This window comes from Marinactinospora endophytica, from assembly GCF_054780875.1.
Window position 1 is genome coordinate 343,487 of record NZ_BAAGVM010000003.1, and the last position, 57,671, is coordinate 401,157.

44 protein-coding genes and 1 riboswitch (1 of these 45 cut by a window edge) are annotated in these 57,671 nt (G+C 71.4%); of the genes, 26 read left to right on the top strand and 18 right to left on the bottom strand.

All coding sequences use genetic code 11. The annotated features are described in order from the left end of the window. Positions 1–340 precede the first annotated feature (340 nt). Entirely contained in the window at positions 341–3,844 is a 3,504-nt protein-coding gene (locus ACYVHU_RS08200; protein ID WP_498948020.1) for a transglycosylase domain-containing protein, read from the top strand. Between the two features lie 83 nt (positions 3,845–3,927). Here the strand turns inward: ACYVHU_RS08200 and ACYVHU_RS08205 are convergent, their stop codons facing one another. The 4 genes from ACYVHU_RS08205 to ACYVHU_RS08220 all read right to left on the bottom strand — a co-directional run bounded on the left by ACYVHU_RS08205 (position 3,928) and on the right by ACYVHU_RS08220 (position 8,292). Beyond that, a complete protein-coding gene (locus ACYVHU_RS08205; protein ID WP_432938791.1) occupies positions 3,928–5,007 on the bottom strand; it encodes a prenyltransferase in 1,080 nt (359 codons plus the stop codon). Next, a complete protein-coding gene (locus ACYVHU_RS08210; RefSeq protein ID WP_498948022.1) occupies positions 5,004–5,687 on the bottom strand; it encodes a class I SAM-dependent methyltransferase in 684 nt (227 codons plus the stop codon). The genes ACYVHU_RS08205 and ACYVHU_RS08210 overlap by 4 nt, the downstream gene beginning before the upstream one ends. A gap of 77 nt (positions 5,688–5,764) precedes the next feature. Continuing rightward, positions 5,765–7,048: a glycosyltransferase family 4 protein gene (locus ACYVHU_RS08215; RefSeq protein WP_078762684.1), complete on the bottom strand. Its 1,284-nt coding sequence runs from the start codon at positions 7,046–7,048 to the stop codon at positions 5,765–5,767. A gap of 230 nt (positions 7,049–7,278) precedes the next feature. Continuing rightward, the gene (locus ACYVHU_RS08220) at positions 7,279–8,292 is read right to left on the bottom strand and encodes an MBL fold metallo-hydrolase (protein ID WP_432938797.1); all 1,014 of its coding nucleotides are present in this window, start codon (positions 8,290–8,292) and stop codon (positions 7,279–7,281) included. A gap of 225 nt (positions 8,293–8,517) precedes the next feature. Here ACYVHU_RS08220 and ACYVHU_RS08225 point away from each other — a divergent pair, with 225 nt between their 5' ends. Further along, positions 8,518–9,120: a TetR family transcriptional regulator gene (locus tag ACYVHU_RS08225; RefSeq protein ID WP_498948024.1), complete on the top strand. Its 603-nt coding sequence runs from the start codon at positions 8,518–8,520 to the stop codon at positions 9,118–9,120. A 22-nt stretch (positions 9,121–9,142) separates the two neighbouring features. On the opposite strand, the gene ACYVHU_RS08230 is transcribed toward ACYVHU_RS08225, so the two are convergent. Continuing rightward, on the bottom strand, positions 9,143–10,567 hold the full coding sequence (locus tag ACYVHU_RS08230; protein WP_432938800.1) for an RNA polymerase sigma factor: 1,425 nt from the start codon (positions 10,565–10,567) through the stop codon (positions 9,143–9,145). Between the two features lie 234 nt (positions 10,568–10,801). After that, positions 10,802–11,800, bottom strand: a complete 999-nt coding sequence (gene nadA / locus ACYVHU_RS08235) for a quinolinate synthase NadA (protein ID WP_235001053.1) — start codon at positions 11,798–11,800, stop codon at positions 10,802–10,804. Positions 11,801–11,970: 170 nt separating this feature from the next. On the opposite strand from nadA, the gene ACYVHU_RS08240 reads away from it, so the two are divergent. The 6 genes from ACYVHU_RS08240 (at position 11,971) to ACYVHU_RS08265 (ending at position 17,012) form a co-directional block, all read left to right on the top strand. Then, positions 11,971–12,687: an NUDIX hydrolase gene (locus ACYVHU_RS08240; protein ID WP_078762690.1), complete on the top strand. Its 717-nt coding sequence runs from the start codon at positions 11,971–11,973 to the stop codon at positions 12,685–12,687. Positions 12,688–12,744: 57 nt separating this feature from the next. After that, positions 12,745–13,401 carry an HAD family hydrolase gene (locus ACYVHU_RS08245; protein WP_200813683.1) on the top strand — a complete coding sequence of 219 codons (657 nt, stop codon included), beginning with the start codon at positions 12,745–12,747 and terminating at the stop codon, positions 13,399–13,401. 128 nt (positions 13,402–13,529) lie between these two features. Then, complete coding sequence (locus tag ACYVHU_RS08250; protein WP_078762691.1) at positions 13,530–14,678, top strand: ABC transporter ATP-binding protein; 1,149 nt, start codon at positions 13,530–13,532, stop codon at positions 14,676–14,678. After that, positions 14,675–15,388, top strand: coding sequence for an ABC transporter permease (locus ACYVHU_RS08255; protein WP_078762692.1), 714 nt, complete (start codon positions 14,675–14,677; stop codon positions 15,386–15,388). The genes ACYVHU_RS08250 and ACYVHU_RS08255 overlap by 4 nt, the downstream gene beginning before the upstream one ends. Then, positions 15,385–16,059 carry an ABC transporter permease gene (locus ACYVHU_RS08260; RefSeq protein WP_078762693.1) on the top strand — a complete coding sequence of 225 codons (675 nt, stop codon included), beginning with the start codon at positions 15,385–15,387 and terminating at the stop codon, positions 16,057–16,059. Before ACYVHU_RS08255 ends, ACYVHU_RS08260 begins: the two co-directional genes overlap by 4 nt. Positions 16,060–16,097: 38 nt before the next feature. Next, a complete protein-coding gene (locus ACYVHU_RS08265) occupies positions 16,098–17,012 on the top strand; it encodes an ABC transporter substrate-binding protein (protein ID WP_078762694.1) in 915 nt (304 codons plus the stop codon). A gap of 30 nt (positions 17,013–17,042) precedes the next feature. Here the strand turns inward: ACYVHU_RS08265 and ACYVHU_RS08270 are convergent, their stop codons facing one another. The 4 genes from ACYVHU_RS08270 to ACYVHU_RS08285 form a co-directional block, all read right to left on the bottom strand. Then, a complete protein-coding gene (locus ACYVHU_RS08270; RefSeq protein WP_078762695.1) occupies positions 17,043–18,536 on the bottom strand; it encodes a serine/threonine-protein kinase in 1,494 nt (497 codons plus the stop codon). Positions 18,537–18,894: 358 nt separating this feature from the next. Further along, complete coding sequence (locus tag ACYVHU_RS08275) at positions 18,895–19,356, bottom strand: flavin reductase family protein (protein WP_078762834.1); 462 nt, start codon at positions 19,354–19,356, stop codon at positions 18,895–18,897. 59 nt (positions 19,357–19,415) lie between these two features. Beyond that, complete coding sequence (gene sppA / locus ACYVHU_RS08280; protein WP_078762696.1) at positions 19,416–21,143, bottom strand: signal peptide peptidase SppA; 1,728 nt, start codon at positions 21,141–21,143, stop codon at positions 19,416–19,418. Between the two features lie 77 nt (positions 21,144–21,220). Beyond that, a complete protein-coding gene (locus tag ACYVHU_RS08285) occupies positions 21,221–22,420 on the bottom strand; it encodes a glycoside hydrolase family 18 protein (protein WP_078762697.1) in 1,200 nt (399 codons plus the stop codon). A gap of 96 nt (positions 22,421–22,516) precedes the next feature. Here ACYVHU_RS08285 and ACYVHU_RS08290 point away from each other — a divergent pair, with 96 nt between their 5' ends. After that, positions 22,517–23,209, top strand: coding sequence for a hypothetical protein (locus tag ACYVHU_RS08290; RefSeq protein ID WP_078762698.1), 693 nt, complete (start codon positions 22,517–22,519; stop codon positions 23,207–23,209). A gap of 55 nt (positions 23,210–23,264) precedes the next feature. Here the strand turns inward: ACYVHU_RS08290 and ACYVHU_RS08295 are convergent, their stop codons facing one another. The 6 genes from ACYVHU_RS08295 to ACYVHU_RS08320 form a co-directional block, all read right to left on the bottom strand. Continuing rightward, positions 23,265–23,528: a DUF397 domain-containing protein gene (locus ACYVHU_RS08295; protein WP_078762699.1), complete on the bottom strand. Its 264-nt coding sequence runs from the start codon at positions 23,526–23,528 to the stop codon at positions 23,265–23,267. A 14-nt stretch (positions 23,529–23,542) separates the two neighbouring features. After that, the gene (locus ACYVHU_RS08300) at positions 23,543–24,397 is read right to left on the bottom strand and encodes a helix-turn-helix domain-containing protein (protein ID WP_144390177.1); all 855 of its coding nucleotides are present in this window, start codon (positions 24,395–24,397) and stop codon (positions 23,543–23,545) included. Positions 24,398–24,788: 391 nt separating this feature from the next. Then, the gene (glgB, locus tag ACYVHU_RS08305; protein ID WP_078762701.1) at positions 24,789–26,972 is read right to left on the bottom strand and encodes a 1,4-alpha-glucan branching protein GlgB; all 2,184 of its coding nucleotides are present in this window, start codon (positions 26,970–26,972) and stop codon (positions 24,789–24,791) included. Positions 26,973–27,042: 70 nt separating this feature from the next. Continuing rightward, positions 27,043–28,440, bottom strand: a complete 1,398-nt coding sequence (locus tag ACYVHU_RS08310; RefSeq protein WP_078762702.1) for a maltokinase N-terminal cap-like domain-containing protein — start codon at positions 28,438–28,440, stop codon at positions 27,043–27,045. A gap of 24 nt (positions 28,441–28,464) precedes the next feature. Beyond that, positions 28,465–30,303 carry a maltose alpha-D-glucosyltransferase gene (gene treS, locus ACYVHU_RS08315; RefSeq protein ID WP_078762835.1) on the bottom strand — a complete coding sequence of 613 codons (1,839 nt, stop codon included), beginning with the start codon at positions 30,301–30,303 and terminating at the stop codon, positions 28,465–28,467. A 97-nt stretch (positions 30,304–30,400) separates the two neighbouring features. Next, on the bottom strand, positions 30,401–32,422 hold the full coding sequence (locus tag ACYVHU_RS08320; protein WP_078762703.1) for an alpha-1,4-glucan--maltose-1-phosphate maltosyltransferase: 2,022 nt from the start codon (positions 32,420–32,422) through the stop codon (positions 30,401–30,403). Between the two features lie 516 nt (positions 32,423–32,938). Here ACYVHU_RS08320 and glgP point away from each other — a divergent pair. From glgP to ACYVHU_RS08370, 10 genes are all read left to right on the top strand, one after another. Further along, positions 32,939–35,563: an alpha-glucan family phosphorylase gene (gene glgP / locus ACYVHU_RS08325; RefSeq protein WP_078762704.1), complete on the top strand. Its 2,625-nt coding sequence runs from the start codon at positions 32,939–32,941 to the stop codon at positions 35,561–35,563. A 106-nt stretch (positions 35,564–35,669) separates the two neighbouring features. Further along, positions 35,670–35,776, top strand: a riboswitch (TPP riboswitch). Positions 35,777–35,885: 109 nt separating this feature from the next. Further along, positions 35,886–36,491, top strand: a complete 606-nt coding sequence (locus ACYVHU_RS08330; protein WP_078762705.1) for an ECF transporter S component — start codon at positions 35,886–35,888, stop codon at positions 36,489–36,491. 4 nt (positions 36,492–36,495) lie between these two features. Beyond that, positions 36,496–38,031: an ABC transporter ATP-binding protein gene (locus ACYVHU_RS08335; RefSeq protein ID WP_432938819.1), complete on the top strand. Its 1,536-nt coding sequence runs from the start codon at positions 36,496–36,498 to the stop codon at positions 38,029–38,031. Continuing rightward, positions 38,028–38,807: an energy-coupling factor transporter transmembrane component T family protein gene (locus ACYVHU_RS08340; RefSeq protein WP_078762707.1), complete on the top strand. Its 780-nt coding sequence runs from the start codon at positions 38,028–38,030 to the stop codon at positions 38,805–38,807. The genes ACYVHU_RS08335 and ACYVHU_RS08340 overlap by 4 nt, the downstream gene beginning before the upstream one ends. Before the next feature lie 329 nt (positions 38,808–39,136). Beyond that, positions 39,137–39,925 carry an enoyl-CoA hydratase/isomerase family protein gene (locus ACYVHU_RS08345; protein WP_078762836.1) on the top strand — a complete coding sequence of 263 codons (789 nt, stop codon included), beginning with the start codon at positions 39,137–39,139 and terminating at the stop codon, positions 39,923–39,925. A gap of 2 nt (positions 39,926–39,927) precedes the next feature. Next, positions 39,928–40,497: a YbaK/EbsC family protein gene (locus tag ACYVHU_RS08350; RefSeq protein ID WP_078762708.1), complete on the top strand. Its 570-nt coding sequence runs from the start codon at positions 39,928–39,930 to the stop codon at positions 40,495–40,497. A gap of 358 nt (positions 40,498–40,855) precedes the next feature. Next, positions 40,856–42,709 (top strand): serine/threonine-protein kinase, encoded by a 1,854-nt coding sequence (locus ACYVHU_RS08355; RefSeq protein ID WP_235001054.1) that lies wholly within the window; start codon positions 40,856–40,858, stop codon positions 42,707–42,709. 233 nt (positions 42,710–42,942) lie between these two features. Further along, positions 42,943–43,722 carry an electron transfer flavoprotein subunit beta/FixA family protein gene (locus ACYVHU_RS08360; RefSeq protein WP_200813684.1) on the top strand — a complete coding sequence of 260 codons (780 nt, stop codon included), beginning with the start codon at positions 42,943–42,945 and terminating at the stop codon, positions 43,720–43,722. A gap of 33 nt (positions 43,723–43,755) precedes the next feature. Next, positions 43,756–44,700 carry an electron transfer flavoprotein subunit alpha/FixB family protein gene (locus tag ACYVHU_RS08365; RefSeq protein ID WP_078762711.1) on the top strand — a complete coding sequence of 315 codons (945 nt, stop codon included), beginning with the start codon at positions 43,756–43,758 and terminating at the stop codon, positions 44,698–44,700. 175 nt (positions 44,701–44,875) lie between these two features. Then, positions 44,876–46,045 (top strand): cysteine desulfurase family protein, encoded by a 1,170-nt coding sequence (locus ACYVHU_RS08370; protein WP_432938829.1) that lies wholly within the window; start codon positions 44,876–44,878, stop codon positions 46,043–46,045. Positions 46,046–46,178: 133 nt separating this feature from the next. Here ACYVHU_RS08370 and ACYVHU_RS08375 read toward each other — a convergent pair whose 3' ends face one another. Continuing rightward, positions 46,179–47,333 carry a DUF695 domain-containing protein gene (locus ACYVHU_RS08375; RefSeq protein WP_078762713.1) on the bottom strand — a complete coding sequence of 385 codons (1,155 nt, stop codon included), beginning with the start codon at positions 47,331–47,333 and terminating at the stop codon, positions 46,179–46,181. 95 nt (positions 47,334–47,428) lie between these two features. Here ACYVHU_RS08375 and mnmA point away from each other — a divergent pair, with 95 nt between their 5' ends. The 7 genes from mnmA (at position 47,429) to gatA (ending at position 56,637) form a co-directional block, all read left to right on the top strand. Then, positions 47,429–48,517 (top strand): tRNA 2-thiouridine(34) synthase MnmA, encoded by a 1,089-nt coding sequence (mnmA, locus tag ACYVHU_RS08380; RefSeq protein WP_200813685.1) that lies wholly within the window; start codon positions 47,429–47,431, stop codon positions 48,515–48,517. An 86-nt stretch (positions 48,518–48,603) separates the two neighbouring features. Then, positions 48,604–49,119 (top strand): DedA family protein, encoded by a 516-nt coding sequence (locus tag ACYVHU_RS08385; protein ID WP_078762715.1) that lies wholly within the window; start codon positions 48,604–48,606, stop codon positions 49,117–49,119. A gap of 50 nt (positions 49,120–49,169) precedes the next feature. Next, positions 49,170–50,192 carry a methionine synthase gene (locus ACYVHU_RS08390; RefSeq protein ID WP_498948032.1) on the top strand — a complete coding sequence of 341 codons (1,023 nt, stop codon included), beginning with the start codon at positions 49,170–49,172 and terminating at the stop codon, positions 50,190–50,192. A 22-nt stretch (positions 50,193–50,214) separates the two neighbouring features. After that, complete coding sequence (ligA, locus tag ACYVHU_RS08395; RefSeq protein WP_078762717.1) at positions 50,215–52,410, top strand: NAD-dependent DNA ligase LigA; 2,196 nt, start codon at positions 50,215–50,217, stop codon at positions 52,408–52,410. A 295-nt stretch (positions 52,411–52,705) separates the two neighbouring features. Beyond that, positions 52,706–54,763, top strand: coding sequence for a putative bifunctional diguanylate cyclase/phosphodiesterase (locus ACYVHU_RS08400; RefSeq protein WP_078762718.1), 2,058 nt, complete (start codon positions 52,706–52,708; stop codon positions 54,761–54,763). A gap of 78 nt (positions 54,764–54,841) precedes the next feature. Next, positions 54,842–55,141 (top strand): Asp-tRNA(Asn)/Glu-tRNA(Gln) amidotransferase subunit GatC, encoded by a 300-nt coding sequence (gatC, locus tag ACYVHU_RS08405; protein ID WP_078762719.1) that lies wholly within the window; start codon positions 54,842–54,844, stop codon positions 55,139–55,141. Then, positions 55,138–56,637, top strand: coding sequence for an Asp-tRNA(Asn)/Glu-tRNA(Gln) amidotransferase subunit GatA (gene gatA, locus ACYVHU_RS08410; RefSeq protein ID WP_078762720.1), 1,500 nt, complete (start codon positions 55,138–55,140; stop codon positions 56,635–56,637). The genes gatC and gatA overlap by 4 nt, the downstream gene beginning before the upstream one ends. A 106-nt stretch (positions 56,638–56,743) precedes the next feature. Here the strand turns inward: gatA and ACYVHU_RS08415 are convergent, their stop codons facing one another. Next, positions 56,744–57,671, bottom strand: partial view of a thioester domain-containing protein gene (locus tag ACYVHU_RS08415; protein ID WP_078762721.1) — the 3' portion only. Its footprint extends 317 nt past the window's final position; the window shows 928 of its 1,245 coding nt (coding positions 318–1,245); the start codon falls outside the window, past its right edge; it ends in the stop codon at positions 56,744–56,746.

Here is a 57,671-nt window from a genome sequence, read left to right on the forward strand (position 1 = left end):
GAAGGAGGAGGTGAAAGGGGCTGTCCCGGTGCCGGGAGATCCCGGTGGAACGTGTTCCCATCCTGTGGCCGCAGGCCGTGAAGCGGCCACGGCCGGGTATCGTGTTTCGGAGGGTTTCGGCGAATCCCCCGCTGCGCCGAACCGACTCCCATTCTTTCTGTGAACCAGACCGGCCCGCGTTCGCGTCATACGCCTGTAAACGCTTATAGCGCCGCGCAGTGGGCGATTGAGGACACCAGGGGGCGAAGAACTGAGCGAAAGCACCTACGGCGACGGGGAAACCGAACCTCGCCCCGAATCTGATACGCCCGAAACCGGCAACTCTCCTGCGACGAGCGACGTGGATTCCAACAAGCCTGACCCCAGCGAACGCCCTGACGGCGACGGTCCGGACAGCCGTCCGGACAGCCCCGACACCTCCGTGACCCCCGAGTCCGACGAGGCTCCCTCGCGTCCGGAGGGCACCGACCCGAAGGACACCGAGGCAGAGCCCGAAGCCGAGTCCGCGGACCCGAAGGAGACCGACGGGACCGAGCGCGACGAGCCGACCGCGGACGACGCGGCCGACCGGGCCGAGGAGAAGACCGCGGCGGACGACGCCCAGCGCTCCTCCGACGACGCCGCGGCCGATGCCGGCGGCTTCGACTGGTTCACCGGGGGCAAGGAGGACGACGCGCGCGCCCGGGACACGGAGTCCGAGGACGCCGACGGCGATGACGCGGCCTCCTCCGTCTACTCGGGCGAGAGCGCCTTCAAGGACAGCGGCAGCTTCTTCCGCGACGGGGTGGCGCGCAACCTCGCCGAACAGTACGGCCTGGAGTTCGCCGGCGGCTCGACCGCCGACGGCCCCGAAGCCGACGAGGCCCCCGCCGAACCCCGGGACCTCGCGGGGTCCGCCGACTCCGTCGAGTCCGCCGCGAAGGCGGACTCCGACACGGAGCAGGAGTCCTCCGCCGATCGGGACGACACCGTGGGCGAGCGCGCCGACGAGCCCAACTGGGATCCCGAGGGGACCGCGGAGTTCCGTCCGGTCTTCGATGACGATGACGAGGACGAGGACGTTCCCGCGGGTGGCGTGGGTGCGTCGGGTCGTGCCGGTGGTGCTTCGGAGGCGGACGGGGAGGACGCGGAGGCGTCCACCCGGATGTGGGATCCCGAGGGGACCGCGGAGTTCCGTCCGGTCTTCGATGACGATGACGAGGACGAGGACGTTCCCGCGGGTGGCGTGGGTGCGTCGGGTCGTGCCGGTGGTGCTTCGGAGGCGGACGGGGAGGACGCGGAGGCGTCCACCCGGGCGTGGGATCCCGAGGGGACCGCGGCCTTCACCCCGGTCTTCGACGACGACGAGGACGACGAGAAGACCACCGAGAGCCCGGCCCACGGCGCAGCGTCCTCCCCCCACGACGACACGGAGCGCGACACCCCCGCCCCGGCCGACCCCGGTACCGAGGCGCTGGGCACCGCGGCCGTCGCGGCCGCCGGGGCCGTGGCGGGAGCCGGTGTCGTGGGCGGCGCGATCGGGGCCCAGCAGGGCGCCGGCACGGGCGGTTCCGGGACGCCGTCGGGAGAGACCTCCCACTCCGCGGCCTCCGGCGGCGCAGACCCGCAGGGGCCGGCACCGACGGGCGACGCGAAGGGCAAGGCCAAGAAGGCCAAGAAGAAGGCGCAGAAGAAGCAGCGGCCGCTGTGGTGGCGGATCACCCGTGGCGGGCTCATCGCCGCGGGCATCCTCCTCGTCCTTGGCGTCGCCGGCTTCGGCGTCGCCTACGCGACCATCCCGGTTCCCGACGCCACCCAGGAGAGCGCCACCAACCAGGGCTCGACGTTCTACTACTCCGACGGCGAGACGGTGTTCGCCGAGCGGGGCGTCGACCGTGACCCGGTGCCGTTGGAGGAAGTGCCCGAAGAGGTCCAGAACGCGATCCTCGCAGCAGAGGACCGCGGCTTTTGGACCGAGCCCGGCGTCTCGCTCACCGGAACGCTGCGCGCCGCCTGGTCGACCTTCACCGGTCAGCAGGTCCAGGGCGGTTCGACCATCACCCAGCAGATGGTCCGCAACTACTACGAGGGACTGAGCCAGGAGCAGACCTACTCCCGCAAGTTCAAGGAGATCATCATCTCCCTGAAGGTGGACCGCTCCCAGAGCAAGGAGTGGATCCTCGAGCAGTACCTCAACACCATCTACTTCGGCCGTAACGCCTACGGCATCCAGGCCGCCGCGCAGGCCTACTACCACAAGGACGTCGGGGAGCTGACCCCCGACGAGGCGGCCCTGCTCGCCGCGGCCATCCAGCAGCCCACCAAGTTCGGCCTGTCCGACAGCGAGACCACGCCGGAGATGGAGGAGCGCTGGCGCTACGTCGTCGACGGTCTGGTCCAGATGGAGAGCATCACCCCGGCCCAGGCCGATCAGTACCGTTTCCCCAAGCCCGAGAAGACGGTCCCCCAGGAGGGGGTCGACCTCAGCGGCTACAAGGGATACATGCTCCAGCAGGCGATGAAGGAACTGGAGCAGCTCGGCTACACCGAGGACAACATCAACCGCGGTGGCTACAAGATCACCACGACGTTCGACAAGGACCTCATGGAGGCCGCCCAGGAGGCGGTCGAGGAGAACGTCGACGTCGAGCAGATGGCCGACGACGTCCGCATCGGCCTGAGCGCGGTCGACCCCGCCACCGGTGAGGTGGTCGCGTTCTACGGCGGCGCCGACTACATGCAGAACCAGTACGACAGCGCCTTCCTGGGCACCGCCCAGGTCGGGTCGTCCTTCAAGCCCTACGTCCTCGCGGCGGCGCTCAAGAACGACATGGGGCTCAACACCGTCGTGGACGGCAGCGGTCCGCAGACCATCGCCGGCAGCCGGGTCCAAAACGCGGGTAACGCGCCCGGCGGCCCGATGAACCTCATCGAGGCCACCCGGGTCTCCAACAACCTCGGCTACATCGACCTCGCCCAGCGCGTCGGCCTGGAGGAGGTCGCCCAGACCGCTTACGAGATGGGGATCCCCGAGGGGAGCCTGGACGACCACCTGGTCCCGGTCATGCCGCTGGGCGTCAACGACACCACGCCCACCGTCCAGGCCGGCGCCTACGCCACCTTCGCCAACGGCGGCGAGCACGTCGAGACCCACGTGATCCGCTCCATCCTCAACGTCGACGGCGAGGAGGAGCGTCCCGAGGTCGAGCGCAACCGGGTCCTCAGCGAGGAACAGGCCGCCGACGCCACCTACGCCATGCAGAACGTGGTCAACGCCGGCACCGGCCGCAACGCCGCGATCTCGCGGCCCGCGGCGGGCAAGACCGGGACGACGGACAACAACGTGGCGGCCTGGTTCGTGGGCTACACCCCGAAGCTCGCCACGGCGGCCACCGCCTACAACACCAACAAGCAGACGACCATCGTCCCCGGCTGGGGTGTGGCCACCAGTGACGGCGTGCCGTCGGCGATCTGGCGTTCCTTCATGGAGAAGGCCGCCGACACCGCCTACGGCGAGTACGCGGAGTTCCCCTCCCCGGCCTTCGGCGGAAGCTCCCAGAACTACGCGCCCCAGGTGCCGTCCGAGCCGCAGTCCGAGGAGACGGGCGGCTACGAGGAGGCTCCTCCGGTCGAGGAGGACCTGCCCCAGAACCCGGCCCCCGACACCGGTGTCGAAATCCCCGACGGCGGGGCCACGGGCGCCCCGGTCGACCCGGGCACGGATCCGGGCGGCGACCCGGGAGGCGTGGATCCGGGCGGCGACCCGGGGGGCACGGACCCGGGTGGTGATCCGGGGGGCACGGATCCGGGCGGCGACCCCGGCACGGGCTTCCCGGGCGGTGGCGGCATGGCCCCCACCGGGTGAGAGGAAGCCACAGACGGCCGAGGGGCCGGGGAGCACACGCTCCCCGGCCCCTCGGCCGTTTCCGGAACGGGCCGGCCGCGGGGTCAGCCCCCGGTCGTCGGACAGCCGCAGGAGGCCGGGTCCACCGCCGCGGAGCCCTCCCCGGCCGTGTCGGTGAACACCCTGGCGCCGGGGGTCGCCTCGCACAGCGCGTCGGTGGCCAGGATGACCGCCGCGGCCGTCCAGGTGCTGCGCTCCACCGGCCAGTTGACCTGTTCGGCGAACTGGTACCCGGTCCAGTAGGCGCCGTCGTCGGGGTCGCGCAGGTGCTGGATGTCGGCCAGCAGCGCGGCGCCCCGGTCGGTCTCGCCCATCGCGGCCAGCGCCAGGACCAGCTCCGAGGTCTCGGCGCCGGTGACCCAGGGCTGATCGCTCACGCAACGGATGCCCAGCCCTGGCACGACGAAGGTGTCCCAGCGCTGGGCCAGGCGCTCCTTCGCCGCCGCGTCGCGCACCGCCCCGCCCAGGATCGGGTAGTACCAGTCCATCGAGTAGCGGCCGCGGTCGGCGAAGAACGGCTCGTGTTCGGCGATGAGATGGGCCAGGCGGGCGGCGGCGTGGTCCCATTCGGGCCGCGGCCGTCCCAGGCGCACGGCAAGGCGGGACGCGCAGCGCAGCGCCTGGTGGATGCTGGCGCACGCGGTGAGCAGCGCGTGGTCGCCGGGGCTGCCGTCGGGGTCGCGCGCCCACAGGATCTCGCCGCGCCCGCCGCGCAGGCCCAGCACGAACCCGATGGCGTCGCGTACCACCGGCCACATCCGCTCGGCGAACGCCTCATCCTCGCTGATCAGGAGGTGGTGCCAGACACCGACCGCCAGGTAGGCGGCGTGGTTGGCCTCGCGGAGGGGGTTGACGACCCGCCCCCCGCCGTACTTGGCCGGCCACGACCCGTCGGCGTCCTGCACGGAGGCCAGCCAGTCGTAGGCGCGCTCCGCGGCCTCCAGGTGCCCGGTGGCCGACAGCGCCATCGCGCACTCCACGTGGTCCCAGGGGTCCAGGTGGCCACCGGGAAACCAGGGGATCGCCCCGGACCGCTCCTGGGTGGTGAGCAGGTAGCGCGCCGTGCGGGCGATGTCGTCGGCGCTGAGGACGCCGGGCAGCTCTGGCAGCTCGCGTGAGGTCATTCGGCGTTTCCGGCGCCGGTCGGCTTGCGGAGGTAGACGACCACGCTCTTGCCGATGAGAGGGTTGAGGAGCCGCTCGGTGACGCGGGTCGCCTTCGGCGCCTTGAGGATGTCCCAGACGAGGAGACGGTGGTAGGCCCGGACCAACGGGTGATCGTCGTCGCCGGTGCCCACGGCGCACTTGATCCACCAGTAGGGCGAGTGGAGGGCGTGCGCGTGGTGGTGCGGACCGATCTCGAAGCCGGTGGCCTTGAGCTTGGCCTCCAGCTCGGTGCGCGTGTAGATCCGGATGTGGCCGCCCTCGTTGGTGTGGTACTCCTCCGACAGCGCCCAGCAGATGCGTTCGGGCAGCCAGCTGGGGACGGTGACGGCGGCGATCCCGCCCGGCTTGAGCACCCGGTACAGCTCGGCCATCGCGGCGGTGTCGTGCGGGATGTGCTCGAAGATCTCGGCGGCGATGACCCGGTCGAAGGAGGCGTCCTCGAACGGCATGTCCAGCGCGTCGCCCTTGACGGTCTCGGCCGAGGCGTCGTGGGGGGCCTCGCCCTCGGCGCGCATGGCCGCGAACATCGTCGCGACGTCGGCGAGGTCGTTCTCGTTCTGGTCGAACGCCACCACGTCGCTGCCGCGGCGGTAGACCTCGAAGGCGTGCCGTCCGCCACCGCAGCCCAGGTCCAGCACGCGGTGGCCGGGACCGACGGGGAAGAGGGAGAAGTCGACGGTGATCAGTGGGGGCTCCTTCGAATCGTCTGCGTGGTCTACAGCCGGGGGCCGAGGCCGCTCGGTCGGGCCTGGGCGGCCTCGACGGCCGCGGCGTAACGGCGCGCGGTGGCCTCGGCGACCGCGCGCCAGGTGAAGCGTTCCTGCACCCGCTGCCAGGCGGCCTCGCCCATGCGGGCGCGTTCGGCGTCGTCGTCGAGGAGGGCGCCGACCGCCGCCGCGAGCTCCTCGGGGTCGCCGGGGGTGATGAGCCGGCCGGCGCGGCCGTCCTCGCCGACGACCTCGGGCAACGCCCCCGCCCGGCTGGCGACGAGCGGGGTGGCACAGGCCATGGCCTCCACCGCGGGCAGGGAGAAGCCCTCGTAGAGCGAGGGGATGACGGCGACCTGGGCGGCGGCGATCAGCCGGGCCAGTTCGGTGTCGTCGAGCCCGCTGACGAAGGTGACCCGGTCGCGCAGCGACAGTTCGTCGACGAGCCGGTCGGTGTCCCCGCCGGGCCGGGGACGGCTGACGATGGTCAGGGAGACGTCGCGTTCGGTGGCGAGCTTGGCCGCCGCGCGCAGCAGGGTCGAGACGCCCTTGAGGGGGCTGTCGGCGCTGGCCACGCAGACGATCCTGCCGGGGACCCGGGGCACCTCCGGCCGCGGGTGGAAGAAGCGGGTGTCCACGCCGAGGGGGACGACCTCGATGTCGGCGCGGCGCACGCCGAACTCGCGGGCGACGTCGTCGGCCGAGGAGCGCGAGGGCACGAGGATCGGCCGGAGCCGGCGGGCCACCCGCGCCTGCATGCCCACGAAGCCGTACCAGCGGCGTTTGGACAGCCGGGTCCAGCCCTCCGCCTGTTCCAGCTCGATGCGCCGGTCGATCGAGATGGGGTGGTGGATCGTGGTGACCAGGGGGAAGCCCGCCGACCGCAGGCCGAGCAGGCCGTAGCCGAGGGTCTGGTTGTCGTGGACGACGTCGAACTCGCCGCGGCGGCGGCGTAGCTCGCGCAGCGCCCGGAGCGAGAAGGTGAGGGGTTCGGGGAAGCCCGCGGTCCACATCGTGGTGACTTCCAGGGCGTCGATCCAGTCGCGCCACTCCCGCATCGGAGGCGCCTGGAAGGGGGTGGCGTCGTTGTACAGGTCGAGGCTGGGGACCTTCTCCAGCTTCACGCCGTCGTCGAGTTCGGGGTAGGGCTGTCCGGAGAACACGTGGACGTGGTGTCCGAGGGCCGCCAGCTCGCGGGAGAGGTGGCGAACGTAGACTCCCTGCCCGCCGCAGTGCTGCTTGCTGCGGTAGGACAACAGGGCGATGCGCAGGGGACGGTCGTGTTGCGGCATGGCACTAACCCATCGGGGGCGCGGAGGGGCGGGGCGGGGGCGGAGTGGTGGACACCGTCGCGTCCAGTCGGGTCAACGGATCACCTCGTTCGTCACACGCCCCGGACATTACCGGTCAGTTTAATACCTGACTTTTCCGGGCGAATTTACGGTGACGCCCTTTGCGGGATGAGAGGTGACGATCGACCGCAAAACTCATTTCCGTCAGCGGTTTTCCGCGGCCGGTCCGATCACCGCACCGGGTCGCGGGCCCGCCATCCCAGCACCCCGTCGGCGCTGCGGGTCACCACGACCGCGCCTCGCCGCTCCAGCACGCGCAGGTGGGCGGAGGTCTCGGCGGCCGCCATCCGGCGGGAGGCCGGGGGCATCAGCGCCCAGTCCCGGCTCCATCCCAGCGCGGCGGCCAGTTCCCACAGGGTCGCCGGCTCGCCGTCGAGCAGGCCCAGCAGGCGGTCCAGGCGCTCCTCGTGATGGGCGGCGATCTCGGCGGCCCGCGTCGCGACGCCCCCGAAGCGCCGTTCGTGCGCGGGCAGGGCCTGGTGGGCGTCGAGTCCGCGGAGCCGGTCCAGCGAGTCGAGGAAGGAGCCGAGGGGGTCGGCGTCGGGGTCGTCGAAGGGGTACAGCCCGATGTGCGGGGTGATCCGGGGCAGCGCGTGGTCCCCGGTGAACAGCCGGCCCGATTCCTCCAGGTGCAGGCAGACGTGGCCCGGGGAGTGGCCGGGCGTCCACACCGTGCGCAACGTCCGCTTCGGCAGGTCGACCAGGTCGCCGTCGGAGAGCTCCCGGTCGGGTTGCGCGGGCGGGTCGACGCGCAGTGCCGGATCGGTGGCGGCGCGCGCCTCGTCCTCGCTCGCGCCCGCGCGACGGAGCCGGGCGCGTTCCTCCTCCCACCGTTGCGCCTCGTGCCGGGTCCGCAGACGGCGGATCACCGCGGCGTCGGCGTGGTGCATCGCGATCCAGGCTCCCGAGGCCTCCCGTACCCGCCCGGCCAGACCGGCGTGGTCGGGGTGGAAGTGGGTGACCACCACCCCGCGCACCTCGGCCACGGAGGTCCCGGCGCGCTCCAGACCCGTGGTGAGCGCCCGCCAGGACTCCTCGTGGTGCCAGCCGGCGTCCACGAGGACCGGTCCGCCCGGCGCCTCCAAGAGGTAGACCAGGGTGTAGCCGAGGGGGTTGCCGGGGATGGGGACGGGGATGCTCCACACGCCGTCGCCGAGGTCCTCGACCGGAGGGATCTCCCGCATGGCCGCCCTTTCCAGAAGGAAACCGAGTCAAATTCTAGAACAGGTTCCGATTCTTCGGTCGACCGGACCTGGACGCCCCTCCGACCTGCGCGGACTCCTCGCAGGCGGGGGCGGGGATTACAATTTCCAGACAGGACGGACCGTTGTGGAGCACCCCCGATCGGACGGTCCGGGACGGCCGGTGCCGCCGTGGACGCGGCCGGACAACGAGGGGGACGGGACACCGTGGTGGTCCAGGCGCCGGCTGGACGGCGCGCGCGCAACCAGAACCAGCGTCGGCGCAGGATCGTGCGCAGCGCGACGGCCCTCACCCTGCGTGGCGGAGTCGAGGCCATGCAGATGCGGACGGTCGCCGAACGCTCCGGGGTCGCCCTGGGCACCCTCTACCGTTACTTCCCGTCGAAGATGGATCTCGTCGTCGCGGTCGTCACCGAGGAGCTCCAGCTCCTGGAGAAGGGGATCGCCCGCAGGCCGCCGACCGCGGAGGACGCCGCGGGCCGGGCGGTGGACGTGCTCATGCGGGCCACGTGCGGTCTCATGCGCGAGCCCGAGCTCGCCGACGCGCTCGTCCGGTCCCTGATCATGGCCGAGGTGAGGACCGACGTGGGGCCGCAGATCACCGACCTGCTGTGGCGGGTGGCCACCCGGGCCGGAGCGGGGGACGGGGGACAGGAGCCCGACCGCGACAGCGACGGCTACGTCCGGGTCGGGGCGTTGGCGAGCGTCTGGGTCTTCGAGCTGCTGGAGATCCTCAAGGGGCATCGCGACATCGACCGGGTGCAGCGCCATCTCGAGGTGGCCGCGGGGCCGTTGCTCGCCGATCTATAGACCATGGCGCCCGGCCCCGGCGTCAACCGCGGGGGCCGAGCAGACCGAGCAGGTCCTCCAGCCAGCGTGACACGAGGTCGTCGGAGCCGTCCTGCCCCTCCTCCGGTCGCCCCGGGGCGTCGGAGGGGGGTTCCGAGGGCTGGGGAGCCCGGGGGAGCGCCTCCCCGGCGGTCCCTCCTCCGCTCGGTGCCGGCTCGGTGCCCCCGCCCGTTGCGGGGAGGGAGGATTCCGGGGCGGGAGAGGTGCCCATGGGGGCGGGGGAGGCGGCCGGGGACACCGGTGGGGGCGCGACCGTGGCGGCGCCGACCGTCACCTCGTCCGCGCCCGCGCCGTTGTTTCCGGGAGCGGGGAGCCGGTCGGGCACCGCGGAGTTCGAGACGCCCGCCGACGATCCGGTGGAGATCCCCGGAGCCGAGGGGGGTGTTCCGGTGACCGTGGTCGGGCCCTCCCCGAGGAGGGTCCCGGCCATCCACAGCGCGAGCGCGATGACGACCGTGCTCAAACCGGCGAAGATCGGGGTGAGCCAGCGCGTTCCGGGTCCCCGCTCCGCCGAGGGGCGTGGCGCGGCGTCGGGGGCGAGCTCGGCGACGGGTTCGGCGGCGTGCCGGCCGGTGACGTCGAAGGTGGTGATGCGGTCCGCGGCGACGGAGGTGGTCTCGTCGGGGCGTTGGGGGGACTCCTCGGGAACGGGCGCGCTCCCGCCGGCCAGGGCGCGGTCACGGTGCAACGGGAATCCGTCGGGGCCGAGGGGGCGCATGAGGGCCGCCGCGCCCCTGCGCTCCTCGGCGCGTCCCACGGCCGTGCAGGCGGCGATGACCCGTTCGCGCAGCCCTTCGGGAGGGCCCGGCGGGACCAGCAGCCTCATCAGGTCGGCGACGTCGACCAGGGCCCACGGTCCGGCGCCGGGCCGCGCGGGGCGGGGGGCGTGCTCGGACAGGACCTCGATGGCCCTGCGGGCGGCGGCCCGGCACAGCTCGCCCGCCGTCTCGGCGTCGAGTCCGAGGATGAGGGCGATCTGCGAGGGGGACAGGCCGTGGCGGAGGTACAGCTCCAGCAGTTCACGGTGGCTGGGCGGGATCCGCAGCATCGTCTCGACCAGTGGGCGCTCGGCTTCGACGGTCGCGAGCCCGGCGTAGGGGGAGACCGGGGCGAAGCCACGCCGCTGACAGGAGGTCCGGGCCAGGGCGAACAGCCAGGGACGCAGCTGGGCGCGGTCGCGCAGCAGCGGCAGCAGTTCCACCGAGGCGACGAGGGCCTCGCGCGTGGCCTCGCCCGGGGCGTCGGGCAGGGCGGTGGAGGAGGGGCCGAGCAGCGACCAGCAGTACCGGTACAGCGGGGGAGCGAACCGGGCGTAGTACTCCCGGTGGCCGCGTCCCTCACGCAGCATGACGGCGAACGGCACGTCGTCCTCGGCGCCGTGCCGGACCGGTCCTCGTCGCGCGGTCACGGTTCCTCCCCCAACCCGTTCACGGCACGCGGCTGCCCACGCGGATCCGTGGGGTGAAACGCCGGAGTTGTCCGACGACGCTAGCCGGGGACAGGCGTTCTGTGCTGCGGGTTCGAGAAGATGTGACGGGAAGGGAAGATGGCCCTTACCTTCGCTACCCGTCCGGGCCCCCTCTCCCCGCCCCGCCGATGCGCCGGTGCCGAGCGGAGAACCGGCACCGGCGCGGGAAGGCCCCTACTCGCCACCGCGCGAGGGGGAGCCGATCGCGATCATCCGCTCGACGGAGGAGCGGGCGCGCGCGGCCACGTCCTCCTCGACGGTGATCTCGGTCGTGCCCTCGCGGAGCGCGGTCAGCAGCTTCTCCGCGGTGATCATCTTCATGTAGTGGCACTCGGCGCGCGGGTTGACCGGCTCGAAGACGGTGTGCGGGTTGGCCGCCCGAAGCTGGTGCAACATCCCGGTCTCGGTCGCGATGAGGACCTTGCCGGCGCTGGTGCGCTCGGCCGCCGTCAGCATGCCGCCGGTGGACAGCACCTTCACCCGCTCCTGGGGAACCGCGCCCGAGCCGACCAGGTACAGCGCCGAGGTGGCGCAGCCGCACTCGGGGTGGACGTAGACCTCGGCGTCGGGCTCGGCGGCGACCCGTTCGCGCAGGGTGTGCCCGTCGATGCCGGCGTGCACGTGGCACTCGCCCATCCAGACGTGGATGTTCTCCCGGCCGGTGACCCGCTTGACGTGCGCGCCGAGGAACTGGTCGGGCAGGAACAGGATCTCCCGGTCCTCGGGGATGGAGCGGATGACGTCCGCGGCGTTGGAGGAGGTGCAGCAGATGTCGGTCTCGGCCTTGACCGCCGCGGTGGTGTTGACGTAGGCGACGACGACCGCGTCGGGATATTGCGCGCGCCAGGCCCGCACGTCCTCGGCCGTGATCGTGTCGGCCAGCGAGCACCCCGCGCCGGGGTCGGGGAGCAGGACGGTCTTGTCCGGCGAGAGGATCTTGGCGGTCTCGGCCATGAAGTGGACGCCGCAGAAGACGATCGTGCTCGCCTCGACCTGGGCCGCCAGGCGCGACAGGGCGAGGGAGTCGCCGGTGTGGTGGGCCACGTCCTGGATCTCGGGACGTTGGTAGTTGTGCGCGAGGATGACCGCGTCGCGCTCCTCGGCCAGTGCGCGGACCTCCTCGGCCCATTCCCGCAGATTCGGTGTGCCCGCCGAAGCGGTGACCGTTGCCATGTCCTTCTTCTTCCGTGAGGTGGAACGCCCGCCGCCGGCGATCGGGCGGTGGCGCGGGTGCGTCGATAGCGCCGCACCTGGTTTTCGTCTTCCAGGCGAAAACTCGACGCAGCTTAACATGGTGAGTCATGAGAGGAACAGGGGTGGCCCAGGGGGAAACGGAAGGACCCGTGGGCGGATCCGCGGTCGTGTCGAGCGCCGCGACCGGTAAGGACGGGGGCGCCGCCCACGAGGTTTTGGCGGTGGTCTTCCAGATCCGCCAGAACCGGCTCTCGGTCCTGCTGTGGTGCCGCGCGCTCCCACCGTTCGAGGGCTGCTGGGCGCTGCCCGGCGGACGACTCGGCGCGACCGAGGGACTGGGCGAATCCGTCCGCCGCCAGCTCGCCCAGAAGGTCGACGTACGCGACCTCAGCCATCTCGAACAGCTCGAGACCAGGGGCGAACCCGGGCGCCACCCCGGTGGCCGCACCCTCGCCACCGCCTACCTCGGCCTGGTGCCGGCCGGCATCGACCCCGTGGTGCCCCACGACACGGCCTGGCACCCCGCCGCGGAACTGCCCTGCATGGCCTTCGACCACGCCGCGATCGTCGGTTCGGCACGGCGCAGGCTGCGCGCGAAGCTGTCCTACACCAACATCGGGTTCGCGCTGGCCCCCCCGGAGTTCACGATGTCGGAGCTGTCGCGCTACTACCGGGCCGCGCTGGGGCACGACGTCGCCGCCACGAACCTGCGCCGCGTGCTGTTGCGGCGCGGCCAGATCGAGGAGACCGGTCGCTCGGTGCCCTCCGGCCGCTCCGGTGGACGCCCCGCCGCGCTCTTCCGCTTCCGGACGCGCAGCCTGGAGATCACCGACGCCTTCGCGGTGCTGCGACCCCCGCAGGGGTGAGGCCCGAAGGCCGGGGCCGCCGGCCCGTCCCCGGCCCCTGTGTTAGCGTCCTTGCCCGTGAACATCCGCAGCGTAGTCCTTGACGTCGGCGAGACCCTGATCGATGAGACCCGGCTGTTCGGGCGGTGGGCCGACAGGCTCGGCGTGCCGCACCTGACCTTCTTCGGCGCCCTGGGGGCCATGGCCGCGGCGGGCCGTCCACTGATCGACGCCTTCCGGCTCGTGCGCCCGGGGTTCGACCTGGAGGCCGAGATCGCGGCCTGGCGCGAGGAGGAGCCCGGCTCGCTGCGCGAGAACTTCGACTCCGAGGACCTGTACCCCGACGTCCGACCCGCGCTGACCGCGCTGCGCGAGGCGGGACTCCAGGTCCTCATCGCCGGCAACCAGCCGGTGCAGGCGGGGCCGGCCCTGGAGGCCATGGGGCTGCCGGTGGACGCGATCCACATCTCCGACGTGTGGGGGGTGGCCAAGCCCGACCCCGCCTTCTTCGCCCGGGTCGCCCAGGAGGCGGGGAACGCCCCCGAGGAGATCCTCTACGTCGGTGACCGCGTCGACAACGACGTGCTCCCGGCCAAGGAGGCGGGCATGTGCGCGGCGCTGCTGCGCCGTGGCCCGTGGGGTTATCTGCACTCGGAGCTGCCCGAGGCCGCGCGCGCCGACGTCATCGTGGACAGCCTGGCCGAGCTCCCCGGCTGGGTCGCGGCGCGACGGTAGTTCCCTACTAATTCGATAGGATAACGATTCGTCCGAATCGTTTTAATCGGTGCGTATCGGGAACGAGCGTCCTCATGACCGATCGGCGGCAGCACCACCAGCCGGAATAGAGGACACGGCCCACACCCATGATCACCTTCGAGGGCGTCACCAAGCGCTACCCCGATGGCACCGTCGCCGTCGACGAACTCTCCCTGGAACTCCCCACCGGACAGACCACCGTCTTCGTCGGCCCCTCCGGCAGCGGGAAGACCACGTCACTGCGCATGATCAACCGGATGGTCGAACCCACCTCCGGACGCATCGCCATCGACGGACAGGACGTTCGCGACCGGGACCCGGCGGTCCTCCGCCGCTCCATCGGCTATGTCATCCAGCAGGCCGGCCTGTTCCCCCACCGCACGGTCCTCGACAACATCGCCACCGTCCCCCTCCTGCTCGGCTGGACCCGGCGGCGCGCCCGCGACCGGGCCCGCGAACTGATGGAGGTCGTCGGCCTCGCCCCAGAACAGGCCAAGCGCTACCCCCACCAGCTTTCCGGCGGCCAACAGCAGCGCGTCGGCGTGGCCCGCGCGCTCGCCGCCGACCCGCCCGTCCTCCTCATGGACGAGCCCTTCAGCGCCGTGGACCCCGTCGTGCGCACCGGGCTCCAAGACGAACTCCTGCGGCTCCAGCAGGAGCTCCGCAAGACCATCGTGTTCGTCACCCACGACATCGACGAGGCCGTCAGGATCGGCGACGCCGTCGCCGTGTTCCGCGCCGGCGGGACCCTCGCCCAGTTCTCCACCCCCGAACGGCTGCTCGCCGAGCCCGCCGACGAGTTCGTCGAGGAGTTCGTCGGCTACGACCGCGGGGTGCGCAGGCTGTCCTTCTTCCCCGCCAGCGACCTCGCGCTGCGCGGCGACACCGTCCTCGCCGCCGAGACGCCCTCCAGCGAGGCCAGCGCCATCGCCCGCGCCCAAGGGGAGCCGTGGCTCCTCGCGGTCGACGCCGCACACCGGCCCATCGGCTGGGCCCGGGCCCTGGACCTGGACCGCGCCGCCCCCGGCAGCACCCTGGGAGACCTCGCCACCGTCGGCTACGGCCACGTCTTCCGGGTCGGCACCGACTCCCTGCGCGCCGCGCTGGACGCCGCCGTGCTCTCCCCGGCCGGACGCGCGGTGGGGGTCGACGAGGACGGCAAGGTCGTCGGCGTGGTCGCCCAGGCCGAGCTCGGTGACGCCCTGTGGGCCGTCGGCACCGACGAGACGCCACCGGCCGGGGCGGTGCGCCCATGAACGGGGCACCGCTGATCGACTGGGACTGGATCACCCGCAACCTCGACGACCCCATCGGGACCCGGCTCCTGGAACACCTCTACCTGTCCTTCGCGCCGCTCCTGCTCGGGCTGCTGCTCGCCCTGCCCCTGGGCATCGCCTGCGCGCGCTGGCGCCCGCTCTACCCGCCGGTGTTCACCGGGGTCAACGTGCTCTACGCGATCCCCTCCATCGCCCTGTTCTTCCTGCTCCTGCCCTACACCGGGTTCAGCGCCTGGACCGCGATCATCCCGCTGGGGCTCTACACGCTGGCGATCCTGGTCCCCAACGTCGTCAGCGGGCTGGCGCAGGTGCCCGACCACGTCCGCCAGGCCGCCGTCGCCATGGGGTTCGGGCCGCTGCGCAGGCTCATCCAGGTGGAGCTGCCCGTCGCCCTGCCCGTGATCGTCGCGGGGCTGCGGATCGCCGCGGTCGCCACCATCAGCATGGTCAGCGTCGCCTCGCTGGTCGGCATCGGCGGACTGGGGCAGCTCATCCTCACCGAGGGGTTCCGCAGGCAGTTCCCCACCCCCATCGTCGTGGGCATCGTGCTGTCGGTCGCCCTGGCCTTCGTGGTGGACGGCCTGCTCGTCCTGGCCCAGCGCGCCCTCACCCCGTGGACACGCGACCGGGACCCGGTGGCACGCGCCCGGCCCCGGACCGTCGGCGCCGCGAAAGGGGGGAACGCGTGAACGTCCTGCTGTGGGTCACCGACTGGTTGTCCGCCCCCGAACAGTGGAGCGGGACGGCGGGCATCCCCGCGCGCTTCGCCGAACACCTCGGCTACTCCGGGCTCGCCCTGCTGCTCTCCGCGCTGATCGCGGTGCCGATCGGGCTGCTCACCGGCCACACCGGGCGGGGCGGCTTCCTCGCCGCCTCCCTCGCCAACGTCGCCCGCGCGCTGCCCACCATCGGGGTGCTGATGCTGGTCGTCCTGGCCGCCGGCATCGGGCTGGTGCCGGTCATGGCCGCCCTGGTCGCGCTCGCCGTGCCACCGATCCTGGTCAACACCTACGAGGGCGTGCGCGGCGTCGACCCCCAGGTGCGCGACGCCGCCCGTGGCATGGGCATGCGCGGCCGTGAGGTGCTGCTCCGGGTCGAACTGCCCGTGGCGCTTCCGCTGATCCTGGTGGGGTTGCGCACCGCGGCCATCCAGGTGGTGTCGACCGCCACCATCGCCGCCTACGTGGGGATCGGCGGACTCGGCCGTTTCATCGTCGACGGTCAGGCCCGCCGCCAGTTCGAGATGGTCGCCGGTGGCGCGCTGCTCGTCGTGGTGATGGCGTTGCTCGTCGCGGCCCTGTTCTACCTGCTGCGCCGTTTCCTGGTGGCCCCCGGCCTGCGGCGCTCTCCCGGCAGCTGAGTCCGACGTTCCCGTCCTCCCGAAAGAGAAGGTGTCCCATGCGTCCTTTGGCCAGGTCGGCCGTTGCCGGTACCGCGCTGCTGCTGCTCACCGCCTGCGGCGGCGGTAGCGACCCCTACGCCGAGGAGGAGGGCGGCTCCGCCTCCGGCGCGCCCTCCGGCGCGGTGGTCGTCGGTTCCGCGGACTTCCCCGAGAGCACCCTGCTCGGCAACATCTACGCCCAGGCGCTGGAGGCCGAGGGGGTCACCGTGGAGACGCGGTTCAACATCGGCAGCCGCGAGGTCTACTACGACCAGATCGAGGCGGGCAACCTGACCGTGTTCCCCGAGTACAACGGCGCCATCCTGTTCCACCTCGACCCCGACGCCGAGTCCGCCGACACCGAGGCGACCAACACCGCGCTGCGGGAGCGGCTGCCCGAGGGACTGGAGATCCTCGACTCCTCCCCGGCGCAGAACAAGGACTCGCTGACCGTCACCCGCGAGACCGCGGAGCGGGAGAACCTGCGGACCATCAGCGACCTCGACGCTGTCGCGGGGGATCTGGTGCTCGGCGGGCCGCCGGAGTTCGAGACCCGGACCCAGGGGGTGGTCGGCCTGCGAGAGGAGTACGGACTGGAGTTCGCGGACTTCCGCTCGCTGGACGTCTCGCTCGTCCCGCAGGCCCTGAGCGACGGCGACGTCCAGATCGCCAACCTGTTCACCACGGACCCGGCGATCGCCACCAACGACTTCGTCGTCTTGGAGGACGACCGCGACCTGTTCGGATCGCAGAACGTCACCCCGCTGGTCCGCGGCGACGCCCTCGACGACACCGCGCGGGCCGCGCTGAACGCGGTGTCGGCCGAGCTCACCACCGAGACCCTCACCGAACTCAACCGTCGGGTCAGCGTCGACCACGAGGACCCCGACGCGGTCGCCGCCGACTGGCTCGCCAGCGTCGGGCTCGCCTGACGCGCGCCGGCCCACGCCCCGGCCGGCCGGTCAGGAGCCGCTCGAAAACGACTCGGCGATCTCGTGCGCGAGGTCGATCCGGTCGGCCGGTTCGGTATCGGTGAGGTAGAGCACCAGCTCGAACAGCTCTCCCTCGGCGTCGATGTGCGCGGTGACCACGGAACCGCGCACGGAGCCGCCCCGGGGGTCGCGGTAGGTGCTGACCAGCCTGGACCAGTCGCCCTCGAGGTCGCGGTCGTCGAGCCGCTCCAGGCTCACCCGCCGATGCTCCTCGAAATTCCGCCGCTGCCACTCCTCGGTCAGCAGCAGACGGTCGAGCGTGTCGCTTCCGGCCGGGGCGGTGCCGTGGTGGAGCACGTAGAGGTACTCTCCCGCTGTGCCCGCGTAGGCCAGGTCGCCTCCCTGCGCTGGTCCTCCCCGAAGGTCCCGGGTCCAGTCCGCGGGGACGGACAGTTCGTACCGCGTCTCCCCGTCCTCGTGGCCGACCCGCTGGAACCCCTCGGGCCCGCCTCCAGCGAACGCGCCGCTCAGTTCCGCGCGCACCTGCGGTACCAGGAACAGCAGGGCCGACAGGAGCAGCGCCCCGGCCCCCGCGATCACGCCGCGCCGTCCACGGAGCCGGCGCGCCGGGAGCGGAGGCGGGACGGGATCGGGCCCGGTGGCGGACGGCACCGCCGGAAGGGCCGCTGACGCCGGCGTCTCCAGCGCCCGCCGCAGTTCCGTGCGGGTCCGGACGATATCGCTGCGCCGTGCGGGCTCCTTGGTGAGCATTCCGGCCAATACGGGGGCCAGGACTCCGGCGTGGGGCATCGGCGGAAGCGGATCGAACAGCACGGCGGCGATCGTGCCGTGCAACGTGGCGTGCTCGAAGGGGGGATGCCCCTCCACCGCGGCGAACAGGGTGGCGCCCAGCCCCCAGACGTCCGCGGCCGCCGTGGCCGGTTCCCCGCGTATCCGCTCCGGTGACATGTAGGACGGGGACCCCAGCAGGGCGTCCTCCCTGGTGATGGCGGGATCTCCGTCGACCAGGGCGATTCCGAAGTCGGTGAGCACGGCCCGGCCCCCCTCCTCCAGGAGCACGTTGGCGGGTTTGACGTCCCGGTGGAGGACCCCGGCCGCGTGCGCGCGCTCCAACGCCTCGATCAGCGACAGACCGATCCGCGCGGCACGTTCGGGGGCCAGCCGGCCCTCGGCCCGTACCGTCTCCTGGAGCGAGAGCCCCTCGACGAGTTCCATGACGATCCACGGATGTCCGCCGTGGGAGACCACGTCGTGGACGGTCACGATCGAGGGGTGGCGCAGCCGGGCCGCGGCCCGCGCCTCGCGCCGGGTGCGCGCGTGCGCCTCGCGGCGCTCGGCCTCGGACAGACCGTCGGGCAGCAGGATCTCCTTCACCGCGACGGGGCGACCGAGCAGCAGGTCATCGGCCCGCCACACTTGTCCCATCCCGCCGCGGCCGAGGCGCCGCGTGAGCCGGTAGCGTCCGGCGACGATGTCCTGTCCGGCTGCGTCGTGCGTCGACATGGGGCCGCTCGCAGGGGGTCGGTGGGCGCCCGCTCTGGCGTGGAGGGCGCTGATGCCGAAACGATAGGACGGCGCTCCGCCCTTTCCAAGGGCGGGAGGCCACGGTCGACGATCCACGGCCGTGACCGGACAGAACGACGCCACCCACCGGCCCCGGTGGCGGTGGGTGGCGCGGAGGCGCGGCGGCGGTCTCACAGGATCGCGGCGAGCACCAATCCGACGGCGATGATTCCCAAGAAGGTGATGAAACCGTCCATGTCACCATTGGACTGCGAAGGTCACCCCAGCGGCACTAGCCGTGACGACGCAACGACATCACGCAGCTGGGGGGAACAAGGTCCTCTCTAGAGAGTTTCGCTCACCCCAGAGCGCGGTACCTGCCCGCGTAGCGGATCAAAGGGGCCTCCCCCAACGCCCCGGCGACGGGTATGGCGGTCACCGCGGCCAGGTAGACGACGTGGTCCCCGGCCGCCACCCGTTCGGTCACCGCGCACTCCAGGGACACCAGCGCCTCGTCGAGGACGAGTGCCCCGCTGTGCTCCCCACGGTGGTGGGGCTCGTTCGCCAGCAGGAGCCGGGCGCTGGGACGTCCCTCGGCCGCGAAGCGGCCGGCGATCGCCCGGTGCCGCTCCCGCAGCACGTTCACGGCGAACCTGCGCTGGCGGTCGATGACCTCGGTGACGTAGCTGGTGGCGGTCACGCTGACCATGACCAGCGGCGGATCCACCGAGATCGAGGCGAAGGCGCTGATCGTGCTGCCGATGTCGTCACGGCCGTCGGCGACGGTCACCACGGTCACCCCGGTGGCGAACCGGGACATCGCCGAGGTGAACTCCGCCTCGGCGACCGTCCCGGTCCCGGGCGCGGGATCGCCGGAGGTCACCGGATCTCCCAGGTGCCCGGCAGCACCAACGGGCCGGCGGCCGGCAGGCCCAGCAGGGCCGACACACCCGCCAACGGCCCCCACGAGCCCAGCCGGATCCGGGTCACCGCGGCCCCGCGGTCCTCGCTGGACTCGGCCGGCACCAGCCGCTCCAACGGGTTGGGACGAGGGAAGGGGCGCAACGGGGTCGTCGAGGGCAGTCCGGCCCGTTCGCGGGCCAGGCGGGCCGCCGTCTCGATCCCGCCGAGCTCGTCGACGAGCCCGTGGGCCGCGGCGTCCGCGCCGGTCCACACCCGTCCCCGGGCGAGCTCGTGGACCTCTTCCCGTGACTTCCCGCGCGCCTCGGCGACCTTGGCGGTGAAATCGTCGTAGATGTGGTCGAGCATCGCGTTCACCCGCTCCCACTCCGAGGCGCTGAACCTGTGGTCGCTGCCGAACATGCCGGCGTGCGCGCCGTAGTCGACGGAGTCGCTGGCGACCCCGACGCGCCGCAACAGCTCCGAGAGCACGACCTTGCCCATGAACACGCCGATGGAGCCGGTGAGGGTTCCCGGCTGGGCGACGATGGTGCCCGCGCCCACCGCGACGAAGTAGCCGCCGGAGGCCGCGAAATCGCCCATCGACACCACCACCGGCTTGCCGGCCTCCTCGGTCAGGCGCACCTCCCGCCGGATGATGTCGGAGGCGACGTAGGAGCCGCCCGGGCTGTCCACCCGGAACACCACCGCCCGCACGTGCGGGTCGCGCCGGGCGGCGCGCAGGGCGGCGGCCACCGTGTCGGAGCCCATGGTGAGCCCGCCGAGGGGAGAACGCCGGCTGCGGCCGGGCTCGATCTGGCCGATGCCGGTGACCAGGGCGACCTGGTCACCCCGCTGCACCGCCGGAACCCGCCCCGCCAGCGACTGCATCCGCTGGTAGCGGGAGACGAACTGGAGGTGGGCGGGTTCGGACCCGGCCCCCGAGAGGGAACCGCGGAAGCGGCCGAGCAGCTCGGCGTAGATCTCGTCGCGGTAGCCGAGTCGGTCGACGAGACCGGCGTCCAGCGCCTCCGCGGCGAGGAACGGTCCGCGTCCCACAAGGGAGCGCACCTCCTCGACGTCGAGGCCGCGCCCTTCGGCGACGGCCTGGACCACCTGCTCGCTCAGCGACTCGACGATCCGGGAACTGGCCTCGCGGTGGGCCTCGGTGAAGCCCCGCTCGGTGAAGGTGTTGAGGGCGGTCTTGTACTCGTGCCGGGCACTCACCTCGTACTCGACGCCGATCTTGTCGGTGGCCTCGCGCACGAACCTGGTGGTCAGGCTGAGCCCGGTGAGCCCGACGGTGCCGGAGGGCAGGAGCACGATCTCCTCGAACGCGCTGGCCAGGTAGTAGGGGACGGTCCCCGGGCCGAAGTCGCCGAAGGACTCGCTCCAGGCCACGGTGGGTTTGCCCGAACGGCGGAAGCGGGCGATCGCCTCGCGTAGTTCCTGGACCCGTCCGAACCCCAGTGGCCGCGAACCGATCCGGGCGACGAGCGCCTTGACCCGGGGGTCGCGCTCCGCCCGGCGCAGGCCCTCGACGACATCGCTCAGCCGCTGCCGGCGCATGGCCACGAACTGGCCGAGCGGGTCGCCGGGTACCTCCTCGGCGAGCTCCTCGGTCAGGTCGAGTTCGAGGACGAGGGGCGCGGTGCGCCGGTGCCGGATCCTGGACACGGGTTCCAACAGCTTCACGACATCCACCATGTCCACAGGCTAGTGGGTGCCCGCGCGGCACGGTGCGGCGCGCGCGGCGGTTTCCGTTCCCGGCCGCGCCCGGCGTCTCACCCCCGCATGGCCCGTACCAGGGAGCCCCGCGCGTCGTCGTTGTCCAGCGACCACAGGCTCAGCCCGCCCAACCCCAGCTCGCGGACGTAGGCGGCCTTGCGCCGGATCAGCTCGGGGTCGTCGTAGCTCCAGAACTCGTCACCGTCGTAGAGCCACAGTGAGCCGTACTCCGAGTCGCGGAAACGCCGTCCGGGCCGCTTGGCGAGCGTCTTGTAGTCCTCATCACCCGGCTCCCAGCGGCCGGGGGCGATGCCCCGCGCCCGTTGGTACAGCCCGTTGCGGCCCGAGGGGACACCGCGCCACCCGCGGCCGAAGCCGGGGACACCGATGAGGAGCTGATGGGGGGCGACGCCCATCTCCAGGTAGTTGACGACGCCGGTGTCCACGCTGAGGCGGTCGGGGGAGGGGTCGTCGGGAGGGGTGTACAGCTGCGAGGCGTGGTTGGTGGTGAGGTCCCAGTCGCCGTTGAAGTCGTACCCCTGCACGATGCCGAAGTCGAGGTGGTCGAACACCTCGGGTTCGATCCCCGCCTCGATCCGGGCGCGGTCGGCGGGCAGGTAGGCGCTCATCTCCACGGTCCGGCCGGTGCGTTCGGTGAACATGTCGAGTCTGCGACGGGTCTCGGCCAGCAACAGGGTGAAGTTGCGGCGGTCCTCGCTGCGCACCACGTTGTGGTCATGGCCGGCCGAGCCGGGCCACTCCCAATCGAAGTCGAGCGCGTCGAAGATGCCGGCCGCCACGCCCGGGCCACCTTGGGGTTCACCGTCCAGGACGGGCAGGTCACCGTCGAAGTAGGTGGAGATCACCGACTCGGCGAAGGCCGTGCGTGACTCGGGGGTCAGCGCCGCGTTCGAGAGGTAACGCGAGGCGTTCCAGCCACCGAACGAGATCCCGATCCGCAGATGGGGATGGCGTTTGCGGAGTTTGCGAAGTTGGTTGAAATTACCGGCCAGGGGTTGGGTGTAGGTGTCGCCGCGTCCGTCGACGCTCTCCCGCGCCGAGAAGCGGCGTTGATAGTCGGCCCAGGCGTCGCCGGTGGCCTCCTCCGTCATGACGCAGCGTCCGCGTTCGTCCAGCTCACCGAAGGCGTAGATGAGATGGGTCAGTTTGGCGGCCTGCCCGCTGGCGTGGACGTCGCGCGGGAAGTAGTGGCGGTCGTAAATGCCCCATTGAGGGAAGTAACCGACGATTCGCACCGGCGTTGTCCTCTCGCGCTGAGCAGAGTGTGGCACGGAACGCCAGATTCGCCCGCTATCGTCGGTGAGGTCAAGCTTCGGGAAGAAGGGAATCGCATGTCTGGCAGGCCCGGACGATCCCGTTTCGCAGCCGCCACGTCGGGGCCCGGGGCGGTGAGCCTGGCCCTGCTCGCGCTCCTGGCGACCGGCTGTGGAAGCGGAGACGAAGGGGCGACACTCGCCTCGACCGAGGGCGGCCCCACTCCGGAGGAGACCTACGCCGGCGCGGTCCCCGCGGCCCAGGCGCCCGCCCCCGAGGGATACGACCCCGTCGAGATCGAGGGAATCCGGATCAACGCCCCCCGGGGCTGGCAGGTCGACCAGGGCGACGGCCAACTGTGCATGCGCCCCCCGGAGCAGGACTCCTGCGGCTACGGCGCGGTCCAGGTCATCCCGCACGTCTCCCAGCGTGACCCCGCCTCCTGGCCGAAGAAGAACGACGCCTTCAACAAGAAGGACGGCTGGGCCGCCGACCCCTCCGCCTGCCGCAGCCTCGCCACGGCCGAAGCCGGAGACGTCGGGATCAAGGACGCCGAGCACCGGGCCGACTTCACCACCCACGCCGACGGCCTGAAATCGAACTTCTCCACCTGGGAGGTCACCTGCGACAACGGTGACACCTTCGGGGTCAAGCTGTGGTTCCTGCCGGTGAGCGACGTCGCGGTCTACGCCTGGAGCGTGGACGCGCGCTACGAGGACGTCTACCTCGAGATCGCCAAGTCGATGGACATCACCGAGTACAAGAAGTGATCCCGGCCGGGTACGCCGGCGGCGTACCCGGCGGACGGCGCGGCCTCCCCGCGCCCTAGAGACGCTCACGCCTGACCGAGCAGAGAAAGGCCGTCCACTCCGGCGTGCCAAAGTACAACGGCGATTGCCAGGGGTTCTTGGAGTCGCGGATGCCGTGGACCCGGGCGGTGGAGGCGACCTCGACGCAGGCCGTCTGGTTGGTGCTGCGACTGGACTTGCGGAAGACGGTGACGGTGGGGGGAGTGATCGCGCCGGCGCTAGGGGCGGATGGACGTTCGAGCCGGGGGGACGGGCGGGGCGCCGGAAACACAGGGGCCATTCCCCCCACCTCTCCTATATTTCACTGATCACTTCCGTCAGAAGTTTGCGCACCATGTCGCCGCCCATTCCGGCCAGGCGCAGTTTGTTGAAGACGGCCTCGTGATCGGCGATGTCGTCGTCGCCGTCGAGAAAGAGGTTGCTGCCGCGCCCCTCCGTGTACACGGTGGTCAGGCCGTAATCCGCGAGCTTGAGAATCATGAAGCTCGGCATCACCAGTCCGATGTGCGCTCCGGCGCTGTAGGGAATGACCTGAAGCGTCAATTTCGGGTGGTCCATGATGTCGAGCAGGTGGCGGAGCTGTTCGCGCATGACCTCGCGGCCTCCGACGAGCTGGTGGAGGGGCGCCTCGCCGAGGATGATCCACAGGTCCGGCCCTCGTTCGGAGAAGGCCCGTTCCTGTCGTTCCCTGCGGACCTTGACCTGTTCGTGCGTCGACTCCTCGGTCCCGTCGGTGCCGCGGATGATCTCCCAGGCGTAGCGTTCGGTCTGGAGTAGTCCCGTGATCACGGTGCTCGAGTAGGCCTCGATCTCGCGCGCGTCGGCCTCCAACCCGATGAAGGTGCCGTAGCGCCGGTCGAGGTCGTAGGACTGCCACCACCCCCGGCGGCCGGCCTGCCGACGGAGTTCGACCAGCGCGGCGATCTCCTCCTCGCCCAGTCCGTAGTGACGGGCGAGCTGCTTGAGCTCCTTTTCCCGGGGAACCCGTTCCGCGGCCTCCCAGCGGCTCACGGTGGAAATGCGCACTTCGAGGATCCGGGACACATCGGTGATGCTCATCTGGTGCGCGGCACGGAGTTCCTTCATCTCCCGGGCGAGTTGCCACAGGGCGACGGTGGGACTGGAGATCGACATCGGGCTGATCCTCACGGGAAAAACTGTACGACAAACCTCATATGAGACTTGTCAGAAGTTCCGTGCCGGGGCACACTCTAACTATTGCGGTGTTCTAGCCGATACGCAGTGTTTCTGGCTGAATCATGCGTAAGCCGCATAAAGAAGGTGGAATGACCGGTTGAGAGACCGGTATGGGCCAGCACCCCCGGCCCACCACGGACGCCGGCCGTCCGGATCCCCCGTGGGAGGGGAGGTTCTTCCGTCTTGAGGAGGGTCCGGAAGACCTCTGGGCCCGGGCGGCCGGCTTGTGGATCGCGCCCCCGGTGCGGGAGGGGCATCGGGGACGCGATCACCCACCGTCTCTACCACCCCGAACGGGACGGCCCCGACGGGGACACCCCGCCAGGACCGGTCCGCGCCGCCGCTACTCCTCTTCGTCACGTACCAGCCACACCGTGCCCAAGGGCGGGAACGTGACGATCGCCGACGCGGGCTGTCCGTTCCACGGATCGGGCGTGGCCTGGACGAGCGCGCCCGGCTGCGCCACCCCGCTCCCCCCATAGGGCAGGGCATCGGTGTTGAGGACCTCGCGCCAGGGGCCCGCGAACGGCAGGCCGACGCGCCGCCCCGCGTGGGGCGACCCGGAGAAGTTGACCAGGCAGGCCAGCACCGAACCGTCCTCCCCGTGCCGCAGGAACGACAAGGTGTTGCCCGCCGCGTCACCCCCGTCGATCCAGGTGAAACCACCGGGTTCGCAGTCGCGCGACCACAGCGCCGGCGTCGCGCGGTACACCTGGTTGAGGTCGGTGACCAGTCGGCGCAGGCCGGCGTGGTGGGGGTAGTCCAGCAGCCACCACTGCACGCCCGCCTCGTGCGACCACTCGTGCCCCTGGCCGATCTCACCGCCCATGAACAGCAACTGCTTGCCGGGATGGGCCCACATGTAGGCGAAAAGGGCGCGCAGGTTCGCCGAACGCTGCCAGTCGTCACCCGGCATCTTGTTCAGCAGCGACTGCTTACCGTGCACCACCTCGTCGTGGGACAGCGGGAGCACGTAGTTCTCGCTGAACGCGTACATCATCGAGAAGGTGATCTCGTTGTGGTGGTACTGGCGGTGCACCGGGTCGTGGCGCAGGTACTCCAGGGTGTCGTGCATCCAGCCCATGTTCCACTTGAAGCCGAAGCCCAGCCCGCCGGAGTCGGTGGGGCGGGACACCCCGGGCCAGGCCGTGGACTCCTCGGCGATCATGGTGATGCCGGGGTTGCGGCGGTAGGCCGTGGCGTTGAGCTCCTTGAGGAAGTCGATGGCCTCCAGGTTCTCCCGGCCCCCGTACTGGTTGGGCGCCCACTCGCCGGACTCGCGGGAGTAGTCCAGGTAGAGCATCGAGGCGACGGCGTCCACCCGCAGCCCGTCGATGTGGAACTCCTCCAACCAGAACAGCGCGTTGGCGACCAGGAAGTTGCGGACCTCGGTGCGCCCGTAGTTGAAGATCAGCGTCCCCCAGTCGGGGTGCTCGCCCCGGCGCGGGTCGGGATGCTCGTACAGGGCGGTGCCGTCGAACCGGGCCAGCGCCCACTCGTCCTTGGGGAAGTGCGCGGGAACCCAGTCGAGCAGCACCCCGATACCGGCGCGGTGCAGCGCGTCGACCAGTCCGCGGAAGTCGTCGGGGGAACCGAACCGCGAGGTGGGGGCGTAATAGGAGGTCACCTGATAGCCCCAGGACCCCCCGAAGGGATGTTCGGCCACCGGGAGGAACTCGACGTGGGTGAAGCCGGTCTCGCGCACGTAGTCGACCAGCTCGGTGGCGAGCTCGGTGTAGGACAGCCCCGGCCGCCACGAACCGAGGTGCACCTCGTAGACGCTCATGGGACGCCTGGTCAGCTCCTCGGTCTTACGCTGGGCCAGCCACTCGTCGTCGCCCCACTGGTGAGCGGAGGTGAAGACCACCGACGCGGTGTGCGGGGGCACCTGCGCCGCGAACGCCATGGGGTCGGCCTTGTCCCGCCACACCCCGTCGGCGCCGGCCACCTGGTACTTGTACAGCGCGCCGTCGCCGACGCCCGGGACGAACAGCTCCCACACCCCGGAGGAGCCCAACGAGCGCATCGGATGGGCGGTGCCGTCCCAGTGGTTGAAGTCGCCGATGACGCGGACACCGCGCGCGTTGGGCGCCCAGACCGCGAACGAGGTGCCGGTGACCTCGCCCAGGACCGACGGGAAGCGCCGGGTGTGCGCGCCGAGCACCCGCCACAGCTCCTCGTGCCGTCCCTCGCCGATGAGGTGCAGGTCGAACTCGCCCAACGTGGGCAGGTGCCGGTAGGGGTCGTCGGTGAGGATCTCCTCGCCCTCGGGTTCGTAGCGCACGGCCAGCCGGTAGTCACCGACCTCGCCGCCCGGCAGCGTCGCGGCGAACACCCCCGCGTGCAGGTGCGTCAGTTCGATCCGGTCGCCGTCGGGCAGGACGGCGTGGACCGACAGCGCCATGGGGCGCAGGGCGCGGATGACGACACCGTCGGGGCCGGGGTGGGCGCCGAGAACGCTGTGCGGATCGTGATGGTGGCCGGCGACCAGGCGGTCGATCTCGTCGGTGGAGAGGACGTCACTCATGGGTTTCCCGGTGGGTTGTGGGCCGAAGGCGCGGATGGTCGGTGGTGGTCGTCCGGTCCCGCGGGCGTGGTCAGGCCACGAGGGCGGCGATCGAGTCCAGTGGGATGCGCATCCAGGCGGGCCGGTGGCGGGCCTCGTACATGACCTCGTACACGGCCTTGTCGTATTCGAAGGCGCGCAGGACGACCTGGTGCTTCTCCGGGTCGATGCCGCCGCCGAAGGCGTAACCGGCGCAGAACGCCTCGCGGTTGCGTTGGGCCCAGGCCCGCGCGGGCTCGGCGAGCTCGTCCTCCCGCGCGTGCCCGACGAGCTGGTGGCGGGCCGCGTAGTCGAAGGAGCGCAGCATCCCCGCGACGTCGCGCAACGGGCTGGACAGCCGCTGCCGCTCGGTGATCGGGGCGGCGGGCTCGCCTTCGAAGTCCAGCAGCACCCAGCCGCTGTCGGTGCGGACGACCTGGCCGAGGTGGTAGTCGCCGTGGACGCGCTGCACCGGCAGCGGCGTGTCGAGATCGGCGAAGGCGTCGAAGGCGTCGCGCAACGCGGGAGCGTAGGGCTCCAGCGCCGTGATCTGGGAGGCGGCGACGTCCAGGCGGGACACCATGCTCTCGGCGAGCTCGCCCTGGCTCTCCGGCGTCAGCACGTCGGTGGGCAGCGCCCGGGCGAGGTCGCGGTGGACGGCGGCGGTCGCCGCCCCCAGCCGTTCGGCCTCGCCGGAGAAGTCCCCGCCCGCGTCCTCGGGCGCGACCCCCGGTGAGGCGTAGAGGTCGCGCACGCTGGTCGCGGCGAGCACCCACCCGTCGGTCGCGCTGCGCAGGTAGCGCTGGAGCATGGCCAGGGTGGTGGGGACGAGCGTGTCGGCGGCCGAATCGCGCAGGTCGGTCTCGATCCACCCGTAGGGGCGGGCCACGAACGGGGACCCGCTCAGCGCGGCGGTCAGCTCCAGGTCGGGGTTGTGGCCCGGCCACAACCGGCGGAACATCTTCAACACGTACTCCTCGCCGTAGACCAGCGAGGTGTTGGACTGCTCTCCGGTCAACACCAGGCTGCGCAGACCGGTGTGGATCTCGGTGTCGGGCATCCGCCGGAACCGCACACCGTCCTCGGCGTGGCCCCGGGCGATGTGTTCCAGCAGCCGCGCCGTCATCTCGGGGTCGTGCGTGGCGTCGTAGACGGCCTGGACACACGGTCCGCCGGTGCCCTCGGCGCCGCCCGGCAGCTCGCACACGCCGATCGCGGCGTGTGCGAGGTCGGCGCCGATGCTCCCCTCCGGCCGTAGCCCGAGGAGCACCTGGTAGCGGTCGGTCCTGCCGTGCTGGCCGACCTCCACCACCAGCACCCGCAGCCCTGGTGTCCCGGGGACGAGGACGTGCTGTGATTCGACCCGGAGAGCGTCGATCGGCAGCCCTTTCCCCGCGAACCAGCGCTGCCGTGGAATCCAGGTGGCCAGAAGCTCCTCAAGCTGCGTCATGTCAGAGTGGTCCGTTTCCCCTTCTCAGGCTCGTACCGACGGCGCGCCGGGACGGCCGGCACCGTCCGCCTGCGCGTCCGTGGCCGTGCGGTTGGACTGGGACGTCGGCTCGCCCATGGGCCGGGCGGCCTGGACGGCGACCGGCTCGGCGGCCGGGGCCGCGACCGTGGTGTCCTCGCTCTCCGGCGGGAGCTGGAACCAGTAGAAGCCGTGTCCGGGCAGGGTGAGCAGGTAGGGCAGTTCACCGATCGCCGGAAAGCGCACGCCCCCGGTGCACTCGATCGGGGTGACCCCTTCGAAACGACGCAGGTCGAGCTCGACCGGCTGCGGGAACCGCGAGAGGTTGTTGACGCACAGCATCCGGTCGTCGCCGTACTCGCGCACGAACGCCAGCACGCTGGGGTTGCTCGCGTGCAACTCGGTGAAGTCGCCGGTGCCGAACACCGGGTGGCGCTTGCGGATCTGGATCATCTTGCGGGTCCAGTTCAGCAGCGAGCTGGGATTGTCGCGTTGGGCCTCGACGTTGACCGCCTGGTAGCCGTAGATCGGGTCCATGATCAGCGGCAGGTACAGGCGCCCGGGGTCACAGCGGGAGAAGCCGGCGTTGCGGTCCGACGTCCACTGCATCGGGGTGCGCACCGCGTCGCGGTCGCCCAACCAGATGTTGTCGCCCATGCCGATCTCGTCGCCGTAGTAGAGCACCGGCGAACCCGGCAGGGACAGCAGCAGGGCGGTGAACAGCTCGATCTGATTCTGGTCGTTGTCCAGCAACGGCGCGAGCCGCCGACGGATGCCCACGTTGGCGCGCATCCGGGGATCCTTGGCGTACTCGGCGTACATGTAGTCGCGCTCTTCGTCGGTGACCATCTCCAGCGTCAGCTCGTCGTGGTTGCGCAGGAAGATGGCCCACTGGCAGTTGCGGGGGATCTGCGGGGTCTGGGCCAGGATCTCCGAGATCGGGTAGCGCTGCTCGCGGCGCACGGCCATGAACATCCGCGGCATCAGCGGGAAGTGGAAGTTCATGTGGCACTCGTCGCCACCGGCCTCGAAGTCGCCGAAGTAGTCGACCACGTCGGCCGGCCACTGGTTGGCCTCGCTCAGCAGGACCCGGTCGGGGTAGAGCCGGTCGACCTCGGCGCGGATCCGCTTGAGGAACTCGTGCGTCTCCTTGAGGTTCTCGCAGTTGGTTCCTTCGCGTTCGTACAGGTAGGGCACCGCGTCCAGCCGGAAGCCGTCGATGCCGAGGTCCAACCAGAACCGCAGTACTTCGAGGATCGCCTCCTGAACCGCCGGGTTCTCGAAGTTGAGGTCGGGCTGGTGGGAGAAGAACCGGTGCCAGTAGTACTGGCCGCGCACCTCGTCGTAGGTCCAGTTGGACTGCTCGGTGTCGACGAAGATGATCCGGGCGTCGCTGTAGCGCTCGGTGGTGTCGGACCAGACGTAGAAGTCGCCGTAGGGGCCGTCCGGGTCCTCGCGGGAGGCCTTGAACCACGGGTGCTGGTCGCTGGTGTGGTTCATGACCAGGTCCGCGATGACCCGGATACCGCGCTTGTGGGCCTCTTCGACGAGCTCCACGAAGTCGGCGATCTGCCCGAACTCCGGGAGGATCTTCATGTAGTCCGAGATGTCGTAACCGCCGTCGCGCAGCGGGGACTCGTACAGGGGGAGCAACCAGATGCAGTCGATCCCCAACCACTCGAGATAGTCGAGCTTCTCGATGAGTCCGCGCAGGTCACCGGTGCCATCGCCGTTGGAGTCGTAGAAACCCCGGGCGAGCACCTCGTAGAAAACCGCGTGTTTGTACCAGTAGGGGTCACGAGGCTTCTCGTGCGTGAACGTGTCGGGCACGGCCACAAGGGGCATGGGGCTGGTGCCTGGCACCGGCTCGGGTGTGGTCACGATGTACTACTCCACCAGTTGGCTTTCCAGTTCGCTCCCCCGATCGGACTCCGCTGACGGGTCAGGGAGCACCTTCGTGAGAGGTGACTGTGAATATGTGTGCGGACTGGACATGCGGGTCGAGGCGGACGTAATTTGCCTCTCCCCATTGATACGACTCGCCCGACAATTGGTCCGTGACGGTGATCCGGTCGCCGGGAGAGAACCCGAGAGCGGGCATATCGAGCCACACCGTCGCCTCGCGCGTGTGGTGTGGGTCGAGATTGGCGACGACCAGGATGGTGTCCGCGTCGTGATGGGGTGTGCCCGCGCGTGGAATTCCGTCGGTTCCGTGGTCGCCGGTCCGGGCCAGCCGTTTGGAGAAGCAGATCAGCTCCGGCTGGTCGACATGGTGGAACCGCAGGTTACGCAGTTCCTGCAATGCCGGGTGGTTGCGCCGCAGGTAGTTTAGCCTGCGGATCAACGGGGTTATGGTCGTTCCGGCCGCCTCGGCGGCGGCCCAATCCCGGGGTTTGTACTGGTATTTCTCGGAGTCGAGGTATTCCTCGCTCCCGGGACGCACCGCCCTGTTCTCACACAGTTCATACCCCGAATAGATCCCCCACGTCGGCGACATCGTGGCGGCGAGGATCGCGCGGATCTCGAACGCCGGACGCCCACCGTGCTGGAGGTAGGCGTGCAGGATGTCGGGCGTGTTGGGGAAGAGGTTGGGACGCATGTAGGCGGCCGATTCGCCGCTGAGCTCGCCGAGGTAGTCCTCCAGCTCCTCCTTGGTGTTGCGCCAGGTGAAGTAGGTGTAGGACTGGTGGAAGCCGACCTTGGCCAGCGTGTGCATCATCGCCGGACGGGTGAACGCCTCGGCCAGGAAGAGCACGTCGGGGTCGGTCTCGGCGATGTCGGCGAGCAGCCGCTCCCAGAAGGCCACCGGTTTGGTGTGGGGGTTGTCGACCCGGAAGATCCGCACGCCGTGCGCCATCCAGTGCCGCACGATCCGGCGGACCTCCTGGAAGATCCCCTCGGGGTCCCTGTCGAAGTTCAGCGGATAGATGTCCTGGTACTTCTTCGGCGGGTTCTCGGCGTAGGCGATGGACCCGTCGGCGCGCACCGTGAACCACTCGGGGTGTTCGGTGACCCAGGGGTGGTCCGGCGACGCCTGGAGGGCCAGGTCCAGGGCGATCTCCAGGCCGTGTTCGCGGGCCTCGGCGACGAAGGCGTCGAAGTCCTCGATCGTGCCCAGGTCGGGGTGGACGGCGTCGTGGCCTCCCTCGTGCGAACCGATGGCCCAGACCGATCCGGGGTCGCCGGGCTGGGCGACCAGCGAGTTGTTGCGGCCCTTGCGGAAGGAGTGGCCGACGGGGTGGATGGGGGGCAGGTAGACGACGTCGAAGCCCATCTCGGCGATCGCGGGCAGCCGTTTGGCCGCGGTCGCGAACGTGCCGGAACGCTGCTCGCCCTCCTCGCCGTCGAGGACCGTCGCCCCCTCGGAGCGGGGGAAGAACTCGTACCAGGAGCCGACCAGCGCCCGACGGCGGTGGACGACGATCGGATGGCGCCGGGAGCGCGTGACGAGCTCCCGGAGCGGGTTGGCGGCCATCTCGTCCAGCACCTCGGCAGCGGTGGCGGCCGCGAGGCGGTCCACGGCCGGCAGGGTGGGGTCGCGCAGCACGGAGGCGAGCCTGGCCAGCGCCGGGCGTTTGGGCACGCGCTTGGCCGCGCGCTCGAACAGGCGGGCGCCCTCCTCCAGCATGAGGTCGACGTCCTGGCCGAGCGGGATCTTGATCTCGGCGTTGTGCCGCCAGGTCGCGAACGGATCGCTCCACGCCTCGATCCCGAACGTCCAGCGTCCCTCGGAGGAGACGGTCACCTCGGCGCCGTAGCGGTCGGTGCCGGGCGCGAGCTCGCGCATCGGCACGAGGGGGCGCCGGCGACCCTGGGGGTCCCACAGGACCACGCCGGCGCTGAGTGAGTCGTGTCCTTCACGGAAGACGGTCGCGCTCACCGGAAAGGTCTCTCCGGCCACGGCCTTGGCCGGGCCGAGGTCGACCACCGGGGCGATGTCGAGAATGGGGAATCGTCCGATCACAGGTGCACCGTAGATGTCGAGAAATATGGGCGGATCTGGTGATGTGCGCTTTGGAGAAGCCGATTCGGTCTGTTGATGCGCCCGAAAAGCCCGCCGCAGGGGTGTGCGGACCGGGCTGTCCAGTGCGCCTCAATCTCTATCGTCGGCGCCGTTTAGGCACTCTCCGACAGTCCGGGTCGTTCTATTTTTGTGATAGTACTCACAGCGTTGGTCACGTGAGTCAACCTTGCCATTTTTTGACCAGGCGTGATGTCAAGGGCGAATCGGTCGCCGGGAACGTGGGCAACTCCCGTACCGGTCGTTACCGGATGGTTAACGGGGGAGAGGCGCGCCGGATTGTACGTGACGGAAAAGTAAAAAGATCGTTTCGGGCGTCTCAGGGGAATACGCGAGTTTGCCATTCCGGCACTCCTCGCGTTTCGGTACGTCCCTCCGAAAACCCCTATTTCCGACACTTTGCGCCGGCTTGCTCGTTGGGCTCGCATACCGCCCCCACATTGGCTAGCCTCACGCTCCGTGAAGGCGATCCGCAGGTTCACCGTCCGTACCGTCCTACCCGAGGAGCTGTCCCAGTTGGGCAGGCTCGCGGCCAACCTCCGCTGGGCGTGGCACGCACCCACCCGCGAGGTGTTCGCCGCGATCGACCCAGAGGTGTGGGAGGCCGTCGAACACGACCCCCTCCGGCTGCTGGGCGAGGTCACCAGCGAACGGCTCACCGAACTCGCCGCCGATGACGGCTTCCGCGCCCGGCTGGACGAGGTCGCCGCCGACCTCGACGCCTACCTCACCGAACCGCGCTGGTACCAGAACGAGACGGGGGACGGCGCGCCCCCGCCCTCGGCCATCGCCTACTTCTCCGCCGAGTACGGGCTGACCGCGGCCCTGCCCCAGTACTCCGGTGGCCTGGGCATCCTCGCCGGCGACCACCTCAAGAGCGCCAGCGACCTGGGCGTCCCGGTCATCGGCGTGGGACTGCTCTACCGGCACGGGTACTTCTCCCAGAAGCTCTCCCCCGAGGGGTGGCAGCTGGAGGACTACCCCGAGATCGACCCGCGCGGGCTGCCCATGACCCAGCTCCAGGGCGCCGACGGCGAACCCGTGCGCATCTCCGTGGGCCTTCCCGGAGGCCGCGCCCTTGTCGCGCACGTGTGGGTGATCAAGGTCGGCCGTGTCCCGCTGCTGCTCCTCGACGCCTGCCAGGAGATGAACGATCCCGAGCTGCGCAGCGTCACCGACCGTCTCTACGGAGGCGGCACCGAGCACCGACTGCGGCAGGAGCTGCTGCTCGGCGTCGGCGGGGTGCGGGCGGTACGCGCCTACTGCGAGCTGACCGGGCACCCCGTCCCCGAGGTCTTCCACATGAACGAGGGGCACGCCGGTTTCCTCGGACTGGAGCGCGTCCGCGAGTACGTGGCGGCCGACGGACTCACCTTCGAGCAGGCCCTTGAGGCCACCCGCACCGGAACCGTGTTCACCACCCACACCCCGGTTCCCGCCGGCATCGACCGGTTCCCGCGTGATCTGGTCGAACGCCACTTCAGCGGCGACAACGCCATCGACGGGCTGCCGGTGGAGCGGATCATGGCCCTGGGCGCCGAGAGCTACGAGGGCGGCGATCCCGGGGTGTTCAACATGGCCGTCATGGGGATGCGGCTGGCCCAGCGCGTCAACGGGGTCAGCCTGCTGCACGGCGAGGTCAGCAGGCGGATGTTCCAGGGCCTGTGGCCGGGGTTCGACACCGCCGAGGTCCCCATCACCTCCATCACCAACGGCGTGCACGCCCGCACCTGGGTCGCCGAGGAGGCGCAGGAGCTCGCCGCGCGGATCGTCGACGACTCCGACGAGTTCACCCGGGTGGAGGGGTGGCGCAAGGTCGTCGGCGCCTCCGAGCGCGAGCTGTGGGAGATGCGCCGCACCCTGCGCGAGCGCCTCGTCGTCGACGCGCGCCGGCGGCTGCGCCGCTCCTGGCGCCAGCGCGGCGCGAGCGAGGCCGAGCTCGGCTGGATCGACGACGTCCTCGACCCGAACATCCTGACGATCGGCTTCGCCCGGCGGGTGCCCTCCTACAAGAGGCTCACGCTCATGCTGCGCGACCGCGACCGGTTGAAGTCGCTGCTGCTGCACCCACAGCGCCCGCTCCAGATCGTCATCGCGGGCAAGGCCCATCCCGCCGATGACGGCGGCAAGCGGCTGATCCAGGAGATCGTGCGCTTCGCCGACGATCCCGAGGTGCGCCACCGCATCGTCTTCCTGCCCGACTACGACATGGCGCTGGCCCGCTCGCTCGTCCAGGGCAGCGACGTGTGGCTGAACAACCCCCTGCGCCCGTTGGAGGCGTGCGGCACATCGGGCATGAAGGTCGCGCTCAACGGCGGTCTCAACCTGTCCATCCGCGACGGCTGGTGGGACGAGTGGTTCGACGGCTCCAACGGCTGGGCGATCCCCACCGCCGACGGCGTCGCCGAGCCCGACCGCCGGGACGCGATCGAGGCCGCCGCGCTGTACGACCTGTTCGAGGAGCAGGTCGCCCCGTTGTTCTACGACCACGATGAGGACGACCTGCCCAAGCGCTGGATCGAGATGGTCAAGCACACCCTGGTGTCCCTGGGTCCCAAGGTGCTGGCCACCCGGATGGTGTGCGACTACGTGGAGCGGCTGTACCGTCCCGCCGCCGAGTCCTCCCGGCGGGTGGCCGCCGACGGACTGGCCGGGGTGCGCGACCTCGCCGAGTGGAAACAGCGGGTGGTCCGTTCCTGGCCGGGGGTGCACATCGAGCACGTCGAGGTGGCCGGGGTCGAGGACCCGCCCCAGGTGGGAGGCGAGCTGAAGGTCCGGGCCACGGTCGTGCTCGGCGACCTGGAGCCCGCCGACGTGCGCGTCGAGGTCGCGCTGGGGCGGCTGGACGGCGCGGGAGAGCTGGTCGAGCCGTCGTTCGCCCGGCTTTCCGCCGCCGAGGGGAAACCGGCCGACAGCCCGCTCGTGCGCTACTCCGGCTCGATCCCCCTGGACCGTCCCGGGGCCTGCGGCTACACCGTGCGGGTGCTGCCCGACCACCCGTTGCTCGCGCATCCGGCCGAGCTGGGCCTGATCGTCGTGCCCGAACCACCCGAGGGCATGGTCGCGGGGATGCCGTTGCGTTGACGCCGACCGCCCCGGTCCCGCGGTAGCCGGGGCCGGGGCGGTCTCGTCCGCGGGCATCGGTTCGGGCCGTCCTTGACGGGGCAGGGCGAATGGCGCCCATAATGGGAGAAACCGACAGGGGAGCGCTTCGGCGCTGAGAGTGCGGGGCAGCCCGCAGACCCTTACACACCTGATCTGGGTCATGCCAGCGAAGGAAGTCGTGGGAACCGCCGACCGGCCGTCACACCCCACGCGCCGGTCCGCGTAGGACCTGCGCCGCACGGGTGGCCGGCGGCGCTCTTGGCCTGGGCCCTCTCGCTCTTCTCCACGCGAAGGGACACCCGTGAAACCCTCAACCCCCGCCCACAAGGACCCCGGACCGCCCATCCGACGCCGATGGCGCACCGTCGACATCGTGGTCGCCGCCGTCGTCGGCGTCGCGGTCGGCGTCGTCTTCTGGCTGTGGGGCCTGGTCTGGCAGGCCACCGAGGTCCTGTTCGTCTTCTTCCCACCGGCGCAGGCCGTCCTCTACGGGGTGTGGATGCTGCCGGGCGTGCTCGGCGCGCTGATCATCCGCAAGCCGGGAGCGGCGCTGCTCACCTCCATCACGGCGGCGTCCGTCTCGGCGTTCCTGGGCACCACGTGGGGCCTGACCGTCGTCCTTGAGGGAGCCCTCCAGGGGCTGCTGCCCGAGCTGGTCTTCGCGGCCTTCCTGTACCGGCGGTGGAACGTCGGCGTCAGCGTCCTCGCCGCGATGGCGGCCGGACTGTCCCCCGCGGTCCTCGACAACGTCCGCTACTACCCGACCTGGCCGTTGGAGTACCAGCTCGCCTACGGCGGTCTCGTCCTGATCAGCGCGGCCCTCATCGCCGGGGTCGGCGCGCGGCTGTTGACCACGGCGCTGGCCCGGGCCGGCGCGCTGGCGCCGTTCCCGTCGGCGCGGGGCTGAGGGCATGCCGGATCCGAGCCAGGGGGCCCGCGTCGAGCTCGCCGGATGGGGCTGGCGCCACTCCGGCCGGCGGGAATGGGCGCTGCGCGGTGTGGACCTGACCATCGAACCGGGGGAGCGCGTCCTGCTCCTGGGCGCGTCGGGGGCGGGCAAGAGCACCCTGCTGCACGCCATGGCCGGGCTCACCGGCCCCGAGCGGGCGATCGACGGCGAGCAGGAGGGGAGCCTGCTGGTCGACGGCGAGCCGGCCGCCGCCCGCAGGGGCGGGACCGGCCTGGTCGCCCAGGACCCCGAGACGCAGCTCGTCATGGCCCGGGCCGGCGACGACGTCGCTTTTGGGCCGGAGAACCTCGGAGTGGCGCGCGAGGAGATCTGGCGCCGGGTGGACACGGCGCTGCGCGAGGTCGGTTTCCCCTACGGCCCGCAGCGTTCCACCGCCGCGCTGTCGGGAGGCGAGAAGCAGCGGCTCGTCGTCGCCGGCGCGTTGGCCATGCGTCCGCGGCTGCTCCTGCTGGACGAGCCCACCGCCAACCTCGACCCCGAGGGCGCGCGGGTGGTGCGCGGGCTCGTGGCCCGCCTGGCCGAGACGCGCGGAGCCACCCTGGTGCTGGTCGAACACCGGGTGGCGGAGGTGACCGACCTGGTGGACCGGGTGGTCGTGGTCGAACCGGGCGGCGGCGTCGTCGCGGACGGACCACCCCACGAGGTCTTCACCCGGCACGGCGCGGACCTGGCCGCCCGAGGCGTGTGGGTGCCCGGCCACGAACCCCGGGTCGCCCTTCCTGCGGCCCCGGCGGGAGAGACGCTCCTGGAGGCCGTGGCGTGCGTCCTGCGCACGCCCCCCGAACCGGGCCTGGGCGGCGCCGGCCCGCGGACGGTGCTGGAGTCGGTGAACGAGACCGTGCGCTCGGCCGGCGCGACAGCGCTGACCGGACCCAACGGGGCCGGCAAGTCCACGCTGCTGGCGGCCCTGGCCGGGCTGGCCGCGCCCCACTCCGGCGAGGTGCGCCCGCGCGGTCCACTGGCGGCGGAGGACACCCGGCCCCTGCACCGTTGGCCGGCCCGCCGCCTCGCCCGCAGGATCGGCACCGTGTTCCAGCACGCCGAGGACCAGTTCGTCACCACCACCGTCCGCGACGAACTGCGCTTCGCGCCGCTGCGCGCCGGGATGCGGCGGGCCGAGGCCGACGTGTGGGTGACGGAGCTGATGGAACGGCTGCGGCTGGCCCCGCTGGCCGACGAACACCCGTTCACGCTGTCCGGAGGGGAGAAGCGCCGGTTGTCGGTGGCGACCGCGCTCAGCTCCGGTCCCGCCCACGCCCCCGATGTGCTCGTCCTGGACGAGCCGACCTTCGGGCAGGACACCCGGACGTGGCGGGAGCTGGTGGAGCTGCTGGCGGATCTGCGCGCCCAGGGGCGGGCGATCGTCATGGCCACCCACGACGAACTGCTGCTGCGCACCCTCGCCGACGTCGAGCTGCGGGTGGGCGGGGGACGGGTCCACCGCGCCGCCCCCCACGCGCGGGAGGAGGCCCGATGAGCACCGTGGCGCCGCGGGACGACATCGTCGCGGAAAGGGAGCCGTCGGTGGGCGGGGCGCGCACGTGGCTGCGCCGCGTCAACCCGGCGGCCAAGCTGCTGGCCGCGCTGATCATGGCCTTCGGCCTGCTCGTCGTCGTCGACCCGGTCACCGGCGGCGTGGCGCTCGCGGCCGGCCTGGCGCTGGTCCCGTTCAGCGGGGTCGGGCGGCGCACGCTGCTGCTCGTGGGCGTCCCGTTCCTGGTGATGGGCCTGTCCTCCGGGGTGGTCAACCTCCTGTTCGGGGAGGAGGGGGCGCTGGGCGCGCTCGGGGCCGCCATCCGGGTCATGGCCATCGCGTTGCCGGGGGTCCTCGCCGGGGTCACCACCGACCCCACCGACCTCGCCGACGCCCTCGTCCAGCGGTTGCGGGTGCCCGAACGGCCGGCGCTGGGGGCCCTGGCCGCGTTGCGGCTGGTCCCGTTGCTGGCCGGCCAGTGGCGCACGCTCACCCTGGCCCGTCGGGCGCGCGGCCTGGACGCCGGGGGGAACCCGGTGACGGCCGCCGCGATCTTCGCCGGCAAGGTGTTCGCGTTGCTCGTGCGCTCCATCCGGACCGGCACCCTGCTGGCGACCGCGATGGAGGCCCGGGCGTTCGGCACGGGCCCGCGCACCCAGGCCAGGAACAGCCCGTGGGGCAACGGCGACACGGCCGTGGTCGCGGGGGCGGTCCTGGTGGTCGCCGCGGCGCACGGGACCTCCCTGGCCGTGGGCACCTGGACGCCGCTGTTCGGGTGAGCCCGAAGGGGCCCACCCGGCGCGGGGCGCGGATCCCGAGGGTCTCCCGCGCTCCCGCTCGCCGCCGCGCCTGTCCCCTGAACGACCGCCCGTCGCGGGGGAGCGAGACATGGGTGACACAGCGGCGGACGGGAGGGCGGCGCCTGCCGGGGCCGTGCCGTTCCACCGGGCCTCCCGCCGCCGGCCACCGGACCGGTCGACGGCGGTCGAGGATCCGGTGTCGGAGGAAGGGACGGCCGGCCTCTCACGGGTGCCGCCTGGCAGCGGCGCGTCGCCGGGTGATAGGCAGTGCACTGGAAACGATCCGTACGGAGAAGAAGGTGGTGCCCGTGGGCGAGTTCGTTCGCGTCGAGGCGGTGCCGGACCAACCCGCCGTCGCCGTCATCCGGCTGGACCGGCCCAAGATGAACGCGCTCAACGCCCAGGTCCAGGCGGAGATCGCCGAGGCGGCGGCCGAGGTGGGCGCCGACGACACGGTGCGGGGCGTGGTGGTCTACGGCGGCGAACGGGTGTTCGCCGCGGGCGCCGACATCAAGGAGATGGCGGACATGTCCTACGCGCGAATGGCCGCCCACTCCGCGCGTCTGCAGGAGTCCTTCACCGCGGTGGCGCGCATCCCCAAACCGGTCGTCGCCGCGATCACCGGCTACGCGCTCGGAGGCGGCTGCGAGCTCGCGCTGTGCGCGGACTTCAGGGTCGCCGCGGAGGACGCCAAGCTCGGCCAGCCCGAGATCCAGCTCGGCATCATCCCCGGCGCGGGGGGAACCCAGCGACTGCCGCGCCTGGTCGGCCCGGCCAGGGCCAAGGACCTCATCTACACGGGCCGCCACGTCGAGGCCCGTGAGGCGCTGGAGATGGGCCTGGTCGATAGGGTGGTCCCGGCCCAGGAGGTCTATCCGACCGCGGTCGCGATGGCCGCGCGCTACGCCGACGGTCCGGCCGTCGCGTTGCGGGCCGCCAAACAGGCCATCGACAACGGTCTGGAGGTCGACCTGGACACCGGCCTGGAGATCGAGCGCCTCCAGTTCTCCGCGCTGTTCGCCACCGAGGACCAGAAGACGGGGATGCGCAGTTTCGTCGAGCAGGGGCCGGGCAAGGCGCGGTTCACGGGAAGGTGAGCATGACCGACACGAACACCGGGGTCTTCGGCGGCCTGGAGACCCAGCCGGCGGGGGAGCGGCCCGACCTGCTCGCCGAGCCGGTGGCCCGGGCCGTCGCCGACGGGAAGCACGAAGGGGCGGCCGAGGGGCCGCTCGTCGCCCAGATCGATCCGGAGCTGGCCGACACGGCGGCCTTCTGCGCCGCCTATGACATCGGACTGGACGCCTCGGCCAACTGCGTGGTCATCGCGGCCAAGCGGGGTGGCGAAACCCGTTTCGCAGCCTGCGTCGTATTGGCCACGACCCGCGTGGACGTCAACGGGGTCGTCCGTCGCCATCTGGGGGCGCGCAAGGCGCGTTTCGCCGACCAGGCCGACGCGGTCAGCGCGACCGGAATGGAATACGGCGGGATCACGCCGCTGGGGCTGCCCGACGACTGGCCGATCCTGGTCGATCCCGCGGTCACGGCCGCGCCATGGGTGGTCATCGGCAGCGGCCTGCGCAGGTCCAAGCTCGTCGTTGCGGGCGCGGCACTGGCGGGGTTGCCCAACGCCGAGGTGGTCGAAGGACTGGGACGGCCGGTCGGCTGACCGCGCTGCCGCACCCCGGGGGCCGCTTCCCCGAAGCGCTCCCCGGGTTTCCCTGGTTCTTCCCGGACTCTGCCGCCCGGCGCCGGCGCGAGGCATCCCCTCCCGGCCAGCGGCGGGCGGCGCGGCGGTCCGCGATCCCGGCCGCGGGGCGGCGACGCGACGGAACCGGGTCCTCTGTTTTTCCGTCATACTCGTGTGGTCGCGCGGTCGCGTGCCGCGCACGAGGAGAGCAGGGTTCCAGTTTTCGCGCACGGTCGGCGGCGGGGAACGACGCCCGCCCCCCGTCGCAGGTCCCGACGGCACCCCCGGCCTATAGGCTGGAAGCGGTGGCAGCGGGGTTTGAGGGGATGAGTTCGCTATGGCAATGTCGGCAGGTTTCCCCGAAAGCGAGGGGCTGCCGGAACGCATCGGCCCCTACCGGATCCGCCGGCGTATCGGACAGGGCGGAATGGGGGTCGTCTACCAGGCCGTAGACCCCCAGGACCGGCTGGTCGCGATCAAGGTCCTGCGGTCGGAGGTCGCCGGTGACGACATCGCCCGCGCCCGGCTCGCCCGTGAGGTCGAGACCATGCGCAGGGTGCACAGCCGCAACGTCGCCGAGGTCATCGACGCCGACACCAGCGCGCCGCTGCCCTGGGTGGTCACCGAGTACATTCCGGGCCCCACGCTCGACGCCACGGTCACCGATCACGGGCCGTTGCGCGGCCGGGCGCTGACCCGGTTGGTGTCGGGCCTGGCCAGGGCGATCGCCGACATCCACGCCGCCGAGGTCATCCACCGTGACCTCAAGCCCGGCAACGTCATCATCTCCAACGGCGAGCCGATCGTCATCGACTTCGGTATCGCCCACGCGGTGGACGGCGCCAAGCTGACCCAGACCGGCACCTTCGTCGGCACGCCGAGCTACCTGTCGCCCGAGGTGATCGAGGGCACCGATCTCAGCCCCGCCACCGACATCCACGCCTGGGGCGCCACGGTCGCCTTCGCGTCCACCGGCAACCCCCCTTACGGCGCGGGGGCCTTCGAGGTCATCTTCTTCCGCATCCTCAATGGTGAGATCAGCCTGGAGGGGATGCCCGAGGCGCTCCAGCCGCTGGTGCGCGCGGCGGTCTCGCGCGACATGCGCGCCCGGCCCACCGCCCTCCAGCTCGTCCAGGAGACCAGCCGGCTCAACCTGGACCTTCCCTGGTCCGAGGGCCCGGGAGAGCACCCCTCCTCCGGATTGACCGGCAGCCACACCGTGCACGCGCCGCTGCCCGCAGCGGGGGGCGAGACGCGGGTCGAGGACGCGCAGAGCACGTCGCTGTACCGTTCCGAACCCTCGGGCACTGATCCCCTCCCGCAGGCGGACCGCACGGTGGTCGCCGGCAACGGGGCCGACCGCACCATGGCGGTGCCGGCCGCCGACGAGCCCGACGACCCCTCGGCGCCCCGCACCCACTTCTTCAACTCCACGCTGCGTCCCGAGGAGTTCCGCGACATCCTCACTCCGGTCGGCGACGACCGGAGTGAGGCGGGGCACACCCGGACGTTCTCCGCGGAGGACCTTGAGGAGCGTCCCCGCCGGCGCGGCCTGTTCGGAGGGCGCAACGAGGACCGCCTCAGCGACTACATCCACTCCGACGACGAGGACGACTACGACGACGCCGAACCGCGCAGGCTCCCCTCACTGATCCTGGTGCCGCTGATGCTGGTGGCGGTGGGGCTGTGTCTGCTCGTGCCGACGATCGGGCTCGTCCTGGGGGTGCTCGCGGCGTCGCTGCTGGGCGCGCTGGACATGGTCAAGATCGAGCACGCGCGCCGGTTGCAGACACGTGGACCCAAGAGCTCCGACCGGATGCTGGTCGCGTTGAGCATGCCGTGGGCGCTGCTGCGCAACGCGGGAACCACGTTGCTCTACGGCGTGGGCTACCTGCTGGCGGGGATCGTGGTCGGCCTGATCATCGGGTTCATCACAGGCGAGGGGTCGGCCAACAACGTCGGCGCCTACGCGGTCGCGGTGGCGGTGCTGGGCGGGTTCCTGGGGCCGAACGGCCGTGGCGGCCGCAGGCAGGCCGTGTGGCTCATCGAGAACACCGGTATCCGCAACCCCTACGTCTACTGGGGCACGATCGTCGCTGTCTGTCTGCTCGCCCTGTTCCTGCTGGTGTTCGGGGTGCAGACGGCTCCTGCCTGGGATCCGATCCAGGGACCCTCGGCCTGGTTCAGGTGAGGTCCCCCGCCTCCGCTCGGTGGCCGGGGGCGGCGGTTGCCCCCGTGCTACTAGTCAGTAACATCGGGGGAGAAGCAAGACCAGCGGATCACGCGGGACGGCGGGACCGGAACGTCGCCCCGCTGCCGGATGACGTTCGCGCATTTGGCACCCTTGATTGACCACGGACGCGACCGCGTCCGCGCCGTCCGAGCGGGCGACGCATGGGAGTGCAGGGAGGTCGGCCACCGGCCATGAATATTGTCGTTTTGGTCAAGCAGGTCCCGGACACGGCGACCGAGCGCAAGTTGAACCCGGCGGACAACACGCTGGACCGCGCGAGCTCCGACGGTGTCATCAACGAACTCGACGAGTACGCGATCGAAGAGGCCCTCCTGCTCAAGGAGAAGCACGGTGGCGAGGTGACCATCCTCTCCGCCGGCCCCGACCAGGCCACGGACTCCATCCGCAAGGCCCTGTCGATGGGCGCCGACAAGGCGATCCACCTCAACGACGAGGCGCTGCACGGCTCCGACTCGTTGCAGACCGCCTACGCGCTCGCCCAGGCCCTGCGCACCACCGAGTTCGACGTCGTCGTCTTGGGTTCGGAGTCCACCGACGCCCGCACCGGCGTCGTGGGCGCGGCGCTCGCCGAGTACCTCGGCCTGCCCCAGCTCACGCTCGCCAACAAGGTCGACATCGACGGGGGCACCATCCGCATCCAGCGCCAGACCGACGACGGCTACGACGTCGTCGAGGCGCAGCTGCCCGCGGTCGTCTCGGTCGTCGAGAAGATCAACGAGCCGCGCTACCCGTCGTTCAAGCTCATCATGGCGGCCAAGAAGAAGCCGGTCACCAAGCTCGACGCGGCCGGCGCCGAGATCGACCCGGCCAAGGTCGGCCTCGCCAACGCCACCACCGAGACCGTCGACTTCGCCGCGGCGCCGCCGCGTGCCGCCGGCACCGTCGTCAAGGACGAGGGCACCGGCGGTGTGCAGATCGCGGACTTCCTCGCCTCGAAGAAGTTCGTATAGGCCCGGCGGAGACGAAAAAGAGGGATTTGAGACATGGCTGAGGTCCTCGTCCTCGTCGACCAGGTCGACGGAGAGGTCAAGAAGGTCACCACCGAGCTGCTCACGCTGGCCCGGCGTATCGGCGAGCCGGCCGCGGTGTGGATCGGTGAGGGCGCCGACGACGCCAAGGCGAAGCTCGCCGAGTTCGGCGCGGAGAAGGTCTACGTCGCCCCGGCCGAGCTGAACGACTACGTCGTCGCCCCCAAGGCCGAACTCCTGGCGAAGCTGGCCGGCGAGAAGTCCGCCGCCGCGATCCTGGTCTCGGCGACCGCCGAGAACAAGGAGGTCGCGGGGCGCACGGCCGTCAAGCTGGGCTCGGGCGTGCTCACCGACGTCGTCGACGTCACCGCCGACCTCGTCGCGGAGCACTCCATCTTCGGCGGCACCACCATCACCCACGCCAAGGTCCGCGCCGGCGTCCCGGTCATCGCGGTGCGCCCCAACTCCATCCCGGCCGAGCCCGCCCAGGGAGCCGCCGTCGAGGAGCAGGTCAGCGTCGAGCTGTCCGACGCGGCCAAGGCCGCCAAGGTCGTCGAGCGCGTCAAGCAGGAGAAGGGCGCGCGCCCCGAGCTCACCGAGGCCGCCATCGTGGTCTCCGGTGGTCGCGGCGTGGGCTCCGACGACTTCTCCGTCGTCGAGAACCTGGCCGACTCGCTCGGCGCGGCCGTCGGCGCCTCGCGTGCCGCGGTCGACTCCGGTTGGTACCCCAACCAGTTCCAGGTCGGCCAGACCGGCAAGACGGTCAGCCCGCAGCTCTACATCGCGCTGGGCATCTCCGGCGCGATCCAGCACCGGGCCGGTATGCAGACCTCCAAGACGATCGTCGCGGTCAACAAGGACCCCGAGGCGCCGATCCACGAGATCAGCGACTTCAGCGTGATCGGCGATCTGCACCAGGTGGCGCCCCAGCTCACCGAGGAGATCAACAAGCGCAAGTAGCCGTTTCCGCGGCGAACCGCGGCGGCCCTCGGACCCCGGGTCCGAGGGCCGCCGCCGTGTCCGGGCCCCGCCCACGACCGGAGGCGCGCCCGCCGTCCCGGCGGAGGCGTCCGGCAGGGCCGGAAGGGACCGCGCCGCGGTGGCGGCCGGGACGGGGCCGTATCCTTGAAGGGCCATGGTGTATCTGGATCACGCCGCAACGACCCCCGTCCGTCCCGAGGTCATCGCCGACATGACGGAGGAGTTCGGCGTACTCGGTAACGCCTCCTCGCTGCACGGCGCGGGCCGGCGCGCCCGCCGGGTGGTGGAGGAGTCGCGCGAGGCCGTCGCCGACGCGCTCGGGGCCACCCCGCACGAGGTGGTGTTCACCAGTGGGGGCACCGAGGCCGACAACCTCGCCATCAAGGGCCTGTACTGGGCACGTCACCAGGCCGACCCCGCGCGCAGGCGCATCCTGGTCAGCGCGGTCGAACACCACGCCGTGCTCGACCCTGCCCGTTGGATGGCCGACCACCAGGGCGCCGTCTACGAGGAGCTTCCGGTCGACTCCTACGGCAGGGTCGACCCGCAGACGCTGCGCGCCGCGATCCGGCGTGATCCGGCGAGTGTGGCGCTCGTCTCGGTGATGTGGGCCAACAACGAGGTCGGCACGGTCCAGCCCATCGGCGAGCTCGCCGCGATCGCGGCGGAGTACGCGATCCCCTTCCACACCGACGCGGTGCAGGCCGTGGGGACCGAGACCGTCGACTTCGCCGCCGCGGGCGTCTCGGCGCTCACCGTCACCGGCCACAAGCTCGGCGGTCCGGTCGGAGCCGGGGCGCTGCTGCTGGCCAGGGGGGTCGACCCGGTTCCGGTGCTGCACGGAGGCGGGCAGGAACGCGAGGTGCGTTCGGGCACCCTCATGACCCCGTTGCTACGGGGGTTGGCGACCGCGTTGCGCCTGGCCGTGGCCGAACGGAAGGCCCACGCCGCCGAGCTCGCCCGCCTGCGCGACGAACTGGTGGCCTCGGTGCGCGCGGTGGTGCCCGACGCCCACCTCAACGGGCATCCCACCGAGCGGCTTGCCGGCACCGCCCACATCTCCTTCCCGGGCTGTGAGGGCGACGCCCTCCTCATGTTGCTGGACGCCCGCGGAATCGAGTGCTCGACCGGATCGGCCTGTTCGGCGGGGGTCGCCCAGGCCAGTCACGTGCTCCTGGCGATGGGCGCCGACCCCGACACCGCGCGTTCGTCCCTGCGGCTGTCCCTCGGACACGGGTCCAGCGAGGGCGACGTCAAGGCGTTCGCCGACGCGATCGGCCCCGCGGTGGAGCGGGCCCGGGCGGCGCGCGACAAGCGGCGCTGAGCCACGCCCCGCCCCGTCCGGGGGCAGGCCTCCCACCTCAAGGAAGGCGCGTGGGAAGATCCTCGCGCCTGTCAAGCCCTCCGCGCCAGCCCGGCCGGCCATCCTGTGGAAAACCCGGTCGGGCCGCCGGCCCTCACCGGCCGAGCTGCCGCCGCACCGGTTTGGTGATCTGGCCGATCGCCTCCCAGTCGGGGTCGAGCATGCTCTGGACCTGCTGGCGTCCCTCCGGCCAGGCCCGCACGGCCTGCTCCAGCTGCGGCAGCACCCCCGACTCGGGGTCGACGTAGAAGTGGAGCTGCCGCTGGCCGCCGACGGTCTGCTGGGCGAACAGCGCGCCGTTGTCGCCCAACAGGTCCTGGAGCCGCAACGCCAGTTCCTCCAGGGCCGTCGCCGAGGAGCCGGTGGGCAGACGGTCGGAGTCGGCGTTCGCGTAGTGCACGGTGACCTGCACGTACAGCGTGAAGGCGGGAAAGTCCCTGCGGTGCAGCGGATGGCGCACGGCCAGCTGGATCGTGCCGCGCAGCGGGACACGCCCCTGGAGGGTCACCCAGCCCCCGCTCCCCAGTGCCCCGGAGAGCTGGTCGACCACCGAGGGGATCGAGGTGGGCGGAAGCGGGTCCAGCGGCTTCTCCACCAGCGGGGTGACCGAGCCGATCCAGCGCACGTAGTCGTCCTCGCCCAGCGCGAGCATCACGACGTGGTCGGCGACCCCCGCCCGGGTCTCCTCAGGCAGGAACATGAAGTCCGGGTGGTAGACGCCCGCCTGGATCCGGCCGGCCTTCTGGTCGACGCGCAGCGCCACCGTCGCGTGCGCGAGGTCGAGCTCGTGCCCGTCCCACGTCAACGGGCGCGACAGCCGGCCGTGGTCGGCGGGGCGGGCCGGCAGGAAACGCCACTCCCCGTCGTCGGGCGCGGCGCGGCTCCACCGTTCGGCGACGATCCGCGCGTCGTCGTCGGCGCCGGCGCTGAGCGTGAGGGCGTACTTGGGCTCCTGCGGCCCCGTTGCGTCGTCGGCCTGGGAGAGCAGGCTGTCGAGGTCGTCCCCGAACGACAGGCCGAGCAGGTCGGAGCCCTCGGACGTGGGGGGCGTGGACACCTCCCACGTCAGGGAGGGATGCAGGCGCCGCACCAGCTCGTCGAGTTCCTGGGCCACGGGGCCGGGAACCGGGGTGCCGGAGTCGACCGCTGCGGCGAGGTCGGCGCGGAGCTTCTCCCAGTGGGACCAGAACTCGTCGACGGCGACGGCGGAGTCGGAATCGGACGAGCGGCGGCGACGGAACAGAGCCATGCATCGATTTTCGCAGAACCGCGCGGCAGCCTCAGCCGGGAGGGGGAGGTCGGGCGGGGGCAGTGGTGGGCGCCGGCGCGTAGGCTGGGGACGTTATGACTATGCGTGTACTCGCCGCCATGTCGGGCGGCGTCGATTCCGCGGTCGCCGCGGCCCGTGCCGCCGAGGCCGGCTATGACGTGACCGGCGTGCACCTCGCGCTGTCCAAGAACCCGCAGTCTTACCGCACGGGCGCGCGGGGCTGTTGCACGGTCGAGGACTCCCGCGACGCCCGGCGTGCCGCCGACGTGATCGGCATCCCCTTCTACGTCTGGGACATGGCCGAGGAGTTCGACCGTGAGGTCGTCCAGGACTTCGTCTCCGAGTACGCGGCCGGGCGTACCCCCAACCCCTGTCTCAGGTGCAACGAGAAGATCAAGTTCGAGGCGGTGCTGGAGCGCGCCGTCGCGTTGGGGTTCGACGCGGTGTGCACCGGCCACCACGTCCGGATGGTCGACGGCAGGCTGCGGCGCAGCGTCGACCTCGCCAAGGACCAGTCCTACGTGCTGGCGGTGCTCACCCGCGAGCAGTTGGCGCACGCGATGTTCCCCCTCGGCGACTGCACGAAGGCCGAGGTGCGGGCCGAGGCCGAGCGGCGCGGGCTGACCGTCGCCGACAAGCCGGACAGCCACGACATCTGCTTCATCGCCGACGGCGACACCGCGGGCTTCCTCAACCGTCGCCTGGGCAGTGAGCCCGGTCCGATCGTGGACGAGTCCGGCACGGTCCTGGGCACCCACAACGGCGCGCACGCGTTCACGGTCGGGCAGCGCAAGGGCCTCAACCTGGGGGGCGCGGTCGACCGGCGCTACGTGCTGTCGATCGAGCCCGTGAACAACACGGTGACGGTCGGTCCGCGCGCGGCGCTCGAGATCGACGAGATCGTCGGTGAGCGGCCGGTGTGGAGCGGCTGTGACCCGCTGACCGAGCCGTTCGCCTGCACGGTCCAGCTTCGCGCGCACGGCGAGGTCCACCCCTGCCGGGCCTGGGAGCGCGACGGCGAGCTGATCGTCCAGCTGGACGAGCCCGCCACCGGTGTCGCGGCGGGGCAGGCCGCGGTGCTCTACGACGGTGACGTGGTGTTGGGGTCGGCGACCATCCGGTCCGCCGTGAGCCGGGCCAGGCAGACCTCCCCGGCGTCGTGAGTGCGCCGTGTCTCCTCGCGGGCCCCTGTTGTCCAAGTTAGGTTAGGCATAGCATAGTTCTCGTGCCGACAGGTGGGGAGGACGCGATGCCGTACGAGTTTCTGGAGGGACGACCCTTCTGGATCGTCTACCTGGCGCTCCTCGGCATCGTGTTCTGCCGCGCCCAGGCCACCTACTGGATCGGCCGCGGGATCGGGGCGGGGCTGCACCGTAGCGGCTGGGGGCGGCGGATCGGTCCCCGGCTGGACCGCGCCGAGAAGCTGATCGACCGTTTCGGTCCGCCGGCCGTCACCCTCTCCTTCCTCACCGTGGGCATCCAGACCGCCGTCAACCTCGCGGCGGGCGCGATGCGGATGCGGTTCCCGCGCTACCTGGTCGCCATGTTCGTCGGCTGCCTGGCCTGGGCCGCGGTCTACAGCCTGGGCGGGCTGGCGGTCATCGCCGTCTGGTGGGAGCTCTTCCTGCACTCGCCGCTGCTGGCCGTCACGGCGGCCGTGGTGGCCGCCGCCCTGATCGGGGCCGGGGTGTGGTGGAGGCGCCGGACGCGCTCCCGCGACGAGGCCCCCGCTGCGCGGCCCGACCCGGTGGAACCCGTCCCCTGACACGCGGTGCCCGGCTCCGGCCGGCCGGGAGTGCTCTACCCTGATGCATCGTGAGTGATCAGCCGCGTTATCCCTGGCCTTCCGCGAGCGCGTCGGGCGTCGGTTCCCTTCCCGGCGAGGACCCCGGCGAAGCGGTCCGCGTCGTCATGGGAGAACTTCCCGAACTGCCCCATCTGCCGGAGCTTCCGGCACGTGGCGCGGGGGCGGACATGATCGGGCGCAGCGCCGGCCTGCTCGTGGAGCTGCCGGTCGAGGTGCAGCCCTCGGGGTGGCGGGTGGCGCAGCGGGCGGGCCGCGACCTCGCCCGAGCGCGCAGTTTCCTCTCCTACGACCTCGACGCGTTGGAGGAGCAGGCCCACGCCTATCGCGGGCCGCTCAAACTCCAGGTCACCGGCCCCTGGACCCTCGCGGCGTCGATCGAGCTGCGCGCGGGGGAGAAGCTTCTCGCCGACCCAGGCGCGGTCGCCGACCTGTGCGAGTCGCTGATCGAGGGCATCACCGCGCACATCGCCGACGTCCGCGCCCGGGTCCCCGGCGCGAACCTGGTGGTCCAGGTGGACGAACCGGCGCTGCCGGCGGTGCTGGTGGGCGCGGTCCCCACCGCGAGCGGGTACGGGCGGCTGCGCGCGGTCGAACGCGTACGGGTCGAGGAGCGGCTGCGTTCCCTGTTCGCCGCCATCTCCGCGGCGGATGCCCTTCCCGCGGCGCACTGCTGCGCGCCGAAGGTCCCCATCGACCTGTTGCGGCGCAGCGGGGCCCGAGCGCTGTCGCTGGACGCCACGGCGCTCACCCGCGCGTCCGACGAGGCGATCGGCGTCGCCGTGGAGGAGGGCGTCGGGCTTCTCCTGGGGATCGTCCCGGGAGTCGACGCGGTTGTGTCCGACCCTGCCGTTAACGTCGGTCCCATACGTGAGCTGTGGAATCGGATCGGATTCGACCCCGGCCTGCTGGCCGAGACCGTGGTCGTCACCCCCATCTGCGGACTGGCCGGGGCGTCGCCCCGCTACGCCCGGACGGCGTTGGCGGCCTGCCGCACGGCGGCCCGGGTCCTGCGAGACGAACCACGGCGATGACATGAGGAAAGGACGTACCCGGGTGAGCGCGGAGGAGTCGACCATCGTCGATGGGGTTCCCGCCGAGGTGCGCGAGCGCCACGCCGAGCTGAGTCAGGACATCGACGACCACAGCTACCGGTACTACATGGGTCGGCCGACCATTCCCGACGCCGACTACGACGCTTTGATGCTGGAGCTGCGCGGACTGGAGGAGCGCTACCCGTCGCTGCGCACGCCCGACTCCCCGACCCAGAAGGTCGGCGCCCCCATCAGCAACGAGTTCGCGGCGGTCGAGCACCTGGAGCGCATGCAGAGCCTCGACAACGCCTTCGACCCCGAACAGCTCGCCGCGTGGGCGAACCGGGTCGAGAACGAGATCACGGTCGACGCCTACCTGTGCGAGCTGAAGATCGACGGCCTCGCCGTCGACCTGGTCTACGAGAAGGGCCGCCTGGTACGCGCGGCCACCCGCGGGGACGGCCGTGTCGGCGAGGACATCACGCTGAACGTGCGCACGATCCAGGCCGTTCCCGAGGTCCTGGACGGTTCGCTCCAGCCGGTCCCCGACCTGCTGGAGGTACGCGGTGAGGTGTTCCTGCCGGGCAAGGCGTTCGAGGAGCTCAACGCCCGCCTGGTCGGCGAGGGCAAGCCGGCGTTCCGCAACCCGCGTAACGCGGCGGCCGGGTCGTTGCGGCAGAAGGACCCGCGGGTCACCGCCACCCGTCCGCTGAGCATGCTCGTGCACGGCGTGGGCGCCCACGAAGGGGTCTCCTTCACCCACCAGTCGCACGCCTACGAGCTGCTCGCGGCCTGGGGACTGCCGGTGAGCGACCGTACCCGGGTGGTCGGCTCGTTGGACGAGGTCCGCTCCTACATCGACCACTACGCCGAGCACCGCCACGACCCCGAGTACGAGATCGACGGCGTGGTCATCAAGGTCGACGACGTGTCGGTGCAGCGCCGGCTCGGCTCGACGAGCCGGGCTCCGCGCTGGGCGATCGCCTACAAGTACCCGCCCGAGGAGGTCACCACGCGGCTCCTCGACATCCGGGTCAACGTGGGGCGGACCGGACGGGTGACCCCCTACGGGGTCATGGAGCCCGTCATGGTCGCCGGCTCCGAGGTCGAGTTCGCCACCCTGCACAACGCCCAGGAGGTGGCCCGCAAGGGCGTCCTCATCGGCGACACCGTGGTGCTCCGCAAGGCCGGCGATGTCATTCCCGAGATCGTGGGCCCGGTCGAGGAGCAGCGCGACGGCTCCGAGCGTCCGTTCGTCATGCCGCAGGTGTGCCCCGAGTGCGGGACACCGCTGGGGCAGCAGAAGGAGGGCGACGTCGACCTGCGCTGTCCCAACAGCAGGTCCTGCCCGGGCCAGCTGCGCGAGCGGCTGTTCTACATCGCCGGCCGCAAGGCCCTGGACATCGAGGCGCTGGGCTACGTGGCGGCGACCGCGCTGACCCAGCCGCTGGAACCCGCCGAACCGCCGCTGCGCGACGAGGGAGACCTGTTCGACCTCACCGTGGACCGACTGCTGCCGATCAGGACGCAGGTCCTCGACGCCGACAGCGGGCTGCCCAAGATCGATCCGAAGACCGGCGAGCCGAAGGTGGTCACCTTCTTCGCCAACCAGAAGGGCGAGCCGAAGAAGACCGTCCAGAAGCTGTTCGAACAGCTGGAGCAGGCCAAGCAGCGACCGCTGTGGCGGGTCCTGGTCGCCCTGTCGATCCGTCACGTCGGCCCGCGCGCGGCCGAGGACCTCGCCCGCCACTTCCGCTCCATCGACGCCATCGCGGCGGCCGGCGAGGAGGAGCTGGCCTCGGTCGACGGGGTCGGCCCCACCATCGCCCGTTCGATCGTCGAGTGGTTCGAGGTCGACTGGCACCGCGAGATCGTCGAGAAGTGGCGGGCCGCGGGGGTGCGGATGCAAGAGGAGGGCGCCGACGAGGGGCCACGGCCGTTGGAGGGCCTCACCCTCGTCATCACCGGCTCCCTCGAGGGGTTCAGCCGCGACGGCGCCAAGGAGGCGGTGCAGAACCTGGGCGGCAAGGTCACCGGATCGGTGTCGAAGAAGACCGACTTCCTGGTCGCAGGGGAGAGCCCCGGGTCCAAGTACGACAAGGCGGTCCAGCTGAAGGTGCCGATCCTGGACGAGGAGGGCTTGCGGGTCCTGCTCGCCGAAGGGCCGGAAGCGGCCAAGGCGCGTGTCATCGAGGCGCTTGGGGAACACGCCGAGTAATCAATAGTCAGGAAGAGGGGTGAGTGCCCGGCCCGCCCGGGTACTCCTCACACCGACCCGTCGCCTCTACAATCCGCAGTCGGCGCGCTACCTGTCGCAGTAATCTGGAGCGAATCGGGCGATTGTTTCAGGTAATCCGAGGTTTACCTAAAGTCCCCATTTGGCGACACCTGGTGACGGAGCGGCGTAAGCTGATCTGGATGGTTCCGCACGCGTCAGAAAGGAAGGACGTTCCGGTCATGGGGGTGACCGGAGCGACCGAGACCGAATCCGCTGCATGCACCCCGAGGACGTTATGAGGGATCCCAACAACACCCGGGACATCGGTCCCCGGGTCGGGACGCCACTGTGGTTGTACTTCGCCAGCACCACGGTGGCCGGCTGCGCGCTCCTGGCAGTCTCCCTGTTCTGGCTGGGCCCCGACGAGGTGCAGTACCTCGCCGCCCAGCCGCTCGTCTGGGTCGTGCTGTGCATGGTGGTCCTCGGTGAACTACGTCCCATCGCCACCCCCCGCTCGCCCACGGACAACGGGGCGCCGACCTCGCTGCCCTTCTCCTTCGCCCTCGTCATCTTCTACGGCCTAGCGGTCGCCGGCGTCGTCCAGGCCATCGCCACCGTCATCGCGGGCGTCGCCCGAGGTCACGCGCTCCACCGCATCGCGTTCAACGTCGCGCAGTACGGGTTGAGCTTCGGCGCGGCGGGGGCGGTCATCCGGCTGCTGTTCCCCGAGACCGCCCACATGCCGTGGGTGCCCGAGGGGACCGGTCTCGTCGTCGTCGCGCTGGCCGGCGCCGCCTACTTCCTCGTCAACCTCCTCCTCGTCGAGTGCGCGGTCGCCATGCACGAGCGCGCGCCCCTGTACCGGGTGTTGATGAAGGGCATCGGCCAGCGGGTGTTCGTCTCCGGTGTCCTGCTCAGCCTGGCGCCCCTCGTCGTGGTCGCCATGGCCCACTCGGTGTGGCTGGTGCCGCTGTTCAGCCTGCCCCTGGTCGCGCTGTACAGCAGCGCCACGCTGTCGGTCAAGCGCGAACACCAGGCCAACCACGACGAGCTCACCGGCCTGGCCAACCGCAAGCTGCTCATCCTGCGCACCCAGGAGGCACTGGGGGACGCCCAGCAGAGGGAGCAGCGGGTCGGCCTGCTCATGCTCGACCTCGACCGTTTCAAGGAGGTCAACGACACTCTGGGCCACCCCACGGGCGATCGCCTCCTCCAAAACGTCGCGCACCGGCTCACCCACAGCGTCCGTCCCGGCGACCTCGTCGCCCGGCTCGGCGGGGACGAGTTCGCGGTCCTGCTGCCGCAGGTCCGCGACGCGGCCTCGGCGCGCGAGGTGGCCGCGCGACTGCGCGTGGCGCTCTCCGAGCCCATGCGGCTGGACGGCATGGACTTCGACCTGGAGGCCAGCATCGGCATCGCGCTCTACCCCAACCACGCGCCCGACTTCGAGCTGTTGATGCAGCGCGCGGACGTGGCCATGTACGTGGCCAAGGAGCGCCGCACCGGGGTCGAGCTGTACGCGCCCCACAAGGATCGCAACTCCACCGCGCGGCTCAGCCTGTTCGGCGAGCTGCGCCGGGCGCTGGTGGAGGAGGAGCTGGAGATGTTCTACCAGCCCAAGGTGGCCCTGGGGGACCATCGCGCGGTGGGGCTGGAGGCCCTGGTGCGCTGGCGGCATCCACAGCGGGGCATCCTCTCGCCGGAGGAGTTCGTCCCCCTGCTGGAGCAGTCCTACCTGATGCGCGGCTTCACCCACCAGGTGATCGAGATGACCCTGCCGCAGATCGCCGAGTGGTGGTCCCAGGGCCTGCGGTTGCCGGTGGCCGTCAACCTCTCGGCGCGGGAGCTGCTCGATCCGACCCTTCCCGAGATCGTCGCGGCCGGACTGCGCCGCCACGGGGTCGACCCGCGGGCGCTGCGGTTGGAGATCAGCGAGCGGGTCATGGTCGCCGAGGACGACGCCGTCACCCCCACGATCCTGGCGCTGGCCGACCTCGGGGTCTCGCTCAGCCTCGACGACTTCGGCACCGGCTACTTCACGCTCGCCAGCCTCAACGGGCTTCCGGTCGAGGAGATCAAGATCGACGGCTCGTTCGTGCGCAGGGCCGCCGACGAGAACGAGGGGCGCGTCATCGTGGGCTCGGCCATCGACCTGGTGGCCGCGCTGGGCATGCGCGCGGTCGCCGAGGGGGTCGAGACCGCCCGGGTCGCCGGGGCGGTGCGCGCCATGGGCTGTTACGCGGCCCAGGGCCGCTACTTCGCCCCGCCCCTGGAGGCGCCCCAGGCCACGGCCTGGCTGCTGGAGCACGGCGGCTTACAGGTCTCCCAGGAGCGGACGGGGTCGGCGGGCTGAGCGCGGACCACTCCGCGGGGCCGCGCGCGGGAATAGGATTGACCTGTCCGAATCCGCCGAAGGAACGGTTTGCAATTCATGTCCGCCATCACCCGCGATGAGGTCGCGCACCTCGCCCGGTTGTCGCGGCTGGCGCTGCACGAGGACGAGCTGGACCAGCTCGCCGCCCAGCTCGATGTGATCATCTCCGCTGTGGCCAAGGTGCAGGAGGTCGCCAAGGGCGACATCCCGCCGACCTCGCACGCCCTGCCGCTGACCAACGTCTACCGCCCCGACGAGTCCCGTCCGGGGCTCTCCCCCGACCAGGCGCTCGCGGGGGCGCCCGCGGTGGAGGACGGACGGTTCCGCGTGCCGCAGATCCTCGGGGAGGAAGAGTGAACAACGACCTCATCCGGCTGAGCGCGGCCGAGCTCGGCGCGGCCATCCGCGCGGGCCAGACCAGCGCGGTCGAGGCGACGCGCGCCTACCTCGACCGGATCGCGGCCGTCGACGGTGACGTCAACGCCTTCCTGCACGTCGACGACGAGGTGGCGCTGGAGCAGGCCCGCGCCGTCGACGCCCGCATCGCCGCGGGCGAGGAGACCGGTCCGCTGGCGGGCGTCCCCGTCGCGCACAAGGACGTCTTCACCACCAAGGACATGCCGACCACGGCGGCGTCGAAGATCCTGGAGGGGTGGCGGCCGCCCTACGACGCGACGGTCACCGAACGGCTGCGCGACGCCGGGCTGGTCATCCTGGGCAAGACGAACATGGACGAGTTCGCGATGGGCTCCTCCACCGAGAACTCCGCCTACGGTCCCACCCGCAACCCCTGGGACCTCGACCGCATCCCCGGCGGCTCCTCGGGTGGCTCCTCCGCCGCCGTCGCCGCGTTCGAGGCGCCGCTGGCCACCGGCACCGACACCGGCGGTTCCATCCGTCAGCCGGCCGCGGTGTGCGGCCTGGTCGGTGCCAAGCCCACCTACGGCGGCTCCTCGCGCTACGGTCTCATCGCCTTCGCGTCGTCGCTGGACACCCCGGGTCCCTTCGCGCGCAACGTGCTCGACGCCGCGCTGCTGCACGAGGCGTTCTCCGGACACGACCCGCGCGACTCCACCTCCATCGACGCCCCGGTGCCGCCGGTGGTCGAGGCGGCCCGCCGGGCCGACGTCGCGGGGCTGCGGATCGGCATCGTCCGCGAGTTCTCCGGCGAGGGCTATCAGGCGGGCGTGCTCCAGCGGTTCAACGAGGCCGTCGAGCTGCTGGAGTCCATGGGGGCCAAGGTCGTCGAGGTCTCCTGCCCGAGCTTCACCACCGCGCTGCCGGCCTACTACCTGATCGCGCCCAGCGAGTGCTCCTCCAACCTCGCCCGCTTCGACGCGATGCGCTACGGCCTGCGTGTCGGCGACGACGGCACCCGCAGTGCCGAGGAGGTCATGTCGCTGACCCGCGCCGAGGGCTTCGGTCCCGAGGTCAAGCGCCGCATCATCCTGGGCACCTACGCGCTGTCCAGCGGTTACTACGACGCCTACTACGGTTCGGCGCAGCAGGTGCGCACGCTCATCAAACGCGACTTCGACGCCGCGTTCGAGCACGTGGACGTGCTGGTGTCGCCCACCACCCCGACCACGGCGTTCCCGCTCGGCGAGCGTACCGACGACCCCATGGCCATGTACCTCGCCGACCTGTGCACGATCCCGACCAACCTGGCCGGTAACGCCGCGCTGTCGGTGCCGTGCGGGCTGGCTCCCGAGGACGGCCTGCCCGTGGGCCTGCAGATCATGGCGCCGGCGCTCGCCGACGACCGCACCTACCGGGTGGGGGCCGCCGTCGAGGCCGCGCTGAGGGACGCCTGGGGCGGCGAGCTGCTGGCCAAGAACGCCTACGCCGTCTGAGGCCGACGTCCGGGAACGGACAGGGCGAGGGCCCGCCACCGTGGATCCACGGTGGCGGGCCCTCGCGTCATACGCTCCGCCTCATGGGCGCGGGCGCGGCGCCGGATCAGGCGTCGCGGCCGGCCTTGCGCTTGCGGGACAGGTACATCGCGGCACCGCCACCACCGATGGCGACGACGGCCGCGGCGACCAGACCGCCCAGCGCGGCACCGGTCACGGGCAGGGAGTTGCCCGGCTTCTCGTCGGCCGGCGGGGTCGGCTTGTCCGCGGGGGGCGTCTCAGCCGGCGGCGTGGACGCGGGCGGGGAGGCCGGCGGGGTCGACGGCGGGGTCGAGGGCTCCTCCGACGGCGACTCGCTCGGCGACGGGCTGGGGGTCTCGGCCGGGGTGCCCTCGGTCCAGGTGACCTTGGCCTGGGCGGAGGCCTCGGTGGTGCCGTCGCCCGCGGTGATCAGGGTCTGGGTGGGCTTGTTGGGGTCGACGCCCTTGAACAGGCGGCCGATCTGCACCTCGGTGGAGATGGAGCTGGAGACGGTGGCCTCGCCGGGGGCGACGCCTTCGTCGACCTTGACCGCGAAGGTGCCGCCGTTGGCGGCGGTCTCGATCTCCTTGCCCTCGGCGTCGACGATGCTGACGCCGTCGGGGCCGTTCAGGGTCAGCGGGACGCTCTCGGCGGTCGTCTCGACCGTGAACTCGCCGATCGTCTCACCGGCCTTGCCGGAGGCCTCGTTGGGCGTGATGGTCAGCGAGGCGGGGTGCGACTCGACCTCCTGCGCGTTCTCCAGCAGGTAGTCGTAGAAGTCGAGGATGTCGTCGCGGTGCTCCCGGCCGCCGCCGCCCTTGAGCTCGACGCCGTTGCTGTGGTGCCAGATGGCGGCCTGGGTGGCCGACATGGCCTCCTTGGCGTCCAGGTCCTCGACGCCGGAGGCCTGGGCGAGCTCCTCGGCGGAAACGCGCGGGTAGGAGTTCTGCAGGATCCACAGGACCTTGCCCGGCTGGGAGTTGGCGAAGTCGCCCTCGCCCGGGTACTCGCTC

Coding starts and splice junctions, on each gene's coding strand:
- ACYVHU_RS08350 (WP_078762708.1), top strand. CDS start 39,928: ATGACCGACACGAACACCGGGGTCTTCGGCGGCCTGGAGACCCAGCCG.
- ACYVHU_RS08375 (WP_078762713.1), bottom strand. CDS start 47,333: ATGGCTCTGTTCCGTCGCCGCCGCTCGTCCGATTCCGACTCCGCCGTC.
- ACYVHU_RS08205 (WP_432938791.1), bottom strand. CDS start 5,007: ATGACCTCACGCGAGCTGCCAGAGCTGCCCGGCGTCCTCAGCGCCGAC.
- ACYVHU_RS08310 (WP_078762702.1), bottom strand. CDS start 28,440: ATGACGCAGCTTGAGGAGCTTCTGGCCACCTGGATTCCACGGCAGCGC.
- ACYVHU_RS08255 (WP_078762692.1), top strand. CDS start 14,675: ATGAACGGGGCACCGCTGATCGACTGGGACTGGATCACCCGCAACCTC.
- sppA (WP_078762696.1), bottom strand. CDS start 21,143: ATGGTGGATGTCGTGAAGCTGTTGGAACCCGTGTCCAGGATCCGGCAC.
- treS (WP_078762835.1), bottom strand. CDS start 30,303: ATGCCCCTTGTGGCCGTGCCCGACACGTTCACGCACGAGAAGCCTCGT.
- ACYVHU_RS08295 (WP_078762699.1), bottom strand. CDS start 23,528: ATGGCCCCTGTGTTTCCGGCGCCCCGCCCGTCCCCCCGGCTCGAACGT.
- ACYVHU_RS08340 (WP_078762707.1), top strand. CDS start 38,028: ATGAGCACCGTGGCGCCGCGGGACGACATCGTCGCGGAAAGGGAGCCG.
- ACYVHU_RS08215 (WP_078762684.1), bottom strand. CDS start 7,048: ATGCCGCAACACGACCGTCCCCTGCGCATCGCCCTGTTGTCCTACCGC.
- glgB (WP_078762701.1), bottom strand. CDS start 26,972: ATGAGTGACGTCCTCTCCACCGACGAGATCGACCGCCTGGTCGCCGGC.
- nadA (WP_235001053.1), bottom strand. CDS start 11,800: ATGGCAACGGTCACCGCTTCGGCGGGCACACCGAATCTGCGGGAATGG.
- gatC (WP_078762719.1), top strand. CDS start 54,842: ATGTCCGCCATCACCCGCGATGAGGTCGCGCACCTCGCCCGGTTGTCG.
- ACYVHU_RS08355 (WP_235001054.1), top strand. CDS start 40,856: ATGGCAATGTCGGCAGGTTTCCCCGAAAGCGAGGGGCTGCCGGAACGC.
- ACYVHU_RS08270 (WP_078762695.1), bottom strand. CDS start 18,536: ATGTCGACGCACGACGCAGCCGGACAGGACATCGTCGCCGGACGCTAC.
- ACYVHU_RS08370 (WP_432938829.1), top strand. CDS start 44,876: ATGGTGTATCTGGATCACGCCGCAACGACCCCCGTCCGTCCCGAGGTC.
- ACYVHU_RS08265 (WP_078762694.1), top strand. CDS start 16,098: ATGCGTCCTTTGGCCAGGTCGGCCGTTGCCGGTACCGCGCTGCTGCTG.
- ACYVHU_RS08365 (WP_078762711.1), top strand. CDS start 43,756: ATGGCTGAGGTCCTCGTCCTCGTCGACCAGGTCGACGGAGAGGTCAAG.
- ACYVHU_RS08290 (WP_078762698.1), top strand. CDS start 22,517: ATGTCTGGCAGGCCCGGACGATCCCGTTTCGCAGCCGCCACGTCGGGG.
- ACYVHU_RS08360 (WP_200813684.1), top strand. CDS start 42,943: ATGAATATTGTCGTTTTGGTCAAGCAGGTCCCGGACACGGCGACCGAG.
- ACYVHU_RS08220 (WP_432938797.1), bottom strand. CDS start 8,292: ATGCGGGAGATCCCTCCGGTCGAGGACCTCGGCGACGGCGTGTGGAGC.
- ACYVHU_RS08400 (WP_078762718.1), top strand. CDS start 52,706: ATGAGGGATCCCAACAACACCCGGGACATCGGTCCCCGGGTCGGGACG.
- mnmA (WP_200813685.1), top strand. CDS start 47,429: ATGACTATGCGTGTACTCGCCGCCATGTCGGGCGGCGTCGATTCCGCG.
- ACYVHU_RS08335 (WP_432938819.1), top strand. CDS start 36,496: ATGCCGGATCCGAGCCAGGGGGCCCGCGTCGAGCTCGCCGGATGGGGC.
- ACYVHU_RS08250 (WP_078762691.1), top strand. CDS start 13,530: ATGATCACCTTCGAGGGCGTCACCAAGCGCTACCCCGATGGCACCGTC.
- ACYVHU_RS08385 (WP_078762715.1), top strand. CDS start 48,604: ATGCCGTACGAGTTTCTGGAGGGACGACCCTTCTGGATCGTCTACCTG.
- ACYVHU_RS08275 (WP_078762834.1), bottom strand. CDS start 19,356: ATGTCCCGGTTCGCCACCGGGGTGACCGTGGTGACCGTCGCCGACGGC.